Origin of the sequence: Streptomyces sp. NBC_00483, assembly GCF_036013745.1 — a bacterium.
Taxonomy (GTDB): domain Bacteria; phylum Actinomycetota; class Actinomycetes; order Streptomycetales; family Streptomycetaceae; genus Streptomyces.
On sequence record NZ_CP107880.1, the window covers coordinates 5240307 to 5297977 of the forward strand.

A 57671-nucleotide genomic window follows, 5' to 3' on the forward strand; every position below is an offset into this window, starting at 1 on the left:
CGGCATGATCGAGGCGACCACCATCGCCAAGCCGAACCTCTGCCGTGCCTGCTTCGACGGCGAGTACCCGATGGACCTCCCCGACCCGGAGCTCCTCGGCAAGCAGCTCCTGGAGACGGAACTGGCCGCAGGTCCTGCGTCCACGGCTGCGTCCGACGCGATCCGTCGCCCGTAGACCCCGATTCGCCAACCCGAAAGATCCCAGGCAATGTCTGAGACCCAGCCCTCCGGTGCCTCCTACGCGTCCGCAGGCGTCGACATCGAAGCCGGCGACCGCGCCGTGGAGCTCATGAAGGAGTGGGTGAAGAAGACGCAGCGCCCCGAGGTCCTCGGCGGCCTCGGCGGCTTCGCCGGCCTCTTCGACGCCTCCGCCCTGAAGAAGTACGAGCGTCCGCTGCTCGCCTCGGCCACCGACGGCGTCGGCACGAAGGTCGACATCGCCCGCCAGCTGGGCGTCTACGACACGATCGGCCATGACCTCGTCGCGATGGTCATGGACGACATCGTGGTGTGCGGCGCCGAGCCGCTCTTCATGACCGACTACATCTGCGTGGGCAAGGTCCACCCGGAGCGGGTCGCCGGCATCGTGAAGGGCATCGCCGAGGGCTGCGTCCTCGCGGGCTGCTCCCTCGTCGGCGGCGAGACGGCCGAGCACCCGGGCCTGCTGGGCCCGGACGACTTCGATGTCGCGGGTGCCGGTACGGGCGTCGTGGAGCACGACAACCTGCTGGGCCCGGATCGCATCCGTAAGGGTGACGCGGTGATCGCCATGGCGTCCTCCGGTCTTCACTCGAACGGGTACTCGCTGGTCCGCCACGTCCTCCTGGAGCGCGCGGGGATGGACCTGGGCGAGCACGTCGAGGAACTCGGCCGCACGCTCGGCGAGGAGCTCCTGGAGCCGACGAAGATCTACTCCCTGGACTGCCTCTCGCTCATCAGCACCACCGAGGTCCACGCCTTCAGCCACATCACGGGCGGCGGCCTCGCGGCGAACCTGGCCCGCGTGATCCCGGACGGCCTGCACGCCACGGTCGACCGCTCCACGTGGACCCCGGACCCGATCTTCGACCTGGTCGGGGAGAAGGGTCAGGTCGAGCGCCTGGAGCTGGAGAAGACGCTGAACATGGGCGTCGGCATGATGGCGATCGTGCCGCAGGAGTCGGTGGAGGTCGCCCTGGCGACCCTGGCCGACCGCGGAGTGGACTCCTGGGTGGCCGGCGAGATCGTCGACCGCGGTGAGCACACCACGGGCGCCGAGCTCACCGGGGACTACGCCAAGTAGTCCCCGTGGGGGCGCCCCCGGCGCCCCGTGCTTGGACAGCACAAAACCCGGTCCGGCGTGGTGACCACCCCGGACCGGGTGAAGTGCAGCGACTGTTAGGCCGCTGACGTGTTACGAGGTCAAGCGCCGCGGCGCTGTGACGAAGGACCGGACTCGCCGTCCTCGCCCTCGTCCTCGTCGTACGTATCCGCGTAGCGGGCGTACGGGTCGTCTTCCTCGTCGTCATCGTCGAAAGGCTCGCCGTTCGGCGGCTGATTCGACACTGGATCCGACGTGGATGCGCCTAGCTCGTTGGCCAGACGCGACAGGTCGGTCCCGCCGCTGTTGTACTTCAGCTGGCGGGCGACCTTCGTCTGCTTGGCCTTGGCCCGGCCGCGCCCCATGGCTCGACCCCCTCGGTGATGGGGCTTCATGGCCCCAGAGTCTTGACACGCGTACATGATCTGGAACGGACTCCCCGCAGGGAGACCGGTCCGTAGGGCTTCCACGGTACCTGAGCCCACGCCCATACGGTACGTCGCCCGCAGGACGCGCCTGCGCGCAGGACCAGCCAGGAGCCCTTTCCTCGCTGGTCAGCTGCGATTTTAACCTCTTCATGACGAGCGACCCGCCGAGGGGCGTGATGCTCGTTACGCGCCGGGCCCCATCAGCCCCTTCCGCGGGCCTCGGCCATCCGCTGCTCGGCGATCCGGTCGGCCGCGGCGGCCGGCGGAATCCCGTCCACCTTCGCACGAGCAAAGATAGCGAGCGTCGTGTCGAAGATCTTCGCGGCCTTCGCCCTGCACCGGTCGAAGTCGAAGCCGTGCAGCTCGTCGGCGACCTGGATGACGCCGCCCGCGTTCACCACGTAGTCCGGCGCGTAGAGGATCCCGCGGTCCGCGAGGTCCTTCTCGACGCCCGGGTGCGCGAGCTGGTTGTTGGCCGCGCCGCACACCACCTTCGCGGTCAGCACCGGCACGGAGTCGTCGTTCAGCGCGCCGCCCAGGGCGCAGGGCGCGTAGATGTCGAGCCCCGCCTCCCGGATCAGCGCCTCGGTGTCGGCGGCGACCGCGACCTCGGGGTGCCGGTCGGTGATCTGCCGCACGGACTCCTCGCGGACATCGGTCACCACGACCTCGGCGCCGTCCTCCAGGAGGTGCTCCACGAGGTGGTGCCCCACCTTGCCCACACCGGCGATGCCGACCTTGCGGCCGCGCAGCGTGGGATCGCCCCACAGGTGCTGGGCGCTGGCCCGCATGCCCTGGAAGACACCGAAGGCGGTGAGCACGGAGGAGTCGCCCGCGCCGCCGTTCTCGGGGGAGCGTCCGGTGGTCCAGCGGCACTCGCGCGCCACGACGTCCATGTCGGCGACGTACGTACCGACGTCGCACGCGGTCACGTACCGGCCGCCGAGCGAGGCCACGAACCGGCCATAGGCGAGCAGCAGCTGCTCGCTCTTCACCGTGTGCGGATCACCGATGATCACGGCCTTGCCGCCGCCGTGGTCGAGCCCGGCCATGGCGTTCTTGTAGGACATGCCGCGCGCGAGGTTCAGCGCGTCGGCGACCGCTGCCTCCTCGGAGGCGTACGGATAGAAGCGCGTGCCGCCGAGGGCCGGGCCCAGGGCGGTGTTGTGGAGGGCGATGACGGCCTTGAGGCCGCTGGCGCGGTCCTGGCAGAGGACGACCTGCTCGTGGCCGCCCTGTTCCGAGTGGAAGAGCGTGTGCAGAACGCCAGAGGCGCCGGAGGTGTCAGAGGTGGTGACAGCGTCGCCGGTCACATCGGTCACTGTGGTGACTCCCAAGTACATAGCGGCGGTTGGGCGGAATCCCGTGCGGGTGGCGGGCCTTCCGTCGGTGCTTGTGGGCAAGAGATTAGAGCGTGCGCGGGCCCGCCACGGCCGCGCCGCCAAGGATCACCCCCGCGCGCGCGTGGAGGCCGGAAGCACGGTCGAATCCCGCCGCGTCGCCACGTGGGACGATTTGGAGTGTTTTCCAGCTGGCGGGTGGGGGAGGGAGCAGCCGTGCCCAAGGTGTCCTCGGTGACCGTCCCGTACGCGGCGTATCTGCGCGTGTACGAACCCCTCGCAGCTTTCCCGCAGCCGGAGCGGGGCCATTGGGAGCGCTACGCGAAACGCGACAGCCTCCCCTCCTATCAGGATGAATTGCGCCGTTCTTTGGCTGATCTGTTGCCCACGCCACCGGTGCCCGTGCCGGTGCACGAGAGCGACGACGCGTTCGTGATCGTGATCGACGGGGTGGTGTGCGTCTGCCCGTGGCGCACCCGGCTGCGCGGCTGGCAGGCCCTGGACGAGTTGCCGGGCGAGCTGCCGGCCCCGGTCCTGGACGCGGCGATCCCCCCGGTGGTGCGCCGGCAGTCGTCCGCCGACTACGAGCGCTGGCTGGAGCGGAATCCGGACGCCCGCCCCTGGATCCGTACGTCCACGTGGCAGGTGCCGATCAACTGGTTCGTGCTGGTGTCGGACGACGAGCGCGAGTACGAGCCGAAGAGCGACGAGGACGGGGCGGAGGGCGTCGGCGTCCCGCGGCTCCGCTATCGGACGCCGATGGTGCAGGCGAGGCGCCGGGTCGCGCGGGGTCTGAAGGCGCTGAAGGACGCGATCGAGGAGGGTCCCCTGATCGACGGCCTGGTAGATGTGGGGCGTTGGCTGGAGGAGTTCCACCCCCGTTCGTACGTCGAGCTCGACTACGGCGGGCTCGTGCACGCCCTGCCGCAGGACTTTCTCGAGGACGACCACTCGGCGGCGGATGTCGCCGGGGGCATCGCGGCGCTGCGCGTCGGTGACGAGGACGGTGCGGGAGAGGCGTACGCGAGGCTTGTGGAACGCTGGCGGTCGGCGCGGGACCGGCAGTTCGCGAACTGAATCCCCAAGTGAGGGCGCTCACACCGACCTTCGGGACCTACGTCCTGATCCGGGCGTTTGCCTCAAGCGTGATGGACAGCACTTACCGGGACCTTGCGCCCATCACCCCTCCTCGTGCCAAAATAGGACAAGGAGTCCGGGGAGGGCTCCTTCCGTCCATCTAAGTCCAACCATGGACGGATTACTCAGCATTGCACTGCCGCTGGGGGGTCTGATGGCTCCTGATCGCTCTGTGACTGATCGTCACTGTGGCGTGACTGTCCGCTATGGCACGGTCCATCGGCTTCCGTCGCTGATGAACACCTGGGAGGGCAATTCCATCGGTTTGGCCGACGTGGCTGGACGGATGGTGTAGTTGTAGTGCCGAGGACAAGCCGTTCGTCCTATAACCGACTCGACTCGCGTCCGCCATTTCGGGCAACGCGGGTCAAGGTGCAGAATTTAGAGGAATGAACCGAGAAGGTTCGGTTCTCCGAGGAGGCCGCTCATGACCGCTCGCACCCCTGATGCCGAGCCGCTGCTGACCCCGGCTGAGGTCGCCACGATGTTCCGCGTCGACCCCAAGACGGTCACGCGCTGGGCGAAGGCTGGCAAGCTCACGTCGATTCGTACGCTCGGCGGACACCGCCGCTACCGCGAGGCCGAGGTCCGCGCACTGCTTGCGGGTATCCCGCAGCAGCGCAGCGAGGCCTGAGGCACCGCGCAACGCAGCAAAACGGGCGTTTTCGGGTCCCCCAACCCGGCGGACGCCCACCCATAGCTCCACTCGACGCGGGTCCTGCCCCAACAGGACTCCTTCTTATGAAGGCCGCCGAGGCGTCATCTCAACTGCCTCGCGCAAGCGTCATCCGATCGCGCTGGACTCCGCCGGGTCCAGCGCGATCTTTTTTGTGCGCGGGGGCCGGTTCCGGGCGGGGGTCCCTGCGCGTCCTTGTCGGACCTTGATCGATCTCTGTGGGCTCCTGCCCAGGGCAGTGCAATTGCACATATTAAATTGAGCCGTTGTAGGGAGGGGGTAAGAAACGGTGTTTCCAAAACAACTTCGGTGACACCCATCACATGCCCCGTCGCTTGTTGCAGGTGACGCCCTTGCGCTAATGGGCGCCGGCGTCGGTGTGCGTTCCTGCTCGCGTCGTCGACTCTCCCTAGGCTGCCACCAGTTGAGGGCGCGCAGGGTCGCCTTTGGTTACCCCTTCGAGGGTCTTTCGTCCCAACGTGGCTCACGGGCGCTCTCGCGGCGCTCCAGGGGCCTTCCTGGCGGGCCCCTGGAGCGCCGCGGGGGATGACGGGTACTCAGATGCCGGGCAGTCAGGCGCAAGCGGCCTCGCGGGGCTGTGTGTCCGCGACTGTGTGTCCGTGACTGTCTGCCGGTGGAAACGAAAGAACCCCCGCACCGTACGGTGCGGGGGTTCTTCTTTGCTGCGGTCCTGACGGGATTTGAACCCGCGGCCTCCACCTTGACAGGGTGGCGAGCACTCCAAACTGCTCCACAGGACCAGGTTTCGCGGCGCTTCTTGCTCGTTGCGCTGCGAGACAGGACTCTACAGCAGCGCAGGCCGTGCGGTCGAACTCACCGTGTGTGGTCGGCCGGTTACGGAACCTGGGCGTCGATCGCCTTCACGATCCGCTTGTCCGAGACGGGGTACGCGGTGCCCAGCGCATGGGCGAAATAGCTGACCCGCAGCTCCTCGATCATCCAGCGGATGTCGAGCACCTCCTGCGGCACGGGCCGCCCCTGCGGCATCTGCTCGAGCAGCCACAGGTACTCGTCCCGCATCTCGTGGACCTTCTCCATGCGGGTGGTGTCCCGCTGGACGCTGGTCGGCATCTGCTGGAGCCGGCGGTCGGCCGCGACGAGATAGCGCATCAGGTCGGGCAGCCGCCGCAGACCGGTGGCCGTGACGAAGCCCGGCTTCACCAGCTCGTTCAACTGGGCGCGCACGTCCTGGAGGTTGGGCAGCAGCACAGCGCTCTTCGTGGACTTCAGGCGGCGCTCGCAGGCCTGCCAGGCCGCCAGGACCTGCTGCACCTGGCCGACCGCCTTCACCGTGGTGTCGACGATCTCCGCGCGCACCTTGTCGTAGAGCTTCCGGTACGACTCCTCGTCCCAGGCGGGCCCGCCGAAGTCGCCGATGAGCTTGTCCGCCGCCGCCATCGCGCAGTCGTCGAAGAGCGCCTGGACGGAGCCGTGCGGGTTCGCGGACAGGGCGAGCTTCTGCGCGTTGCTCAGCTTGTCCGAGGCGAACTTGCCCGGGTTCACCGGGATGTTGCGGAGGATGAGCCGGCGCGTGCCCTTCCACATCGCCTGCGCCTGCTCGGCCTCGCTGTCGAAGAGGCGTACGGAGACGGTGTCGCCGTCGTCGACCAGGGCCGGGAAGGCCTTCACCGGCTGGCCGGCGCGGCGCGTCTCGAAGACCTTCGACAGCGCCCCGACGCTCCAGTCGGTGAGGCCCTTGCGCTCCACGGACGGGCCGCCGGAACGCTCGGCGGTCGCCTTGGCCGCCTGGGAGATCGCCTGCCGGGCCTTCGGCTTCAGCCGGAGCTTGAGCGCCTCCAGGTCCTTGTCCTCGGCGAGCTTGCGGCGCCGCTCGTCGACGATCCGGAAGGTGATCTTCAGGTGGTCCGGTACGCGGCCCAGGTCGAAGTCGTCCGGGCTCACCGGGACGCCGACCATCTGCTGCAGCTCGCGCGCGAGCGTGACCGGCAGCGGCTCCTGGAGCGGCACCGCACGGTCCAGGAACGCCTTCGCGTAGTTCGGCGCGGGCACGTAGTTGCGGCGGATCGGCTTGGGGAGGGACCGGATCAGTTCGACGACCACGTCCTCGCGCAGGCCGGGGATCTGCCAGTCGAAGCCCTCGTCGGTGACCTGGTTGAGCACCTGCAACGGGAGATGGACCGTCACGCCGTCCGCGTCCGCGCCCGGCTCGAACTGGTACGTCACCCGGAACTTGAGCCCGCCCTGACGCCAGGAGTCCGGGTAGTCGTCCTTCGTGACCGCTTCCGCGGACTCGCGGATCAGCATCGAGCGCTCGAAGTCGAGGAGTTCGGGCTCCTCGCGCTTCTTCTGCTTCCACCAGGAGTCGAAGTGGGCGCCGGACACGACGTGTTCGGGCACCCGCTGGTCGTAGAAGTCGAAGAGGGTCTCGTCGTCGACGACGATGTCGCGGCGGCGCGCCCGGTGCTCCAACTCCTCGACCTCGGTGAGGAGTCGGCGGTTGTCGGCGAAGAACTTGTGGTGCGTGCGCCAGTCGCCCTCGACCAGCGCGTTCCGGATGAACAGCTCGCGGCTGACCTCGGCGTCGATCCGCCCGTAGTTCACCTTGCGCTGCGCGACGAGCGGGACGCCGTACAGCGTGACCTTCTCGTACGCCATCACGGCCGCCTGGTCCTTCTCCCAGTGCGGCTCGCTGTACGTGCGCTTGAGCAGGTGCTCGGCGAGCGGCTCGACCCACTCGGGCTCGATCTTCGCGTTGACGCGGGCCCAGAGCCGGCTGGTCTCCACGAGCTCCGCCGACATCACGAACCGCGGGGGCTTCTTGAAGAGGGCCGAGCCGGGGAAGATCGCGAACTTGGCGTTGCGGGCGCCGATGTACTCGTTGCGCCCGCGGTCGCGGCCCGCCTGCTTGGGGTCCTTCTGCGTGGACTCCTTGGACTCCTTCACGTCCTTCATTCCGATGTGCGAAAGCAAACCGGAGAGGAGGGAGAGATGGACGGAGTCGTCGGCCGCGGGAGTGTCGGCGTCGTTGAGATGGATCCCCATCTGCTTCGCGACCGTCCGCAGCTGCGTGTAGATGTCCTGCCACTCGCGGATGCGCAGGAAGTTCAGGTACTCGCGCTTGCACATGCGGCGGAAGGCGGAGGAGCCCAGCTCCTTCTGCTGTTCGCGGACGTACCGCCACATGTTCAGGAACGCCAGGAAGTCGCTGGTCTCGTCCTTGAAGCGGGCGTGCTGCTGGTCGGCCTGCGCCTGCTTGTCGGAGGGGCGCTCGCGCGGGTCCTGGATGGAGAGCGCCGCGGCGATCACCATGACCTCGCGCACACAGCCGTTCTTGTCGGCCTCCAGGACCATGCGGGCGAGCCGCGGGTCGACGGGGAGCTGGGCGAGCTTGCGGCCCTGCTCCGTGAGCCGTTTCCGTACGTCTTTCTGTGCGGGGTCCAACGCGCCCAGTTCCTGGAGGAGTTGGACACCGTCGCGGATGTTGCGGTGGTCCGGCGGGTCGATGAAGGGGAACTTCTCGATGTCGCCGAGCCCCGCCGAGGTCATCTGGAGGATGACGGAGGCCAGGTTCGTACGGAGGATCTCCGCGTCCGTGAACTCCGGGCGGGACAGGAAGTCGTCCTCGGAGTAGAGGCGGATGCAGATGCCGTCGGACGTACGGCCGCAGCGGCCCTTGCGCTGGTTGGCGCTGGCCTGACTGACCGGCTCGATGGGCAGCCGCTGCACCTTCGTGCGGTGCGAATAGCGAGAGATGCGGGCCGTGCCCGGGTCGATCACGTACTTGATGCCGGGGACCGTCAGGGAGGTCTCCGCGACGTTCGTGGCGAGCACGATGCGGCGGCCCGTGTGGCGCTGGAAGACGCGGTGCTGCTCGGCGTGCGAGAGCCGCGCGTACAGCGGCAGCACCTCGGTGCTGTGTGCGACAGAGCCTCCGGCGCGGGCGTACTTCTTCTCCAGCGCGTCCGCGGTGTCACGGATCTCGCGCTCCCCGGAGAGGAAGACCAGGACGTCGCCCGGCCCTTCCTTCTGAAGCTCCTCGACGGCGTCCGTGATCGCGGTGATCTGGTCGCGGTCGGAGTCGTCGCCGGCCTCTTCGAGGAGCGGGCGGTACCGCACCTCCACCGGATACGTACGCCCGCTGACCTCGACGATCGGGGCGTCCCCGAAGTGCCGCGAGAAGCGCTCGGGGTCGATCGTCGCGGAGGTGATGACGACCTTGAGGTCCGGGCGCCTCGGCAGCAGCTGCGCCAGGTAGCCGAGGAGGAAGTCGATGTTCAGGGACCGCTCGTGGGCCTCGTCGATGATGATCGTGTCGTACGCGCGCAGCTCGCGGTCCGTCTGGATCTCGGCGAGCAGGATGCCGTCCGTCATCAGCTTCACGAACGTGCCGTCCTGGTCCACCTGGTCGGTGAACCGGACCTTCCAGCCGACCGCCTCGCCCAGCGGCGTGTGCAGCTCGTCGGCGACGCGCTCCGCGACCGTGCGGGCCGCGATACGGCGGGGCTGGGTGTGCCCGATCATGCCGCGCACACCACGGCCGAGTTCGAGACAGATCTTCGGGATCTGCGTCGTCTTTCCGGAACCGGTCTCACCGGCGACGATCACGACCTGGTGGTCGCGGATCGCCTCGGCGATCTCGTCCTTCTTCTGGCTGACCGGGAGCTGCTCGGGATACGTGACGTCGAGCGCCGCACGGCGCTCGCGACGGGTGTCCGTGCGGACGGCGGCCTTCTCGGCCTCCGCGTCGATCTCCGCGACGACGGCGGCACGCGCCTCCGGCTTACGGATCTTGCGGGCGCCTTCGAGCCTGCGCCCGAGGCGGTGCGCATCGCGCAGGGACAGCTCGGAGATCCGCCGCGCTACGGCGGCGAACTGATCGGCGGCGGGGGCAGGCTGCGTAGACATACGTCCTCAAGGATCTCACCTCGGGGAAATGTGTGGCGACCGATTTTGTGGCCGGTGCGCCGGGGCGGCCGGGGCCCGCGTCCGGATGTAGAGCGCCGACGCGTGGCTTAACGTGCGGATATGTCGCACTTGCCCGATGAGCCCGCACCGGACGACGCGCCTCCGCCGTCCCCGGAGAAGGAGCACCCGCCGCACGGCCAGCACGGGCGCCCGCTGAGCGGGGCCGAGCGCTGGTCCGGCTTCAAGGACTCACCGTTCTTCCCGGCGTGCGTGCTCGTCCTCATCCTGGCCGCGGCGGCCGCCCTGTTCGCCGGCTCGTACACGTACTCCATGGCGAACCCGACGCCGCACCACATCCCGACCGGCGTCACCGGGGAGCACGACGCCGCGCGGCGCAGCGCGTTCGTCGGGGCGATGGAGAAGGCGCTCGACGCGCAGCTCGACCTCAAGGTGTACGACTCCCCCGAGGCGGCCCGGGACGCTCTCGACGCCCAGAAGATCTACGCGGTCTTCGACGTGCGGGACAACGGCGCCCGCGTCCGCCTCGACGTCTCCGGTGCCTCCGGGGTCACCGTCGCCCAGGTCTTCGCCGAGGCGGCGCCCCCGGTCAGCAAGGCGACCGGCATCCCGGTGACGGTGAAGGATGTGAACCCGTTGCAGGGCGGGGACCCGCGCGGCCTCACGATCTTCTACATCACGCTCGCCGCGGTGATCATCGGCTTCGTCGGCGCGATCCAGCTCAGCGTGCACGCGCGCGGCCTCAACCCGGCCGAGCGGATCGCCTTCACGATCGCCTACTCGCTGCTCGGCGGGTTCGCGGTGGCGGCGGTCGCGGACTGGGGGCTCGGCGCGGTGGACCTGCCGTTCGTCGAGTCCTGGCTGATCCTCGCGCTGACGATGTTCACCTGCGGCATGGTCTTCACGATGTTCAACACGTTCTTCCACCGCTGGGCGATGATCCCGACCTGGGGCCTGCTGGTCCTGCTCGGCAACCCGGCATCAGGCGGCGCGGTGGCGCCCCCGCTGCTGCCCACGGTGATCGGCCGTCTCGGCCAGTGGCTGCCACCGGGTGCCTCGTACAACGCCCAGCACACGGCGGTCTACTTCCAGGGCAACCAGCACGCCTTCCCGATCCTGGTGCTTGCCGGCTGGTCCCTGGTCTCCTGCGCCCTCTTCTGGTTCTGGCGCCATCGCCACCCGGGCGGCCGGGGCACGGGACCGCTGCACGCGGCACCCGTGTAGGGCGTGCGGGAAACGCAATAGGCCCCGTCCGGAGACGGGGCCTAGTTCCTGTGGCTGGGGCCGGGATCGAACCGGCGACCTATCGCTTTTCAGGCGATCGCTCGTACCAACTGAGCTACCCAGCCACGAAGTTCACGAGGAACTTCAGCGGTCCTGACGGGATTTGAACCCGCGGCCTCCACCTTGACAGGGTGGCGAGCACTCCAAACTGCTCCACAGGACCTAGCTGTTGTGCGAGACAAGCAAGAGCAAGTCTCTCACACGGTTGTGCGTGCCCCCAACGGGATTCGAACCCGTGCTACCGCCTTGAAAGGGCGGCGTCCTAGGCCGCTAGACGATGAGGGCTATCGGCCCGCCTGCGCGCTTTGCAGCGCGTCGGGGACGTGAGAAGCATATGGGATGCAGGGAGCTATCGCCAAAACGGTTTACGGGGAGCTCTGCCCAAGGGTCAGGGGGAGCTCTCCCCAGGGCTCGGCGAGGGGGTCGCGCCGGGCTGGTTCTCCTGCGGCAGATGGCGGCTGACCTCCGCCTTCGTCAGGCCCAGACCACCCAGGCGGATCTCGTCCCAGGCCTGCAGGCGCTTGGTCGTGCGGTCCAGATAGAGGACCGAGGCCTCCACCGGGTCCGGCTTGCCGTCGTCCACCGCGCGCAGGCCGCTGCCGCCGGTCGAGCCCTCGACGCGCAGCCGGGTGCCGAGCGGGAGCACGTCCATCTCCTGGTGGTGGATGTGCCCCGCAAGGACCAGCGGCACCTCGCCGTCCACCTCACGGGCCGCGGCCGGCTCATGGGCGAGCGCGATGTCGACCGGGGTGCCCGCCGCCCGCTGATCGCGCAGCGCGGAGGCGAGTCGGATGCCCGACAGGCGCTCGGCCGGATCGCCCTGCGCCTTCACCGCACGGTCCGGGGTGTACTGCGGGTCGCCCATACCGGCGAAGCGCAGGCCCGCGACCGTGGCGGCCTTGCCGTCGTCGAGGACGCGGACGTTCTTGAAGCGCTTCCGGTCGGCGAGGTACTTCTGCGTCGCGTTCTTCGAGTCGTGGTTGCCGCGGATCCAGACGTAGGGCACGCCGAGGTTCTTGATGGGGTCCAGGAAGGCGTTCTCGGCCTTCGAGCCGTGGTCCATCGTGTCGCCGGTGTCGACGATCGCGGAGATCTTGTACTGCTCCACGAGCGAGGCGATGATCTTCCACGACGCCGGATTGAGGTGGATGTCCGACACGTGCAGGACGCGGATCGTCGAGGGGTCCGGCTGGTACGTGGGGAGTGTGGACGTCGCGTCGTACAGCTTGGTCACGTTCGTGACGAGGAGCGCCAACTCCTTTTGGTACGCGTCGAATTCGGTCACGATCGAGCGCGCGCTGCCGACCACGGAGGGCGCCGAGGAGAGCAGCCCGGAGAACTTCGGCTCCAGGACGGACTCCGGGTTCCACGTCGCGTACGCCGTACCGCCCGAGGCCGCGAGCAGGGTGAGCGCCAGGCCGCCGGCGGCCAGGGCGCGGCGCGGGCGGCGGTAGACCACGAGGCCGAGCGACGTGGCGCCCGCGAGCACCGCCACGCAGGAGCGCAGGGCCAGGTCGACCGTGCCGTGCTGGACGTCGCGCGCGACCTCGTCCTGGAGTCCGGAGAAGCGCTCGGGGTGGTCGACGAGGGCCTGGGCGCGGGCCGGGTCGAGGCGGTCCACGTCGACGTCGAGGCGGATCGGCGCGGTGTGCGAGTGCAGTTCGAGGGCGCCGAGCGGCGACACATTGATCTTCGTACCGCCCGAGAAGGAGGGGCGCAGCGTCATCTTCGTGTCCATGGGCCCCACCGGCGTCCGCACGCTGCCGACGATCAGCAGGCCGAGCCAGGCGCCGAGCAGCACGACGGCGACCAGACCGAGCGCGCGTACGTAGGGGTGCGGCGGGTGGACCAGCTGGAGGACCGGGTGGGGATGCCGGTCGCGGTAGTGGCGCAGGAGCGCCGAGGGCGTCCCTCGAACGCTCCGTATACGGCGGCGGACTCCACGTATGGCGGCGACTGGCGAGCGGGCCATTGCTCCCGTATGCCCAAGTGCACGGGTGGATATGCGGGTTGTACCGGACAATGGCCGTGTGCTGGAGATGACGCGCGAGACGTTCGAGGAACTGGTCGCCGAAGCGCTGGACCGGATCCCGCCCGAGCTGACCCGACTCATGGACAACGTGGCCGTGTTCGTGGAGGACGAGCCGCCCGCAGAGGACCCCGAGCTGCTCGGGCTCTACGAAGGGACCCCGCTGACCGAGCGGGGCGAGTGGTACGCGGGGGTGCTGCCGGACCGGATCACCATCTACCGGGGGCCGACGCTGCGGATGTGCGAGTCGACGGAGGACGTGGTCACGGAGACCGAGGTGACCGTGGTGCACGAGATCGCGCACCACTTCGGGATCGACGACGCGCGGCTGCACGCGCTCGGATACGGGTGAGGCGCGGGGGGAGACACGGGTGGGACGCGAGTGGGACACGGGTGAGGCCCCCGCACTGATTGTGGGGGCTTTGTGCGGTGCCGACGCGGCGCGTGTCCTCGTACGGGAGACAGGAGTTGGGCACGGTACCCCCCCGTGGTGACCCCGGGTGACCCCGTTGGTGACCCCGTCTCGTGCACCGGAGGTGCCCGCCCGTGCGCCAGCTGTCCGTATCGCAACGCGCCCTGTCGCTCAGTGTGCTCCGTCTGGGCCGGTTGGCCGCGACCACCGTGGCCGTCGCCGCGGCCGCCGGTTGCATGAGCGTGGGCGCCGACGGCGGCGGCGCGTCCACCCACTCCCCGCCGCAGCGGGGCTCGGGCGCCGCGCCCGACGGCGGCGCCGCGGTCCCGGACGGCGGGGCGGACGTGGGCGCGCGGGTCGGGGATGCCTCGCCGATGCCCTCGCGGCGGCCCGCCTCGCCCGAGGACCCGGCCACGCCCTCGTCGGCCTCCCCCGACAGGCCCACGAAGGCGTCCGCCCCGCCCTCGGCGCCCACCTCGCCGTCCCGCAGCGCCTCGGAGCGGCCCTCGCAGCGGCCGAGCAGGCCCAGCGCGACCAGCACTCCTTCGCCCACGAAGTCGTCCCCCGCACCCTCGTCGTCCCCGCCGACCGCCGAGCCCTCGTCGTCGGCGCACGAGGAGACCGCGTCGGAGCGGGCGAGCGAACCGCGGCCGCAGGCCGGGGATCCGGCCTGACCGGGGGCGGTGTGTGAGCCGGGTCTCAGCGATCCGGTTTGCCTCGGGGGGTGGGGGGTGCGTATGGTGGTAGATCGTTTGATCCCATTTGCCCGGCGCCGTTAAGAGAGCGCCGCGTGGCGCGTACTCTCCCTTGCCGTGGCTGGACCGCATTGAGGCGGTCGATTTGCTGAATTGCGAATACACGGAGTTGCGGGCGCGTGCCGAGACTCCGGAAGGTTTCGCATTTCGCATGTCCATTTCCACTGAGAACACCATCGACCAGGCCGTCGAGAACGACATCGACATCGACGCGGTCGGCACCGAAACGGTCGACACCGACACGGTCGACATCATCGAGAACGACGAGCCCACCCAGACGTTCGCCGACCTCGGTCTCCCCGAGGCCGTCGTCCGCAAGCTCGCGCAGAACGGTGTGACCACCCCGTTCCCGATCCAGGCCGCGACCATCCCGGACGCCCTGGCCGGCAAGGACATCCTCGGCCGTGGCCGCACCGGCTCCGGCAAGACCCTCTCGTTCGGTCTGCCGACGATGGCCCGCCTGGCCGGCGCCCGCAGCGACAAGCACAAGCCGCGCGCCGTCATCCTCACCCCGACCCGTGAGCTCGCCATGCAGGTCGCGGACGCCCTGCAGCCCTACGGCGACCAGGTCGGCCTCAAGATGAAGGTCGTCTGCGGCGGTACGTCGATGGGCAACCAGATCTACGCCCTGGAGCGCGGCGTCGACATCCTCGTCGCCACCCCGGGCCGCCTGCGCGACCTCATCAACCGCGGCGCCTGCGACCTGAGCAACATCGAGGTCGCCGTCCTCGACGAGGCCGACCAGATGTCCGACCTGGGCTTCCTGCCCGAGGTCACCGAGCTGCTCGACCAGGTTCCGGCCGGCGGCCAGCGCATGCTCTTCTCCGCCACCATGGAGAACGAGATCAAGACGCTCGTCAGCCGCTACCTGAAGGACCCGGTCTCCCACGAGGTCGACAGCGCCCAGGGCAACGTCACGACGATGTCGCACCACATCCTCGTCGTGAAGCCCAAGGACAAGGCGCCGGTCACCGCGGCCATCGCCTCCCGCAAGGGCCGCACCATCATCTTCGTCCGCACCCAGCTGGGCGCCGACCGCATCGCCGAGCAGCTCTGCGACGCCGGTGTGAAGGCCGACGCGCTGCACGGCGGCATGACGCAGGGCGCGCGTACCCGTGTCCTCGAGGACTTCAAGAAGGGCTACGTCAACGCGCTCGTCGCCACCGACGTCGCCGCCCGAGGCATCCACGTCGACGACATCGACCTGGTCCTGAACGTGGACCCGGCCGGCGACCACAAGGACTACCTGCACCGCGCGGGCCGCACGGCGCGTGCCGGCCGCACCGGCACGGTCGTCTCCCTGTCGCTGCCGCACCAGCGCCGCCAGATCTTCCGCCTCATGGAGGACGCGGGCGTCGACGCCGGTCGTCACATCATCCAGGGCGGCGCCGCCTTCGACCCGGAGGTCGCCGAGATCACCGGTGCCCGCTCCATGACCGAGGTCGAGGCCGAGTCCGCGGGCAACGCCGCGCAGCAGGCCGAGCGTGAGGTCACCGACCTGACCAAGCAGCTGGAGCGCGCCACCCGTCGCGCCTCCGAGCTGCGCGAGCAGGCCGACCGCCTCACCGCCCGCGCCGCCCGTGACCGCGGCGAGGACGAGGAGGGCGTGGCCGCGGCGGTCACCGCCGCCCAGGAGGCCGCCGCCGAGCAGGTCGCCCAGGCTGCCGCTGCCGCCGAGGCGCCGCAGCGCGAGGAGCGTTCGTTCTCGGACCAGCCGCGTCAGCGCCGCGACGAGCGGGGCAACTTCGAGCGCCGTGACAACCGTGGCGGCGACCGTGGTGGCTTCCGTCGCGACGACCGTGGCGGCGACAAGGGCGGCTTCCGTCGCGACGACCGCGGCGGCGACAAGGGCGGCTTCCGCCGGGACAACGACCGTGGTGGGCGCTCCTTCGAGCGTCGCGACAACGACCGTGGCGGCCGTTCTTTCGAGCGTCGTGACGACCGCGGCGGCGACCGTGGCGGCTTCCGTCGCGACGACCGCGGCGGCGACAAGGGCGGCTTCCGCCGCGACGACCGCCGGGACGGCGACCGTGGTGGCCGTTCTTTCGAGCGTCGTGACGACCGGGGCGGCGACCGCGGTGGCGACCGTGGCGGCGACCGAGGTGGCTTCCGCCGGGACAACGACCGCGGCGGCTTCAACCGCGACGACCGTGGCGGCCGTTCCTTCGAGCGCCGTGACAACGACCGTGGCGGCTTCCGCCGCGACGACCGTCCCTCGGGCCACCGGGGCAGCGACCGTCCGTTCAACCGCGACCGCCAGGGCGACCGCCCCTCCGGCGGCCACCGCCCCTACGGCCGTCGTGACGACCACCGTGGCGCCGGCTCGGGCTCCGGCTCCGGCTCGGGTTCGTCCTTCGGCCGCCGCGACGACAAGCCGCGCTGGAAGCGCAACGGCTGACCGTTCCTGAAGTGACAAGGCCGCGGCCCCACTCCCTCACGGGGGTGGGGCCGCGGCCTTTCCTCATCACCGGGTGACCGGGTAACCGGCACGCGTACGGGAGTTGGGCCCTGATCGTCCGCATGCCGTGCCCCCGGCGAGGGAATCGCTGGGGGCATGACAAGTGATGCCAGCGGAGCCACTGACGGGCAGCAGTCGGCCGTGGCCGCGGGCTCCGACGAGGAGCGCCTCGCCCAGCTCGGCTACACGCAGGTCCTCGCCCGCCGCATGTCGGGCTTCTCGAACTACGCCGTCTCCTTCACGATCATCTCGGTCCTCTCGGGCTGTCTGACGCTGTATCTGTTCGGCATGAACACGGGCGGTCCCGTGCTCATCACCTGGGGCTGGGTCGCCGTCGGCCTGATGACCCTCTTCGTGGGCCTGGCGATGGCCGAGATCTGCTCGGCGTATCCGACGTCGGCGGGGTTGTATTTCTGGGCGTACAAGCTCGCGCCGGAGCGCAGCGCGGCGGCGTGGGCCTGGTTCACGGGTTGGTTCAACGTGCTCGGTCAGGTGGCGGTGACCGCCGGCATCGACTTCGGCGCGGCGTCCTTCCTGGGCGCGTATCTGAACCTGCAGTTCGGCTTCGAGGTGACGCCAGGCCGCACGATCCTCCTCTTCGCCGGGATCCTGCTGCTGCACGGCCTCCTCAACACCTTCGGCGTACGCATCGTCGCGTTCCTCAACAGCGTCAGCGTGTGGTGGCACGTGCTGGGTGTCGCGCTGATCGTCGGCGCGCTCGCCTTCGTGCCGGACAGCCACCAGTCGGCGTCCTTCGTCTTCGGCGAGTTCGTGAACAACACCGGCTGGGGCAGCGGTGTGTACGTCGTCCTCATCGGGCTGCTGATGGCGCAGTACACCTTCACCGGATACGACGCGTCGGCCCATATGACGGAGGAGACGCACGACGCGTCCACGGCGGGGCCGAAGGGCATCGTCCGCTCGATCTGGACGTCGTGGATCGCCGGCTTCGTCCTCCTGCTCGGCTTCACCTTCGCCATCCAGTCGTATCAGGGGGCGCTGGAGTCCCCCACGGGCGCGCCGCCCGCCCAGATCCTCCTGGACGCCCTCGGCGCGACGGCCGGAAAGCTGCTGCTCCTGGTCGTGATCGGCGCCCAGCTGTTCTGCGGGATGGCGTCCGTGACCGCCAACAGCCGCATGATCTACGCCTTCTCGCGCGACGGCGCCCTGCCGTTCTCCCGCGTCTGGCACACGGTCAGCCCGCGCACCCGCACCCCCGTCGCGGCGGTCTGGCTCGCGGCGGCGGGCGCCCTGGTCCTCGGCCTGCCCTACCTGATCAACGTCACCGCGTACGCGGCCGTGACCTCGATCGCCGTCATCGGCCTCTACATCGCGTACGTCATCCCGACGCTGTTGCGGTTGCGCAAGGGCGACGCGTTCGAGCGGGGTCCGTGGCACCTGGGCCGCTGGTCGACGGTGATCGGTGTGGTGGCGGTGTCCTGGGTCGTCGTCATCACGATCCTCTTCATGCTGCCGCAGGTCTCCCCGGTCACCTGGGAGACCTTCAACTACGCCCCGATCGCGGTCCTCGTGGTCCTCGGTTTCGCGGGCACCTGGTGGGCGGTCTCGGCCCGGCACTGGTTCCTGCGCTGACGCTCCGTCCGGCGCGCGAGGACCGGGAAGCCGATACCCGATCGGCCTCCCGGTCTCGGCGGGCTATGCTCGGGGGTGCGTCGGCTCAGGTCGGCGTGTGGACCCTTAGCTCAATTGGCAGAGCAGTGGACTTTTAATCCATTGGTTGTGGGTTCGAGTCCCACAGGGTCTACGAGTGTGGGCGGCGCCCGGGTCGGCTTCGGTCGGCTCGGGCGCTTCTTCGTTTGCGAGCCATTGCGTGAGCGATGCGTGAGCGGACGGGTCGGCTGAGGGCCGGACGGGCGGCTTGGGAGCGGCAGGCTTCGGCATGCGGGCGCGGGGGATCGGGCCCGTCTCCTTCTCCGCGATCTCGCGGTCGAGTTCCGGCAGCGGGCCATGCGCCTGGATGTGCCGTGACGAGCACGCCCAGGGGGCGATAACACGCCAATCTGTTCGAATGGAGACGGGTCGTTCCTCCGACTGTCAGCTGCGTCGGCGAGCAAGAAGGTTGAGCTCATGGCATATGCCGAACGCTCGGTCAGGTCGGGTCGCGGTGCCCCGCTCTTTGAGTCAGGTTGATTCAACTTCATTGTTTTGGTGGGGAGTTGAGAGCAAGCTGACTCCCGTTGAGACCGGCGTGCCCCCAGGGGCGTGAACGGCCGACGTGACGGGGGTCGCGTCCGAACTGACCAGTGGACGCCTGCATAGAACACGCTTCGCGGCTTGGCATGCCCAGGTCGACCTCCTGCGGCTGCCCTCTGCGCGTCGGTGACACCGACGTCACGGAGGATCATGTTGTTCCGCAGAAGAACGACGGTCGTCACAGCCCTGTCGGCCGTGCTGCTCGCTCTGTCCGTGCTGCCTGCCCAGGCCGCCGACACTCCAGAGGACCCGGGACAGGCCACCTCTCTCAAGCCCGGTGACGCGTATGTCATCACCGACCCGAAGCTGGTCGCAGACCCGCAGAAGGTCGTCGACGCCCTGTCCGCCGACGGGGATCTGGGCCGGCTCGACCTCAAGCCCACCAGCGGCCCGTCCGCCCAGCCCGAGAACCGGACCAAGGACGCTGCCGGCCGCTCCTACACCGTGCCCAGCGAGCGCTTCAACCGCGGCCGCAAGCCCGCCGACCCGTACCAGTACATCGACAACGTCGACGAGTGCGCCGCCAACGACAGCTCCAGCAACGACGGTGGCTGGATCAAGAACCGCTTCTCGTACTGTCAGCGGCACGTCATCGCCATCCCGGCGATCCAGTGCGGCTTGTGGCCTCCGGGCTGCTACATCAAGGGTTGGTTCGTCTCCCGCAACACCATCATCGGCAAGGCCAAGATCGGCGGATGGTTCGACAGCAGCTACTACCGCTACGCCGACTTCGACCTCGATGTCGACGTGTGGAGTTCCACCGGGCACTTCAACAAGCCGGGCGCCACGATGAAGGCGGAACTCGACTGCGACGGCACGTGGAAGAGCGGTAACGGCAGCGCCGAGGACGCCTGCGACAGCGGCATGTACGAGGGCCGTACCGCTTCCCCCGGCGCCTGGAAGAGGGACGGCAAGACCAAGTTCGACCTCGTGTCGTTCGCCTCAAGCCCGCCCAGTGCCGCCGCGGGCGAGCAGATCGCGAATGCCGACTTCCGCCCGAAGTACGAGTTCACGATCCCCGGCTACGACCAGTTCCAGCCCACCGACGGCGAAGAGGGCAAGCTCCGCTTCGACAGCGCGGCCTACCTCCGTCGCGGCAACATGGGCGCGGTCTTCAGCGACACCACACCGGCGCTGCGATACGACCGCAGCGACACCAGCGACCCGAGCGCGCCCGGCGAGCCGTACCTCGGTGTCGCCGCCGTCGCCAACCACATCGGAGACGCCCGGAACGACCCGGACTCCACCTTGCCGCCCAAGAGCGACAAGAACCTGCCCGGAGCGGAGGCCACCGACCCGCTACACCGTCTGGTCCCCGCCGCCGGTACGACTCAGCGCACCCGCGTCCGGGACAACCGCAATGTCGTACGGGGCTACTGCAACGGCGGAGACGTGCCCGGCGGCCCGGCCGACGGGGTTCAGTGCGACGAGTACCCCTTCGCGTCCAGCTACGAAGGCGCGGCCCGCTACATGTACGACGGCACCCAGTACGAGTACGACTACTCGGTGAAGTACATCGACAGCCAGGAGAACGAAGAGGCCGGACGCCGGCTCAACGCCTGGTACGAGAACGACCGCATCATCGACAACGACGCCTTCGTGATCGCCATCGGCGACTGACGAGTGTCGGCGCGGGCTGCCGTCGTGTCGACGGTACGGCGGCAGCCCGGTACGTCAGTCAAGATTCCAGACCTGCGCCAGACAGTACTGATCCACGCCTTCCAGGTCTGCCTCGTGACCTTCCGCGGCGTACTCCAGAGCGCCGGCCTGCCCCTTGAACGGGGAGTAGAACGGGCCGGTCTCCGGGTTCAACGCCCACGACATCCGCACCCGGTATCGCCCGGTGGCGGCGAGTCCGATCTCCGTGGGGAGCGTCTCGCCCAGCGTGTAGACGCACAGGTCCCCCGCGGGAAAGAACACTTCGGTTTCCTCGTCGTGCGACCACGCCCCCTCGCCGGGCGGGTCTCCCTTCCACAGTTCCACGCGCACCCGGGCATCGATCACGTTCGAGGGACAGTGCGCGTGAACCATCCCTTCGGCAGGGCGCAACCAGCTCCCTGCCGGCGCATCCGGGTAGTGGATGTCGCTCTCTCGCGATTGTTCGACCAGACCAAGCGTGCCGTTCTCGACGAGAACCTCGACAGTCCCAGCGGCGAGCAACTGCCCCATACGAGTCCTCCCTGCCAGGTGCACACTTGCGGCACCGGCGTCGGATGCTTCCACGCGCGTAAGCCTTTCAGGGGTGTCGTGCCGTGGCCAGAGCGTCGAGGGCGCATGGCCGATTGCCGACGTCCACCGGCGAGGGCCCCACCTGCTTACGCCGCCGCTGCCGTTGACGGTCGTTGCAGCCCGGGGTTCAGGTATCTGAACATCGTGCGTGCGGGCCGGACCGACCCCCGCACGCACTAGTAGGCTCGAAAGACGGCCGCCCCGGACCCGGCCCTCTCCGTGCAGTTTGTTCCGCGCAACAGAGGCTCTGCGCATGTGATGAATCCTTGCCAGAGGAGATGGGGCGGATGAGCTCTCATTCCGATCTGCACGAATCGACCGTCCGGTCGGCGTTCCCCGTCCAGTTCGACGACTGCCGTGTGGTGCGCGCGCACGGTGAGCTGGACGTGACCACCGTGCCCCGCTTGGAGCGGGCCCTGCGCCAGGTCCGTACCGGGCCAGGCCGGCTCCGTCTCATCGTGGACCTGAGCGCGGTGACCTTCGCGGACGGCAGCATCCTTGAACCGCTGTGCGAAGCATGGGCCGAGAGCCGGGCGCGGCACGGCTGGACCCGCGTCGTCTACACCAGGTCGGCGACCTCCCTGGTCTTCCGGGCCGGTGGCCTCGCCGACCGGTTCCCGGGATACGCGAGCGTTCAGGAAGCCCGGCACGGGGCGGGAGGGCACAGGGCTCGGTACAACGGAGAGCGGTGACCCGCGAGGGCATGGCCGAGGTTCTGCGGTGTCTGCGCCCGGGGAGCGACAGGGATCCCGCGGCGGCGGGCGCGCGGGCCCTGGGAGTCGAGGGCGTTGCCGTGTCCGTGTTCGGTCAATCCCCGGCTGAGGCGGACAGCACGCGGGCGCCCGAGCCGCTCTGGTGTTCCCCCGAACTGAGCCTGCGGTTCGAGGAGTTGCAGTTCACCCTCGGCGAGGGGCCCGGGCCCGATGCCACGCGCGCCGGGATCCCGGTCCTTGAACCGGATCTTCAGCGGGTGCGGCCCGATCGCTGGCCCGTGCTGCTGCCCGCCGCGCGGCAACTCGGGGTGCACGGCGTGTGCTGCTTCCCCTTGGCTCTGGGTGGCGCACGGCTCGGGCTGCTGACCCTGCTGTGCGGCGGGGACGGCCCTCTCAGCGACAGACAGCTCAGGGACACGAACACGCTGACCGCCGCCCTGATCGCGGCGCTGCTCGGGGACCGGGGACCGGCCGGGCAGCGGATCGGGAGCAACGGGAACGCCGTGGACGACGACCGGCTGTGGCCGCCCGAAGGGCTGCAGCGGGCCGTGGTGCACCAGGCCACGGGCATGCTCAGCGTCCAGCTGGGCACCTCGATGGCCGACGCACTGGTGCGGCTGCGCGCCTCGGCGTACGGCAGCGAGCGTTCCCTCGGCGACGTCGCGGAGGACATCGTGGCCCGACGGCTGCGCTTCGACGACGGAACCCAAGACGATGGCAACGGGCCTCATTTGCCCGAGAGTGGAGAGGGATGATCAGCATGGCCCGGGAACAGCGACTCGCCGAAGTGTTCGTCGAGATCGCGGACTCGCTCATCGACGACTTCGACGTACTCGACCTCTTGCAGCGGCTCTCCGCGCGCTGCGTGGAACTCCTCGACGTCTCGGCCGCCGGCATTCTGCTCGCCGACCCACAGGGAGAACTCCAGGTCATCGCCGCGTCGGACGAGCACACGCGGCTCCTTGAGCTGTTCGCCCGGCAGCACGACCAGGGGCCGTGCGTGGAGTGCTTCCGCAGTGGCGCGGCCCGGACGAACATCGACCTGAGGCGTCCGGAATCGGCCGCGGACTGGCCGTACTTCACGCCGCGGGCCCACGAGATCGGGTTCCGGGCGACGCATGCGATCCCGCTGCGGCTGCGCGACCGGGTGGTCGGTGCCCTGAACCTCTTTCAGCGGACCGAACGCCGCTTGGGAGTGGACGAGATCGCCCTCGCCCAGGCGCTGGCGGACGTCGCCACGATCACGATCCTGCAGCAGCGCACGCTGGAGCAGTCCCACGTCGAGAACACGCAGCTGAACACCGCGCTGACCAGCCGCATCCTGGTGGAGCAGGTCAAGGGTGTGCTCGCCGAGCGCTGGGACACCTCGGTCGACGAGGCGTTCGCCGCGTTCCGGTCCTATGCCCGCTCCAACCATCTGCGGCTTACGGAGCTCGCCAGGCGTGTCGTCGACGGCACGTTCGACACCGCGGTGATCCCGGCCCCGGACACCACCGACGTCACCCCGTGAGGGCAGGGCCGTCGCTCACGGATCGAGGAGCAGGACCGTGCGGTGGGGCCACACCGGGACCCCGTACGAGCTTTCCGGGGCGTCCCGCCACCCCCAGGACCGCAGCGCCGCATGGGTCCATACGTCGGCCCGTGCGACCAGGGTGATGCCCGTGGAGTGACCGTGGTCGGCGAGGAGCCGGCGCTGCAGACGCCGGGCCAGGTTCCAGTCCTGGTGCGGTGACTGCACGCGCGTCCGACGTGGGACCACGATCTCGCGGATCTCGAAGAGGCCGCTGTGCAACGGGAATCCGTAGGCGTATGCCGTCATCGTGGAGTTCTCCGCGATCAGCAGGCCGAAGCCGGGACGTCGGATGTCGCTCACCAGGCGGCGCAGGAAGGCGCCCGTCCGCCGGTCCCATTGCCCGGCTTCCGCACCGCAGTTGGCCGCGTACAACGCGCCCAGTTCCTGGAGTCGGTCGGCGACCTGGCCCCGGGCCAGCGGGAGAATCCGCTCCGCTTCCCAGGGGGACGGCCCCTGTTCCTTGTGCCGCGGGGGCGCCCGGTCCTCGGCGGGCCGCACCGCACGCTCGCTCATGAGGCGGACCCGCACCCTCCGTACCGCGCGGGCCGCGGAACGGCCCCCGGCGGGAATCCGAAGAACATCGCCAGGGGCCGATCCGGCGAGAAGACGCCCTCCCCCTTCTTCGGCGTCTCTTCGCCTGCCTCGTCCCCTGCGACTCCTGAACGCGGGAGTGCCCCGGTGATGGCTGTCCGGAGGGACGCGGCGCCGGAGCCGCGGGTGTCGACATCGCGGGTCCGGCCGTTTCCATGACCGCACCCGGGGTCGCGGGGTACGTAGAAGGGGAACCTACCCGTCATCAGGCTCGGCATGCGGCTGCTTTCCTTCTGGATCGAGGAGTTGCGGGCGACCTGTGCGGTGCGAAGGTCATGGGTGGGCCGGGGTCTGCCGGTGCATGTCGTTTCCCCGCCGGACACGCGGCGTCGGGGGCTGCCCCTGAGTGGACGGCGAGGAAGGGAGCGGGTGTTCCGGGGTGATCGGGCACCGGCGTACGGATGTCCTCGTCTCCTTCACCGTACTCCTGGCCTACGGGAAACGGGCCGGACGTACGCTGGGGCCACCGGGTGCTCCTCGTATGCCGACTCCGTTCGGCGTCGCTTCCGGTGCACCACGACACCGGGCTCTGCCCTCATGCCGGCCCGCAGAAGGGTGTGCGTCATGAACGCACCCACCGCTCACCGCAGTTCGGCCACCGACGGTGGGACCGACGCCTACCCGCCCGTCCGGCTTGCCCTGCGCCCGCCGACCTTTCCGCCGGGGCCGGTGTGCGGAGCCTGGTGGCCCCGCAGCGACGATCTGTCCGCCGAACTGGCCGCGCTCACCGATGTGTTCGACGCGTCGCGCGGGCTCGTGACCAGGATCGCGTCCAGTCGGGGAAGCTGGCCGAAGGAGCCGCGGATCCTGCCGGTGACGGGGCACACGGTCACGGCCACGTGGTGCGTGTCAGGCCTCGACCCGCACACGATCCGGCTCTTCTCGCACGGTGTCGGCCGCTGGGACCTGCTCGTCGTCCCACCGCGCAGTACGCCCGACGAGGCCGCCCGCCTGATGATCGCGGCGGCCGACCCCGCCCTCCGCCTCACCGGGACCGCGTTGATGGCGATCGAGGGCTGCCCCTCCGCTTGACGAACCGTCGATGATGCCAATGACGGGCGGCCGGAATCGTCTCCGCCCCCGGTCGGAGGAGTACCGTTGAGGTACCCAGGGCATTTCGCACTCCGGCATCCACGCAGGTCTCGTCCTCGGTGAGCCATTGGCATCGGGGACGGCCGCCGTGCCTCTCCGAAGACGGGTTCGCATCATGACCGCGACCACCACGTCCACGCACACCGCCGTTCCGCCTCCGTCCTCTGCCGCACGTGTGGCGCTCAAGTCCTCTACAGGCCGTGGCTTGCTCGACGGCGCCTGGTGGCCCCGTTCACGCGACCTTGCCGCCGAACTCCCCGGCCTGGCGGACGTACTCGATCCGCTGTGGGGTCGGATCACGCGCGTCGCCGTCAATCCGATGCTCTGGCCCGTCGTCCCGCGCAAGGTGACCGTCCACAACCGCGTCATGAAGATCGGCTGGTTCACCCCCGAACTCGACCCGCACAAGCTGCTGTTGCTGACCTACGGGACCGGCCGCTTCGACCTCCTGGTGATCCCGCCCGAGACGGACGACGCGAGCGCCGAGCGGCTCATGGCCGCCGCCTGCGCCCCGGACGGGCCGCCGCTGACCGCCACCGATCTCATGGCCGCCGAGACCGCGCGCCTGCAAGGCGCCGAGGTGCTCGACCGGGCGCAGAGCGCGCAGGAGTCATGGGAGTACGAGGGCGGCGCGACGTCCACCCACGCCGTCCCCACGGCCGCGGGGCGGTGACGGTCATGGACTCCGCACTCACGGCAGCCGCGATTCTGGTGCTGATCACCATCGGCGCCTACCTGATCCACCGGCTCAACGCACAGCAGGCGGGAAGGATCGCCGTACGGGCGCGCCGCCGCCACGAACGCACCACGCAGAAGCAGGCCCACTGAGCGGGCCCGCGTCGAAGAAACCGGGAGGGGAGTCCGGATGGACGAGGTGTATCTGCGCAGGCTCAGCCGATGGCAGGCCGAACAGCAGCGGGAGGAGGTTGCCGATGTGTACGTCGCGGCGTACCGCGCAGCGGCCGGGTCCGAGTACCGGGACCGGACGAGCTTCCAGCGCCGCTTCGAGCAGCATGTGCGGCACGACGGGTTCGACATGGTCGTCGCCGACTCGCCCGGCGTCGTCGGCTGCGCCTACGGGTACCGCCTGGAGCGCGACGGGGCGTGGTGGTCCGACTACCCCGTCGAGGTGACACGGCAGACGGAGGAACTCACCGCGTCAGGGCGGGTGTTCGTGCTCACCCAACTGATGGTGCTGCCCGCGCACCGCCACCGCGGCGTCGCGACCCGCCTCGGGGATCTGCTGTTCGCCCGCCACACCCAGGACCTCGTGGTGGCCGGTGTGGACGGGTACAGGCGCGCGGCCGGGGTCGGGCAGCTGCTCCGGGCGTGGGGCTGGAAGGCGCTGCCGGCCTCGGGACCGGGCGCGGAGGAATCGGGCCGAGAGGTGTGGACGCGCGGGCCTCTACGGTGAGCCGCCGGACGCCCAACTCCTCGGGCACCGTCAGGAGTTGGCGCCCTCTCCCAACACGCGTGCGGTCTCGCCCACCAGGCTGGCGATCTGGGCCCGGGAGGAGAAGCCGAGCTTGGTCAGGATGTGTTCGACGTGCGCGTCGGCGGTGCGCTTGGAGATGACGAGGCGCTGCGCGATCTGACGGTTCGACAGGCCCTCGGCGACCAGTGTGGCGACCTCCCGCTCCCGGCGGGTCAGCACGCCCAGCGGTGTGACCTGCTCGTCGGGCTCGGGGGCGGCGACGGGCGGCTCGTCGCCGGTGGCGCGGGCGATGACCTGGTCCAGCGGCGCGGTGGCGCCGCCGCGGAACGCCGCCTCGTACGCGGTCTCGCCGAGCACCTGCTTGGCCTTGTGTTCGGCCGCGTACTGGAATTCCTGGAGCATGCTCACGCCGAACATCGGGACGGCACCGCACCTGCGGTAGAGGCCCGCGACGGCGCCCAGCAGCCAGGCCGCCCGCACGCAGTGCTCGGGCTCCTCGGCGGCGATCCAGGCCAGGGGTTCCAGGCAGTGCGCGATGCAGAGGTAGTCCTCCAGGTCGTACTTGCAGCGGGCGCCGACGCGGGCGAGCCGCGCGCTCTCCTCGTGGTCGCCCATCAGCCACAGGGCGACCGCCTTGTGGCAGGCGGCCCAGCCCCGGTTCCAGCGCTCCTCCGGGCCGGCCATGGACAGCGTGACGTCGCAGTTGTCGCAGGCGGCTGCCAGATCGCCCAGCAGCATGTGCAGGAAGCCCAGGTGGTACCCGTACATGAGGATGCCGACCTGGTCGTCGAGTTCGCGCAGCGTGACGTGCGCGGCCTCGTACAGCTCCACCGCCGCCTCGGGTCGGCCCATCGCCATGTGGACGCAGCCCAGGATGGCCCGCGCGTGCGCGTGCAGCCGCTCGTCCCCGAGCTGTACGGCGATGTCGCAGGCCTCGCCCAGCATCAGCGGCAGTTCGGGGGAGTGGTCGCCCTGGATGGCGGCGTACCAGCCCGCGTAGCGCAGGGCCATGGAGCGCTCGGCGACCGGTTCGGGTACGAGTTCGAGCCCCTTGTGCAGCCAGTACCGGCCCTCCGACAGGCGTGAGGCGCAGAACCAGAACGCCCACAGCGTCGTGGCGAGCGTCAGGCCGGTGTGGGCCTCCTGCGCCGAGGAGTAGGAGAACTCCAGCGCCACCCGCAGGTTCGCGCGCTCGCGCAGCAGCCGGTGGAAGCGCGGCATCTGTTCGTCGCCGGCCCACTCGGCCTCGAACCACCGGGCCAGTTCCAGGTAGTGGTCGCGGTGGCGCACCTGCACGGCGTACCCGTCGGCGCGCTCGGCCAACTGCTCCGCCCCGTACTCGCGCAGGGTGTCGAGCAGCCGGTAGCGGACCTCGTCCGCGTCGTCGGCCCGCAGGACCACCGACTTGTCGACGAGCCCGATCAGCTGCTCGACGACCTCCTCGGCGGGCAGCGCGTCGTCGGCGCAGACGTCCTCCACGGACGGCAGGTCGAAGTCGCCTGCGAACACCGAGAGCCGGGCCCACAGCAGCCGTTCCTGCGGCGAGCACAGATCGTGGCTCCAGTCGATGGCCGTCCGCAGCGTCTTGTGCCGCGGCAGGGCCACCTTGCTGCCGCCGGTGAGCACGCGGAACCGGCCGCTGAGGCGGTCCACGATCTGTTCGAGGGACAGGGCGCGCAGCCGCACCGCCGCCAGCTCGATGGCCAGCGGGATCCCGTCGAGCCGTCGGCACAGGGCGGCGACGGCCCCGCGGTTGCCGTCGCTCAGTACGAACCCGGGCACCACGGCCGCGGCGCGGTCGGCGAAGAGCTGCATGGCGTCGGTGGTGATCGGCTGCCCGTCCTGTGCGGAGGGCACGGCCAGCGGCATGAGGGGGAAGGTGTGCTCACCGGGTACGTCCAGGGGTTCGCGGCTGGTCGCGAGGATCCGCACCGAGGGCGCGGTGCGCAGCAGGACGTCGGCGAGCATCCCGCAGGCGTCCACGATGTGCTCGCAGGTGTCGAGCACCAGCAGCAGTTCCCGGTCCTCCAGGTGGTCCACGAGGACGTCGAGCTGCGAGCGGTTCGGCTGTTCCGGCAGGCCGAGGGCGGCCGACACCGAGTGCGCCAGCAGATCGGGGTCCTTCAGGGAGGACAGCTGCACCATGCAGACGCCGCCGTCGAGCCCCCCGGCCAGCTGGCCGGCGACGCGCAGCGCGGTCCTGGTCTTGCCGACGCCGCCGGGCCCGAGAAAGGTCACCAGGCGGACCCTGCCGAGGAGTTGGGTGGCCGCCCCGATCTCCTCGCTCCGGCCGACGAAGCTCGTCACCTCGATCGGAAGATCACCTGGGCGCCGCTCAGCTTTCACTGCGATCGCCTCTTCCCGGTGAACAGGTCGGCAGGGAGGAGAAGCACCGTAGTCGGCGCGGCTCGGAGTCGGCCCCCGTAGTCCGAAAGAGTCCGGAAGAGTCCGAAAGAGTCAGAAGAAGTTCGAAGGCCCCAAGAAGAGCGCAAGAAGCGCGCAAGAGGAGCGAGGAAGGCGACACGTGGCCCGTGAGGAAGGCCGCACGTGGCCCGTTCCCGACCGGCGCATCAGATCCTGCGGTCCCCGCCCGCAGGCGTCAGGCTGCCAATGATCCGACCGGAGGTGTTGCATGGCAGCGGGCGCACGGACGCGACGCGTTCTTCTGGGGAGCCTCGTCCCCTTGCTGGTGGTGGCCGCGACGGCGTGCGGCGGGTCCACGCGGACCGACTCCGACGTGGGCGCGCACCCCGAGCACCGGCCCTCCGGCGACTCCTTCGCGCACCCGGGCGTCCTGGTCGGCAAGAGTCAACTGGCCGCGGTACGCGACCACGTGGCCCGTAAGCAGGAGCCGTGGATCTCCGCGTACAAGGAGATGAGCGACAGCAAGTACGCCGACCTCGACTACAAGGCCAAGCCGTACGCGACCGTGGAGTGCCCCTTCGACGCCGAGGCCGGGCAGGGCTGCGTCGAGGAGCGCGAGGACGCCATCGCCGCCTATACGCAGGCCCTGCTGTGGAACGTCACCCGCGACAAGGCCCACGCCGCGAAGGCCGTCGAGATCATGAACGCCTGGGCGGACAAGATCACCGGCCACACCGCGGACAACGCGGGGCTTCAGGCCGCCTGGGCCGGCACGTCCTGGGCGAAGGCCGCCGAGCTGATGCAGTACACGTACAAGGACTGGCCGGACGGGCAGGAGCTGAAGTTCCAGCGGATGCTGCGCGAGGCCTATCTGCCCGAAGTGCGGGGCGGTTCCGCCGACTTCAACGGCAACTGGGACCTGGTGATGGCCGACGCGACGATGAGCATGGCCGTCCACCTCAACGACCAGAAGGCCTTCGACCAGGCCGTCGGACACTTCCGCAACCGCGTCCCCGCGTACTTCTATCTGTCCTCCGACGGGCCGCTGCCGGTGAAACCGAAGGGCAGCGGCATCGACACCCCGAAGGAACTGCAGACGTACTGGTTCGGGCAGAGGACCTTCAAGGACGGGCTCGCCCAGGAGACCTGCCGCAACTTCAAGCACGCCAGCTACTCCCTCGCCGCCACCTCCCACATGGCGGAGACCGCCTGGCACCAGGGCGTCGACCTGTACGGGGAGGTGAAGGACCGGCTCGCCGCCGCGCTCGAACTGCACTCGAAGTACCAGCTGGGCACCAAGGCCCCGTCCTGGCTGTGCGGCGGGAAGGTGCAGCGGGACATGGGGCCCGACACGGAGGTGGGCCTTCAGCACTTGAAGGGACGGCTGAAGATGGACCTCCCGCAGACCGAGAAGCTCACCCACAAGCAGCGTCCCGAGGGGACGGACGACCTGTTCGTGGCGTGGGAGACGCTCACACACGCCGCCGCGTGAGCCGTGGCGTGGGTCGCCGCGTGGGCCTCGTGGGAAGCGATTCGCGTTCTCTCCCCCTGATGGCGTAGAGTTGTGAACACAACGGCGCGGGGTGGAGCAGCTCGGTAGCTCGCTGGGCTCATAACCCAGAGGTCGCAGGTTCAAATCCTGTCCCCGCTACTGAAGGCCGAGGCCGGAATCTCATCGAGATTCCGGCCTCGGTTTTTTTCTGCCGCGATGCCGCTGTGCCACCCCGTGGCACCCCTGTACCGCCGGTGTTGCGCACGTCACTTTCCCCACCCGTACGGCCCAGTCCTGCTCGCCCCGGCGTCCCCGTGCAGGAACTCTTGGTGAGACGCCGGAAGCTGGCAGGGAACGGCAGGAGACGAGTGGTGGGGAAGCGAACAGGAGGTACCGGCGGGAGACGGAGGCGGCACGGCTCCGAGAACGTGAGCGTCCGGCTCTTCCTGCGGCTGCTGCCCCTGCTGCTCGTCATCGGCGGCGCGGTCTACGAGTACGTCACTCCCAGCGGCTTCCCCGGCGCCCCCTTGTTCAGCGCGGCGCCGCTGGTGGCCGCACCGTTCTTCTCGCTCGGCGCGACGATCCTGGTCGGCGTGGTGTCGATCGGCGCGATCACCGCCGTGCACCTGCGCTTCACGGAGAACCTCGACTCGGTGTTCGTCACCGAGATCGTCACCGTGGCCACCGTCTGCCTGCTGGCCTGTCTGCTCAACCGGATCGTCTACCGAAGTTACGAGCAGCTGGCCTCCGCCCGTGAGATCGCGCAGGCCGCGCAGTTGGCGGTGCTGCCCGAACCGGCCCGGCGACTCGGCGGCTTCGTGATCGCGGCGCGCTACGAGGCGGCGCAGGAAGGCGCGTTCATCGGCGGTGATCTGTACGCGGTCCAGGACACCCCGCACGGCATCCGGATCATCGTCGGCGACGTGCGCGGCAAGGGCATGGGCGCGGTCGCCGCGGTCGCCGTCGTCATCGGCGCGTTCCGGGAGGCCGCCGAGCAGGAGGGCTCCCTGGAGGCGGTCGCCCAGCGCCTTGAGCGTGCCCTGGCCCGCGAGGGCACCCGGCGCAGCGGCATCGACGACTTCGAGGGCTTCACCACCGCGGTGCTCGCCGAGATCCCGCACGGCGTCGAGCTCGTCCGCGTCCTCAACCGCGGCCACCCCAGCCCGCTGTTGCTGCTCGGCGACGGCACCGTACGCGCACTCGATCCGTGCCAGGCGGCGCTGCCGCTCGGCATGAGCGAACTCGGCAGCTGGCCCGACCGGGCCGTCGAGGCGGCGTTCCCGTCCGCGGCGACGCTGCTGCTCTACACCGACGGGCTCTCCGAGGCGCGCGACCCGAGCGGCCGCTTCTACGATCCGGCGGTCCGGCTCTCCGGGCGCGTCTTCCCGGGGCCCGAGGAACTCCTCGCGGCCCTCGCCGTCGAGGTGCGCGCGCACACGGGCGACGGGACGAAGGACGACATGGCGCTGCTCGCCGTGCGGCGCGGCTGAGTTCCTTGATCGTTGTTACCAGAGGTAGTCGAACGGCGTCGCTCCGCATAACAATTGACGCACCATCAGTTGCGTGGACGTTTGCGACATGCGATCAACTCGCCCGATTCCGCCCCCTCATGTCCCGATAAGTCCTGGCCAGAGTCGTGAACGATCAGTGGGAAGCGCTTGGAATTACTGTCTGCTGTCTATTAACGTTCGATAACGCAGCGCGGTCGTCCCAGCCGTCACAAGAGATGGCTCCGTGCGCACACGCTTAATCCCGCAAGGGAACCGGGGAACCATCAACTTGGGGTGAATCGGACACCTTTGGTGTTCGTAGGAGACCTTCCTGCTCCGAACCCGTCAGCTAACCCGGTAGGCGAGAAGGAAGGAAAGGAGAGCGCCCCCGTGGCGTCGAACCGGCCTGCCCCCAACTTCTTCTACGGCCCCGAAGACGACTCCGGCGTCGAGCAGGAGACCTGGGAGGAGTGGAACCCCACCGAGGAGTCCATCGCTCCCGTCCGCGGCAGGCATCGCGTAGCCCGCCGCCGTGGTGGATTCGCTCGCAGCTCCACTGTTCTCGGCGTCGGCGTGGTCGCCGCCGTCGGTGCGGGCGGCATCGCCACCGCACAGGGCGGCAAGCCGCCGGTCCACATCTCCATGCCCGACCTGTCCGCGGTCAAGGACTCGCTGCCCGAGGCCAAGTCGCTGCCGGGCGTGGGCTCGCTGATATCCGACGGCTCGGACTCCGATTCCGACTCAGGCGCCACGGCCTCCCCGCTGAGCGGCGCCGGTATCACTCAGGCCGAGGCCGCCGACGGGCAGACCGGCGCCGGCGAGGCGCTGCGGGCCCGCATCATGCAGCAGGCCGAGACGCAGCAGGACGCGGCCGACGCCACCGCGAAGCAGGCCGCTGAGGAGGCCGCCGCGAAGCAGGCGGCCGCCGAGGCCGAGGCCAAGCAGGACGTGGCCAAGGCCAAGGAGCTCGCGGCGAAGAAGAAGGCCGAGGCGGAGGCCCGCCGCAAGGCGGAGGCCGAGCGTCTCGCCAAGCTCGCCAAGAGCTTCAAGCTCCCGGTCGCCTCGTACACGCTCACCGGCACCTTCGGTCAGCCCGGCTCCATGTGGTCCTCCGGCTACCACACGGGCCTCGACTTCGCGGCCTCCACCGGTACGCCGATCCGCGCCATCCACTCCGGCACGATCACGGAGGCCGGCTGGGCGGGCGCGTACGGCTACCGCACGATCCTCACCCTCGACGACGGCACCGAGCTGTGGTTCTGCCACCAGTCCTCGCTCAATGTCAGCGCGGGCCAGAAGGTCTCGACGGGCGATGTCATCGGCCGCGTGGGCGCCACGGGCAACGTCACCGGGCCGCACCTCCACCTGGAGGTCCACCCCGACGGGCAGTCCACCGGGGTCGACCCGGCGCCGTGGCTGCGCGACAAGGGCCTCACCCCCTGAGCACATGAGCTCCGGCGGTCCTGGCGCTCACCCCCCGACGTCAGGGCTGCCGGTTTGCCCACTCCTGGGGTTCTTAGGGCAATCTCCGGTGTGATCGCGGAATACCTTATTCCGTGCGGGTGTTGAGGCGGGGCATGACTTCCTCTCGCTCTCTGCGCAAGCTCGGCACCTCCGACCTCGAGGTCTTCCCGCTGTCCCTCGGGGGCAACGTGTTCGGCTGGACCGCCGACGAGGCCACGTCCTTCGAGGTGCTCGACGCGTACGTCGCCGCGGGCGGCAACTTCATCGACACCGCCGATGTGTACTCGGCGTGGGTGGACGGCAACCGGGGCGGTGAGTCGGAGACCGTCATCGGCAAGTGGCTGGCCTCGCGCGGCCGCCGCGACGACGTCGTCATCGCCACCAAGGGCAGCCAGCACCCCGAGTTCCAGGGCCTGTCCGCCGCGAACATCAAGGCCGCGGCCGACGCCTCCCTGAAGCGCCTCGGCACCGACCACATCGACCTGTACTACACGCACTACGACAAGCCCGAGGTGCCGGTCGAGGAGATCATCGGCGCCCTCGACGAGCTGGTGAAGGCGGGCAAGGTACGGCACATCGCCGCCTCCAACATCTCCGCCGAGCGCCTCCAGGCCTCCCTCGACTTCTCCGACCGCGAGGGCCTCGCCCGTTACGTCGCGCTCCAGCCGCACTACAACCTCGTCTCGCGCGACACGTACGAGGGTGAACTGCAGGACGTCGCCGCCCGCGCGGGCCTCGGGGCCGTGCCGTACTACGCGCTCGCGTCCGGCTTCCTTACCGGCAAGTACCGGCCGGGGCAGCAGGTGGACAGCGCCCGCGCCGCGAAGGCCGGCGCGTACCTGGAGACGGAGCGCGGCCAGAAGGTCCTGACCGCCCTCGACGAGATCGCGCAGGCGCACGACGCCGAGATCGCGACGGTCGCCCTCGCCTGGCTCGCCGCGCAGCCCACGGTGGCGGCGCCGATCGCGTCCGCGCGGATCGTCGACCAGCTCCCGGCGCTGCTCGCGGTGGCGGACGTGGAGCTGACGCAGGCGGAGCTCGACCGGCTGACGGCGGCGTCTCAGTAACCGGCTGACGGCCGCGTCTCAGTAGCGGTACGGGTTGTCGTAGATGTACGCGGGGTCCTGCGTGTACGTGGGGCCCTGTGTGTACGCGGGGCCCTGCGCGAGTGGGCCCGCGTACACCGGGGGCAGCCACATCGGCGCCGCGATCTGGGAGCCGTACGCGAGCGCCGGGCGCGCGTAGTCGCGCCGCGCCCACAGCGCTTCGAGCAGCGCCCGCTCCCGTTCGACGAAGTCCGCGCCGGCTTTGCCCCTGCGGCCGCGGTGGCGAAGGAGCGCGAGGGACGTCGCGAAGTCCTCGTACTCGGCGACCGCCGTCGCGGCGGCCCGGCCGCCGTAGTGCGTGGCGAAGTCGCGGGCCAGGCGCCGCGCCTTGAGCGAGCCGAGCGCGAACGGCTCCGGCGGGGCGAGCCAGCCCGCGGCGACGTAGGCGGGCAGCTCCTGGCGGATGGTGCGCAGTTCGCGCTGGCGTACGTACACCGCGAGCCAGGTGAGCACGCCGAACACCGGCACCATGAACGCGGCGTACACCGCGAAGAAGCCGTACTCGCCGAACGAGGACGAGCCGTTCCAGAACGCGTGCATGCCCATCGCGGCGAGCAGCCCGGCGAACGGGAGCAGCATCCGGCGCAGTCGGCCGCGGCCCGGTGCCATGGCGGCGGCGATACCGAAGCCGATGCCGGTGAGCACGGTGAACAGGGGGTGTGCGAACGGGGACATCACGATGCGCACGAAGAAGGTGGCCGCGGTGACCGAGGCCAGGCCGGCTCCGGTGCCGGAGAGCTGGTCGGTGCCGAAGGCGTTGCCGAGATAGAGGATGTTCTCGGTGAACGCGAAGCCGGTGGCGGTGACCCCGGCGATGACGACGCCGTCGACGATTCCGGTGAAGTCCCGTCTGCGGAACAGGAAGACGAGCAGCACGGCCGCCGCCTTCGCGGACTCCTCGACGATCGGGGCTATGACGGTGGCGCCGAGGGTGTCGGCGCTGGACGGGTCGGCGGTCGCGGTCTCTATCCAGCGGGTCGCGAAGCTGTTGGCGACGATCGCGATCAGCGCCGCCGCGCACGCGCCCCAGGCGAAGGAGAAGATCAAGTTCCGCCAGGGGCCCGGCTGTACGCGGTCCAGCCAGCGGAACGCGGATATGAGGAGGGGCACGGGCAGCACGGCGAGCCCGAGCCCGACCAGGAACCCCTCCGTGCCGGTCTGCTCGCGGACCATGGCGAGGATCACGACCCCGGAGATCGCGAGCAGCGCCGCAAGCGCGGTGGCCCGCACGCCCTTCCGCTCCCACCAGCGCGGATGCGGAACCGCACCGTGCGGGACCGCGCCGCTCGGGTGTGCGCCGAGGACGTCGTCCTGCTGGTGCGGATAGACGGGATACGAGGCCACCAATTGACCCTAACGAGGGATGCGGCCCGCCGCGACGGGGCCGAGAGGATCCGGCCTGAGGCCGACTCTGGGTCCGGCCCTGAACCTATCGGCGCCGGAACAGGAGGTCGTGGACCACGTGGCTCTTGTTCAGGCCCTTGCCCTCGAAGCGGGTGAGCGGGCGGAAGTCGGGGCGGGGCGCGTAGCCGCCGTCCTCGATGGTGTTCTCGTAGTCGGGGTGAGCGGTGAGGACCTCGAGCATCTGCTCGGCGTAGTCCTCCCAGTCGGTCGCGCAGTGCACGATCGCGCCCGGCTTGAGCGGTCCCGCCACCAGCGACAGGAATTCGGCCTGGATCAGCCGTCGCTTGTTGTGGCGCTTCTTGGGCCAGGGGTCGGGGAAGTAGACGCGCAACCCGTCGAGGCAGTCGTCCGGGAGCATGTCGCGCAGCAGCACGACCGCGTCGCCGTTCGCCACCCGTACGTTGTCGACTCCCGCGCGGGACGCCAGGTTCAGCAGATTGCCCTGGCCGGGCGTGTGCACGTCGACCGCGAGAATGCCGGTCGTCGGGTCGTCCTCCGCCATCTGCGCCGTGGCCTCGCCCATGCCGAAGCCGATCTCCAGGACGACGCGCTCGACGCCGGGGAACAGCTCCGCGAGGTCGAGCCTGCGCTGCCCGTCGATGTCCAGACCCCACTTGGGCCACAGCCGGTGCAGGGCGTCGCCCTGCGCATCGGTGACCCGGCCGCGGCGGGGCTGAAAGCTGCGGATGCGGTGCTCGTAGTGCGACTGCGCGGGGTCGGGCCGGGGCCCGTCGGGGAACCGCGGCTCGTTGGGGCGGGCGGTGGACGCGGGGGTTTCAGACGACTCAGACACAGTGGCACCAATTTTACGGGCACTGCGAGCGCGGCTCGGCAGATCAAGCCCCTGCGGCGGGCGCCGGCAAATCAAGCCCCTGCGGCGTTTGAGCAGCGGGGTCCGGGGCGGAGCCCCGATCCTTTAAGCCCCGTCGGTGATTGAGCAGCGGGATCCGGGGCGGAGCCCCGATCTTTTCAGCCCCGCCGGCGCTTGAGGCGCGGGGCCCGGGGCGGAGCCCCGAGACGTCAACCCCGGCACCGGCCGAGGTCACACCAGTGCAAGCACTCGCCGCGCAATCTCCCGCCCAATCGGCAGAGAAGCCGTCGCCGCAGGCGAGGGCGCGTTCAACACGTGAACCGCCCGCTCACCCTCTCGTATGAGGAAGTCGTCGACCAACGTCCCGTCCCGCAACACCGCCTGCGCCCGCACCCCCGCCGCCACCGGCACCATGTCCTCCGCGCCCACCCCGGGCACAAGCCTCCGCACAGCCTTCGTGAACGCCGCCTTCGACAACGACCGGTGGATCTCCCCCGCCCCGTAACGCCAGTGCTTCCGCGCCATCCGCCACGCCCCCGGCCAGGCCAACGTCCCGCCCACCTCGCGAGGCCGCACGACCCCCCACCCGTAGCCCTCACGCGCGAGCGCCGGCACCGCGTTGGGCCCCACGTGCACGCCGCCGTCGATCCCCCGCGTCAGATGGACCCCGAGGAACGGGAACGCCGGATCCGGCACGGGGTAGACGAGCCCGCGCACCAGGTCGGGCCGCCCGAGCTCGAAGTACTCGCCGCGGAACGGCACGATCCGCATCTCCGGGTCGTCCCCGGTCAACCGCGCCACCTCGTCGCAGCGCAGCCCCGCGCAGTTGACGAGCACCCGCCCGCGCACCACGTCGCCCGCTCTCGTCCGCACGGCGACACCCCGGTCCGCGCGCCGGTCGACCTGCACGACGTCCGCCCCGTACCGGATCTCGGCCCCGGACGCCTCGGCGAACCGCTCGGCGACCGCGCGGTAGTCGACGATCCCCGTCGTCCCCACGTGGATCGCGGCGAGGCCGCGCACCTCCGGCTCGTACTCCTGGATCTGCGCGGGGCCGAGCTCGCGGACCGGAATCCCGTTCTCCCGGCCGCGCTGGACGAGGGCGTGCAGGCGGGGCAGCTCCTCCCGCTCCGTGGCGACGATCAGCTTCCCGGTGACCTCGTGCGCGATCCCGTACTCCGCGCAGAACTTGACCATCTCGGCGGCGCCGCGCACCGCGAACCGCGCCTTGAGCGAGCCCGGCCGGTAGTAGATCCCGCTGTGGATGACCCCGCTGTTCCGCCCCGTCTGGTGCAGGGCCGGGCCTTCTTCCTTCTCGAGGACGACGACCCGGGTCCCCGGCGCCGCCCGCGACACGGCATACGCGGTGGAGAGCCCGACGATTCCCCCGCCGACCACCAGCACGTCCCCGTCATACGCAGCCGCCCCCACGGGCCTCACCTCCACTCCCGACACACCCAGCATCTTGCCCGACCCCACTGACAATTCATGCGGATGGAGGGCAGCGAGAAGCCGCCCTCTGCGCGACGCAACGGTTCCACAGCCCCCCGGCCCCGGCCTACGCCGGAGCCATCAGCAACGGCCGGGCCCGCTCCCGCAGCTCCACCACCCGCGGCTCGTCCCCGTACGGCTCGAGCCGGTGCAGCAGATCCTTCACGTACTCCGTGGTCCGCGCGGACGAGATCCGCCCGGCCACCTCGAGCGCCCGGGTCCCCTGCTCGCACGCGGCGTCCAGGTTCCCCGACTCCAGCTCGGCCACCGCCGACACCACGAGACGCAGCCCGTGCGAGCGCACGAACTCCTCCGTGGGCTTCGACAGCGCCTGCTCCGTGAAGCGCCGCACCTGACGGGGCGCCTTCAGGTCGCGGTAGCACTCGGCCGCGTCCGCCGCGAACCGGTCGTACGAGTAGAAGCCCAGCCACGAAGGGTCGGTGTCGCCGTCACGGGCCCGCTCCAGCCAGCCTTCGGCGGCCCGCAATGCGGCCCCGGCCGCGTGCCCGTCACTGGCGCGCGCGTGCGCGCGTGCCTCGATGAGCCGGAAGAAGCTCATGGTCCGGGCCGTCGCAAGGCCCCGGTTGCGCTCGATGGCGGCCTGCGCGAGGTCGACGCCCTCGTCACCGAACCCGCGGTAGGTGGCCTGCAACGACATGGAGGCGAGGACATAACCGCCGAGCGGCACGTCCGCCGCCGCGCGCGCGAGCCTGAGCGCCTGGATGTAGTACCGCTGCGCCGCCTCCTGCTGCCCGGTGTCGAAAGCCATCCACCCGGCCAGGCGCGTCAGTTCGGCCGCAGCGCCGAACAGCGAGCGCCCCACCTCGTCCGAGTACGAGCCGAGCAGCAGCGGTGCCGCCTCCACCCGCAGGCACTCGGGCACCATCGACGAACGCCAGTCGCCGCCCCCGTACTTGGAGTCCCAGCGCCGCGCGTCCTCGGCGGCCTCACGCAACTTCTGTACGTCGCTGTGGCCGACCTTCTGGGGCGCCTCCTCCTCCACGTGGTGGGCCTCCCGCGCCACCGAGGAGTCGGCCGGGGTTATCAGCCACCGGGACGCGGGCGTCGCGTACGCGCTCACCGCGAACGACCCGGCCAGCGACTGCCAGATCCCGCCGCTGCCCGCCCGCCGCCCGGCGAGGTCGAGCCGGTACAGCTCCGTCGCCGACTTCACCGCCGCCCGTACGTCGCGCGGGAAGGCCAGGCCCACCTCGGGCGCGGGATCCGCGTCGGCCAGGCCGATCTCGTGCAGGGGCACGGGCCGGCCGAGCTTCTGGCCTATCGCGGCGGCGATGAGGTGCGGGGCGGCGCCCTGCGGCACCATGCCCTTCGACACCCAGCGCGCCACCGACGTCTTGTCGTAGCGGAGCGTCAACCCACGTTGTGAACCAAGGTCGTTGACGCGGCGGGCGAGCCCTGCGTTGCTGATTCCCGCGAGGGCGAGAACGGCGCCGAGCTTTTCGTTCGGCCCGCGTTGCTCCCTGGACATGAGCCACCCCTCGACACAGACGGCTGCCGCGCCGGGCACCACACCGTCTGTTTCGGCCTGGCATAACCGCGCGGCATTCGTACACCCAGCGTAGTTCGCCGCATCCCAAGCGTTAAGGGTCGTCATTCCGGATGGCGGGATTGTTGTCCGTACTGAAGTACGGCGCAGGCCACGCCGTGTGACCGTGTGCTCCGGGCGTGGTGCCGTGCGCCCGTGCGTGCGCTCTTACCGGGTCGACAGGGCGGCGGTTGCATGGGACCTGCGTGGGTCGGCCCGCTGTACTGGATCCAGTGGGCTGGGGGACACCGCCGCCTACATCCCCGCGGGCGGCGGACCGGTCCGGGAGGCGATGTGCGCCTCCCGGACTGTGCGTTGCGCGCTGTGGCCGAAGCGGGATGTTCAGCTCCGGCCATCAACGGCCGATTTGGCCGAATCTCGCCCCTGACATCCGAACTGAACCGGGTCGTACCACGGTTCAACTACGGCTCAAAAGGGGCGCATTAGGGGGAGCGTACGTCATTTTTCGCTCGCTCCTTCCCTTCGCCGTGTCCCCTCCTTGGGGCCGCCTTCGTGGCAGCATGGGGATCCCTTGGTTGTCCACAGCCTGTGGAGGCGGCGATGCGCTGGTTGGTGGGGTGGAGCAGTGCCCCCTCCGGGCCCGTTGCCCTCGGTTCCGCGGGTGCCATGGGAACAGAGGGCGAAACGGTACACCCGGTGGGTTCCCAACTCCTGTGGGGCGACCCGGATCCGCTGTGGGCGGTCGGCGACTGGCGCCCCGACGAAGTCCGCATCGTGAAGGCCGACGACCAGACGCGGATCGCGGTCCTCGGCGTGTGCGGCGCCTCCGACGAGCAGCTGAGGGTGGGCCTGTTCGCGGCGCGCGGCGGCGCCCTGCGCCACCTCACGGCCTGGCCCGGCAGCTACACGGCCGTCGTCCAAGTGGGCCGCCGCGTCACGGTGGTGGGCGACCTCGCGGGCGCGCGCCCCGTCTTCCACACCCCATGGGCGGGCGGCACCGCGTACGCGACGGCGGCGCTCCCGCTCGCCGACCTCATCGAAGCCAACCTGGACGTGGGGCACTTGGCCGCGCTCCTCGCGGCACCCGACGTCCCGGAGGCGCTGCACGACTCGACGCCCTACCAGGGTGTGCACCGCATCCCGCCGGGCCACGCGCTGATCCTGCGCACCGGGTCCCGCGAGATCGCCGGCTACGAGCCCGTGGCGTCGCTCGCCGTGGGCGCGGGCGCCGTCGACCCCGAGCGCGCCGTGGACGACGTCAGGGACGCCCTCGTGGAGGCGGTACGGACCCGCCTCGCGGCGCCCCGGCACGTACCGGGCACCGACCTGGACCCCGGACCCGTGCCCGGCATGGGCCCCGCAGAGCGCCGGGCCGCCCGCGGCATGCCCGTGCCCGGCATCGGCGCCGACGTCTCCGGCGGACCGGCATCCGGCACCCTCGCCCTCCTCGCGGCGGGCCTGCCCGGAATGCCCGGCACGGTCCTCGGGCACGGCACGGGCGCGGGCGAGCGCCTCCTGGCGGTCACCTTCAACGACCGCTCGTCGCGGGCGGACCAGCACGAGGCGGAGCTCGAGAGAGCCGGGGCGCTCGCCGCGAACCCACGCCTCCACCACGTAGTGGTGGCGGCAGGCGAAGAGGCGCTTCCGTACGCCGAGTTGGACGGACCGCTCACCGACGAGCCGAGCCCGTCCATCGTCACGGCCGCACGCCACCGTGCACGCCTCGTCTCCGGCAGCGCCGACCACTTCACCGGCTACGGGGCCCGCCAGGTCCTGGACGCCCACCCGGCGCGCCTTGCCGACCTGCTGATGGACCGGCGCCGACGCCACATGGTGCGCCCCGTCGCGGCGCTCACGAAGGCGGACGGCTCCCTCGCGGTGCCGGCGCGCGTCTACGGAGCGGCCAGAAAACTCGCCCGTACGCCCTACAAGGCGGGCCTCGAAGTTCTCTCCAGCCGACTCCTTCAGCGCAGCTTCGAGGAGCCGGGCGGCGCCGTCGGTGCCTCGCTCGCCGCCCTGGCGTGGGCCAGACCGGGTCCCGCCGCGCGCTGGCTGACCGGAGAGGCGCTCGCAGAAGTATCGGTTCGCCTCCACGACGGCAAGACCCGCCCGGGTCCGGGACCCGGCCAGCGCCCCGGAGAGTTCCGCGCCCGCGCGAGCCTCGCCCGGCACGCGGCGGACCTGCGCATCCTCGAACAGGCCGCCGAGGTCCGCTTCCAGCGCCTGCACGCCCCCTTCCTCGACAACCAGGTCGTCCGCGCCTGCCGCGCCCTGCCCGAGGCGCTGCGCGTCCAGCCGGGGGCCCGTGCCGACATCCTGCGCAGGGTCCTCGAAGGCGCGGGCGTCAGCGAACTGCCGCCCGGCTGGGGCGCCCCCTCCCACGCCTCGTCGTCCGCGGCGACCCGCGCCGGGCTCCGCCTCTCCGCGGACCACCTGATCGGGCTCTTCGACACGCCCCTGCTCGCACAGACGGGTCTGATCGAGGCCCGCGTGGTCCGCAAGGCCCTGCGCGCCGCGGCCGACGGCGAACCGCTGCCGCTCGACGGCCTGGCGGACCTGGTCGCCCTCGAACTGTGGCTGCGCCGCCTCCTCTCCCGCCGCGGCACCTGCTGGACCGGCACCCCGGCGCGCGCGCGTGCGGTGCCGACGGGAAGCGTCGTCCCGGAGCGCGCCCTGGGAGCGGGACCGCGGTAACCGGTCGACGGCCGCGAGCAGCGCCGGCAGCCGCGCCGGGGAAAAGACTGGGACCTGGTGCCACGGAGCGGCGACAATGCCTCAGTGCAGTACAAGATCCTGGGCACCACACAGGCATACGACGACGAGGGCACACCCGTGCCCGTGGGCGGCCCGCGGCTGCGCGCCCTGCTCACGTCCCTGGCCCTGCACACCCCGCACACCGCCCCCACCGACGCGCTCATCGACGACGTCTGGGCCGACGACCCGCCCGCCGACGCCCCGGCCGCCCTGCAGGCGCTGGTCGGCCGGCTCCGCCGCGCACTCGGCAAGGAGGCGGTCACCTCCGAGGCAGGCGGCTACCGCCTCGCCGCGAGCCGCGGGGACATCGACCTGTACGTCTTCGAGCGCCTGGCCCGTGAGGGCGCCGACGCCCTCGCCGCGGACACCCCGGAGACCGCCGCCCGCACACTGCGGGACGCGCTCGCCCTGTGGCGCGGCCCGGCCCTCGCAGACCTCCCCGACCACACGGCTGCCACCCGCCACGAGGCCCGCCGCCAGGACGCCACCCGCGCGCGCGTGGAGGCGGACCTGCGCCTCGGCCGCGCCCTCGACCTCGTACCGGAGCTGCGGGAGCTCACCACCGCGCACCCGTACGACGAGCCGCTGCACGCCCTGCTGATCCGCGCGTTGCGTGATGCGGGGCGCGGGGCGGATGCGCTGGCCGCTTACGAGGAGGCCCGGCGTACGTTGGCCGAGGGTCTTGGGGCGGACCCGGGGGCCGAACTTGCCGCCCTGCACGCGGAGTTGCTGAACGCTCCCGCCCCGAGCGCCCACCCGGAGTCGGCGCCACGGGGCTCTGCCCCGGACCCCGCTGCTCAATCGCCGCAGGGGCTATATTCGACCGCCCCGCGTCCCCGCACCGGCAACCTCCGGCCCCGGCTCAATTCGTTCGTCGGGCGGGAACCCGAACTCGCCGCCATCCGTTCCCACTTGAGAGGAGCACGTCTGGTCACCCTCACGGGCCCGGGCGGCTCCGGCAAGACCCGCCTCGCGGAGGAAGCCGCAGCGCCGCTTCCGCACGCCTGGCTGGTGGAGCTGGCGCCGCTCGACGATCCGCTGGCGGTGCCGGGCGCGGTGGTCAGCGCACTGGACCTGCGCGAGACGGTCCTGATCACGAACGAGTTGTCGGGACCGCAGACCGATCCGACCAGCCTCCTCGTAGAGCACTGCGCACACCGCAGCCTGCTCCTGATCCTTGACAACTGCGAACATGTCATCGGCGCAGCGGCCCAGCTCGCCGAGACCCTCCTCACGCGCTGCCCCGGCCTCACGATCCTCGCCACCAGCCGCGAACCCCTCGGCGTCCCGGGGGAGTCCGTGCGCCCCGTCGAGCCGCTGCCTCCGGACCCCGCCCACCGCCTGTTCGCCGAACGGGCCGCCGCGGTCCGCCCCGGCTTCGACCCCAGCCAGGACCATGCGGCCATCGCCGAGATCTGCCGCCGCCTCGACGGGCTGCCGCTGGCCATCGAGCTGGCCGCGGCCCGCCTCAGACTGCTCACGCCCCGCCAGATCGCGGACCGGCTCGACGACCGCTTCCGCCTGCTGACCGGCGGCAGCCGCACCGTGCTGCCCCGCCAGCAGACCCTCCGCGCGGTCGTCGACTGGTCCTGGGACCTGCTCGACGAGCAGGAGCGCAGCACCCTGTCCGAGCTCTCGGTCTTCGCCGGCGGCTGGGACCTGGAGGCGGCGGAGGCCGTGTGCTCCACCGGCGAGGTCGCCGACGTCATCGGCTCCCTCTTGGACAAGTCGCTGCTCGTCGCCGCGCCCCACCAGGAGCAGGGCGCCGCGGGCATGCGCTACCGGATGCTGGAGACCATCCACGAGTACGCCACCGAGCGTGCCGCGCAGGCCCCCGAGCTCCTGGCAGAGGCCGAGCGGCGGCACATCGCCCACCTGCGCGCGCTGGTCGAGGCGGCCGACCCCAAGCTGCGCTCCGCCGAGCAACTCCCGTGGATCCAGCGCCTGGAGGCGGATCTGGACAACATCCGCGCAGCGCTGACCCGCGTCACCGCCGGGCCGGGACCCGTCGACCTGGAGTCGGCGATCGCCCTGGCGCTGCACATGGGCTGGTTCTGGTGGCTGCGCAACTACCGCCACGAGGGCTCGAACTGGGTCGAGCGCATCATGAGGCTGCTGCCGGACGGCGTGCTCCCCGAGGACACCGAGGACCCGATGTACTGGCCGCAGATGAACCTGCGGCTGCTCTCCCTGTTCCTCCTCTCGGAGATCTACCCGCAAAGGGCCGTCGCCGACGAACAGCAGCGCGCGTACGCGCTGGGTGTGCAGTCCGTCTTCGCGCCGCCCAACCCGCGGGGAGCCCGCTTCCCCGGCATCATCTGGCCGTTCACGCTGTTCCTGCTCGACGGCCGCGACGTGCGCGCCGACCTGGACGCCGCCGTCGCCAACTGCCGCCGCTACGGCGGCGATTGGGAGCTCGGCGTCACCCTGATGTTCCGCGCGCACATGGCGGTCGACATGCCGGGCAACATGAGCGGTGTCGACGACGACCTCGCCGAACTGCGGGGCCTGAGCCGCCGGGTGGGCGACCGCTGGATGCGGGCCCAGGTGTGCAGCGCGGCCGGCGAGGCCGCCATGGGGCGCGGCCTGTACGAGGAGGCCAAGGGCGAGTACGAGGAGGCGCTGCTGCTCGCCTACGAAGTGGGTGCGTACGCCGAGTCGCCGTTCCTCATGGCGCGCCTCGCGGAGATCTCCTTCCGCGCGGGCGACCGGGACGCCGCGCAGAAGACGCTCGACATGGCGACCGCCGAGGCGGAGCGCTACGGGGTGGTGGACACCGCGGCCTTCGCCCGGCTGCTGCGGGCCTACCTCGCCCTGTCGGACGATGACGTGGCCACCGCGCGCGAGCACTTGGACGTCTCGCGTTCGGTGGCGGAGGGCGGCACCCCGCCACCGCAGTTCGTCGCGGCCCTCGGCATGGTCGACGCCCGCGTCACGGCGGCGGAGTCGGGTCCCCGGGCCGGCCTCGGGAAGGTGGTCGACCTGCTGCGCGACGAGGTCCTGGGCCAGACGGCAGAGTCGGTGACCGCGGGCCTCGTCGACGTCGGAGCCGCACTGCACGCCAGCGCGGGCGACACGGCACGCGCCGTGCGCATCTTCGCGGCGGCCGACGTGATGCGCGCCGGTCTGCCGAGGACGATGCCGGAGCGCGAGGAGTACGAGGCCGCGGAGTCCCGCGTGCGGGCCGAGCTCGGCGACGCACGGTACGAAGCCGAGCGCGCGGCGGGCGCCGCGCTCACGCACGAGCGGCTCCTGGCGGAGCTGGAGGCCGGCGGCGACACCGATACGGGTGGCTGACGCCGGCTGATCAGCTACAGGTGAAGCGGGACTCCGCCCAGTCGGCGACCGCCACCGAGTCGGCCGGGCTGTTCGGTTCGGTCACGAGCCGGATCGACTTCGCCCCGGCCACGTTCACATGCACCGGCACGGCGGGATCGCGGCCCTTGACCACGGACGAGCTCCAGGCCCGCGCCCCGTCGACGTAGACGGAGAACCGGACGGCGCCGAGACCGAGCGTCATGTCGTCGACACCGGCAAAGGCGTCGTACGTCGTGCAGCTCCGGTTGAGGTCGATGGTGACGGAGGACCGGGAGTGCACCGACACCCCGTTCGCGTACTGCTTGCCGGCGATCGACATGCCGTAGCGCTGCCACACCCAGCTGCTCTCGCCGAGCCGGATCTCCGGCTGCGAGTCGTCCCCGAGGGTGTCGTACGGCAGCTTGTTCACCTGGTAGACGGCCGGGGCGGGGGGCGGCGTCGGCTTCGGGGTCGGCTTGGGCGGCGTCGGCTTGGGCGTGGGAGCCGGAGGCTTGGGCTTCGGCTTCGGTGGTGTCGGCTTGGGCGTGGGCTTCGGGGTCGGCTTGGGGGAGGCCTTGGGCGGCGTCGGCGTCGGCTTGGGAGCCGGTGGCTTCGGCTTGGGCGCCGGCGGCTTGGGCTCGGGCTTCGGCTTCTTCGGCTCGATCGGCTGCGAGGCGGGCGGCGGCGCCTGCTCGCGGGCCTCCGGCTTCGGCTTCGGGTCGCCGCCGGTGAGCGCCATCGCCAGCGCGACCGCGGTACCGGCGGCCACCACACCGGCCGCGATCCCGGCCTTCGCGGGGGCACCGAGTCCTTCGGAGGCCGCGCCACCCGCGGCGCCGCCGCTCGTGGAGCCGCCGCCCGTCGCCGCGGCCGCACCGGCCCCGGCCGCGCCCGCCGCACTCGCGGCGCCACCGCCGATGAACGCCGCGGCCTTCGCGTACCCGGCGGCGCCGAACCAGCCGATGACCGCGATCGGTACGACACCGGGGATGCCGCTGGCGACTTCCTTGATCTGGCCGGCCGCGAGCCGGCACTTGGCGCACTCCTCCATGTGCTTGCGCAGGCCCCGCTCCGCCCGCGTGCGCAGGCTGCCGCGCGCGTAGGCGCCGAGCCGGTCCGCGTAGCGGGCGCACTCCTCGGACTGCGTGAGCGTGGTCGAGACATGGGCCTGGAGGTAGGCCTCCTTCAGGCCCTCGCGGGCCCGCTTGGCGAGCACGCGCGTGCCGTTGGCGTCGAGCCCGAAGAGCGTGGCGACCTCGCTGGGCGACTCCTCCTCGACCTCCGTGTGCCACAGCACGGCCTGCCAGCGCTCGGGCAGCGAGCGGAAGGCCTGCATGGCCATCGACTGCTCGGCCTCGTGCATCGCGAGGACGTCGGCGCCCAGGTCGAGCGTGTCGTCGTCGCTGGCCTCCCGCGAGCGGGCGTCCTGCGTGGCAAACACGGCGAAGTCGTCGACGAGATGCTCGCGCTTCGCCGACTTCGTCCAACTCGCGGCCACGCGGCGCACCGTGGTCAGCAGATAGGCACGCACCGCGTGCTCGGGACCGCTGCCGCTGCGCACCGCCTGCAGGGTGCGGGCGAACACCTCGGCCGTGAGGTCGTCCGCGGTGTGCCCGTCGCGACAGCAGGTGCGGGCGTAGCGGCGCACGGCGGCGGAGTGGCGGCGGTACAGCCCTTCGTAGGCGCTGTCGTCGCCCGCCCGCATGCGGCCGATCAGGTCGGCATCGGAGGACGGCACCTCGCCGTCGTCGCCGCCGGAAGAGCCGCTCTCGCGCTGAGGCGGCACTGATGTCTGCAGGTCCGGTGTCTGCAGGTCCGGCTGCTCGGCGTGCGTGCGCCCCGGACCGCCCTGGCTCGGCACCTGCTGCGGGGGCGGGCTCTCGGCGCTCGTCCCACCGCCCTCGGGCCGCTGCTCGTCCCGCCCGTCAACGCTCATTGCGGAATGCCCCCGACCGCCCACTCTGACCCGATCACCGGGAAAGAGTGCCACACGCAAGGGCCCCCGAAGTGGTTGCTGCACGGCAACCACTCATCCGTGGAGATTTGGCGTGCGCAAACCCTAAGGATCACTCGTTCGGGGAAGCCTCAACCACCTTCCCGTAAACGAGAGTTGACCGCGAGTGACCATCTGGTCGACCCGCGGTCACCCCCTTGTTTCGGTGAGGATCCGACCGGTCACGCCGGCCGTGACCGCAGCCCTTCGAGCAGGATGTCGAGCAGCCGGGCGGAGGCCGCTTCCTGCTGCACCGCGTCCGGAAGCGAAGGGGCCGCCGTCGCGATGACCAGCAGCACGTCCGACACGGTCACGTCGGTGCGCAACTCGCCGGCCTCACGGGCGCGGTCCACGAGCCGGCCCACGACCTCGAGGAGCGCCGCGGCCCCCGTGTCGTCCGCGGACAGGCCGTCGCCACCGACCATCGGCTGCTGCTCCACGAGCCGCAACTCCGGCGTCGCGGCACGCTGTTCGGGCACGCGCAGCTCGTCGCGCACGCCCTCCTCGGAGTCGGCGACCCCGACCCGCAGTACCTGCGGAGGCAGCAACCGGCCCGCCCCCGAGGCGACCGAGGTCCGCAGGAAGCGCGAGAGCGCCGACCACGGTTCGTTCTCCTGACCGAGCGCCGTGCGCGCCTGGTCGGTCAGCCGCGAGGTCTCCTCCTCGGCTATCCGCCGCACCAGTACGTCCTTGCTGGGAAAGCGCCGGTACACCGTGCCCACCCCGACGCGAGCGCGGCGCGCCACGTCTTCCATGGGCGCCCCGTACCCCAGCTCGCCGAAGACCTCCCTGGCCGCACGCAGCACATGCTCAAGATTGCGCTGTGCGTCCACCCGCAGCGGCGTGGAGCGCGAACTGTCGCCCGCCCCCCGTCCGTTGGCCCCCATGGTCGCGCCCGAGGGCGCCACGGCAGAGGCTGAGGTCCAATGAGAGTCCTGAATGTGCATATGTGTTCCCCCGGTAATGACGTCTCCCCCCGGAGACACTCCCCGCCATTGTCTGTCGGAGCCAGAGGAACAGACAGCGGTTTCCGGGACCTCTTCCCGATCCCGTCCGCGTATCCCCCCAGACACCCCGACAAGAGACGAACATAGTTGAGCCGGGAGCAATTCAGAAGGGGCAGGTTCCGCACCGGGCGCCCCTCGAAAGGAGCATGTACGGGATTTGGCCATGACGGCCCCGCCGCCCTCCACCCCGGCCCGGGACCCCTCTTTGGACGCTGACCTGGGAACCTCCCCCGTACGCGGGTTGATCGCCGGGCCGCGAGGGGTACTTCTGGTCGTCATACAAATGGTCGGGACTGTGGACAAACGCAGGGGCCCGATGCGTCATGGGAGGGTGAGGACTGCAATCTTCCGGGGGTCGACCCCCGTGCCCCCGACGTGTACGCGCATTGTTGTAGTCGGCGGCGGTTACGTCGGGATGTACACGGCTCTGCGGCTCCAGAAGAAGCTCAAACCGGAGCTCAAGAGCGGTGCCGTGGAGATCGTTCTGATCACCCCCGACCCGTACATGACCTATCAGCCTTTCCTGCCGGAGGCCGCCGCCGGATCGATCTCGCCGCGCCATGTCGTCGTCGCGCTGCGCCGCGCGCTCGACCTCTGCCAAGTGATCGTCGGCGAGGCGCAGTCCATCGACCACGGCAAGCGCACGGCCACGTACACCACGCTGGCCAGCGAGGAAGAGGGCACGGGCGCCGCCACCCTCACCTACGACGAACTGGTCCTGGCGCCGGGCTCCGTCTCCCGCACGCTCCCGGTCCCCGGGCTCGCCGACTTCGGCATCGGGTTCAAGACCGTCGAGGAGGCCATCGGCCTGCGCAACCACGTCATCGAGCAACTCGACATCGCCTCCTCCACGCGCGACCCGGCGATCCGCGACGCGGCGCTCACCTTCGTCTTCGTAGGAGGCGGGTACGCGGGAGTGGAGGCACTCGGCGAGCTGGAGGACATGGCCCGATACGCGGCGAAGTACTACCACAACGTCAAGGCCGAGGACCTGAAGTGGATCCTCGTCGAGGCCTCGGACCGGATCCTGCCCGAAGTGGGCCCGGAAATGGGCCAGTACACGATCCGCGAACTGCGCGGCCGCAACATCGACGTACGCCTGGAGACCCGGCTGGAATCCTGCGAGCACCGCGTAGCGGTGCTCAGCGACGGCTCACGCTTCCCCACGCGCACGGTCGTGTGGACGGCAGGCGTCAAGCCGAGTCCGCTGCTCGCCGCCACGGACCTGCCGCTGAACGAACGCGGGCGCCTCAAGTGCACCGCCACGCTCGCCGTCGACGGCGCCCCGCACGCGTGGGGAGCCGGCGACGCCGCTGCCGTCCCGGACATCACGGCGCCCGGCAAGGAGTGCGCGCCCAACGCCCAGCACGCGGTACGCCAGGCCAGGACCCTCGGCGACAACATCGCGGCCTCCGTACGTGGCGAACCGCTCACCGACTACGAGCACGCGTACGCGGGTTCGGTGGCCTCGCTCGGCCTCCACAAAGGCGTCGCACACGTCTACGGCCGCAAACTGAAGGGCTACCCTGCCTGGTTCATGCACCGCGTCTACCACCTCAGCAGGGTGCCCACCGTGAACCGCAAGGCCCGCGTCCTGACCGAATGGACGCTCTCCGGTCTGTTCAAGCGAGAGATCGTCTCGCTGGGCTCGCTGGAACAGCCCCGCGCCGAGTTCGAACTCGCGGCCGGAGCGGTCCCTCCTACGGACCCATCTGGGGGACCCTCCCGCGACACCCCGCAAGGGCCTCCGGAAAATCCGAAGGGGTCGCCCTGAGCGCGTTGTTGACGCCCCCGACGGACCACTGATGACCGGAGCGCGGAACTCCCGCCCGCGGACCGGCGTCTGACGATTGTCAGTACGGTCGGCCAGACTGGTCCACGACCCTGGGCGGGCCCCTCGCCCGCCCTCGACCCCACGAGGCTTTTCCCCTGTGAACTTCACGCGCTGGAGCGCCCGGCTCCCCGGAACGCAGCGCCGCGCCGCGGCGCGGGCCGACCACGGCGGACCCCAGCGGCCCGACCACGGCGGACCACCCCAGCGGCCCGACGGCGCGGTCCCCGCTGCCCGCGCCGAGCACCTGTCCGAAGAGGCGCCCGGCGAGGAGGGCGGCGTCGACGAGCTGCCCGTACGCGAGGTCCTCGACCGCATCCCCGCCCTCGTCGCCCTGGTGCACGGCCCCGAGCACCGCATCGCGTACGTCAACGACGCCTACGTAGCGGCCTTTGGCGAGCGCACCGCAGGCGAGCCCGCCCACGAGGCACTGCCCGAGCTCGACGAGCTCAGCCTGCTCCCGTTCCTCGACCAGGTACTGCGCAGCGGCAAGCCCCGCACGGTCAAGTCCCGCAAGACGTCCGGCGGCCGCTCGTACACCGTCACCTGCACCCCGCTGGAGACCGCGGAGGGCCCCGGGGTGCTGATCTTCGCGGCCGACGTCACGGACCACGCGGAGGCGGCGGAGCGCCTGCGCACCAGCGAGCGCGAACAGCGCGAGACGGCGGTCACGCTCCAACGCTCGCTCCTGCCACAGGAGTTGGAGGAGCCGGACGACCTGCGGATCGCGGCCACCTACCAGCCCGGCGGCACCGAGGCCGCGGTCGGCGGCGACTGGTACGACGTCATCACCCTCGGCGGCGGCCGCACGGCCCTGGTGATCGGCGACGTCATGGGCCGCGGCGTCCGGGCGGCGGCCGTCATGGGCCAGCTCCGCACGGCGGTCCGCGCCTACGCGCGCCTGGACCTGCCCCCGCACGAGGTACTCCAACTGCTGGACGGCCTCGCTACGGAGATCGACCCGCAGCAGATCGCCACCTGCGTCTACGCCGTCCACGACCCGAACGAGGGCCGCCTCGTCTACGCCTCCGCGGGCCATCTGCCGATCCTCGTACGCGACGAGAACGGCACGATCCACCGCGGCGACGAGCCCACGGGCCCGCCGCTCGGCACCGGCGGCTGGCTGCACGCCTCGGGCTCGGTGCCGCTCGGCGCCGGATCCACGGCGGTCATGTACACCGACGGCCTGGTGGAGCGGCGCGACGAGGACATCGACGAGGGGGTGGCCGCGCTCGAGAACGCCCTGGCGGGCGCGACCGGCACGCCCCAGGTGGTCTGCGACCGCCTGATCCGCGCGGCCGGAGTCACGGCCGATCACGACGACGACGTCGCGGTCCTGGTCCTCCAGCACCCGGCCCGCAAGGGCACCGACGGCGAGCGCTTCCGCAACGCGGCGCTCGAACTGCTCGGCGGCGTGGAGGCGGCCCCACGCGCGCGTGCCTTCGCGTCCGGCGTCCTCACCAGCTGGCGCTTCGCCGACGAACTCCACGACCTGGGCGTCCTCGCGGCCAGCGAACTCGTCGCCAACTCCCTCCAGCACGGCACCCCGCCCATGCGACTGCGCCTGCGCCGCACGGACCGCCGCCTGATCATCGAGGTGACCGACGGCGACGACCACCTGCCGCGCCGCCGCCGCGCGGAACCGGCGGACGAGGCGGGGCGTGGCATCGCGATCGTCGCCACGATCGCCTCGAACTGGGGCTCGCGGCGCACGCCGGGCGGCGGCAAGGCGGTGTGGTGCGAGTTCGTGCTCCCACCAGGCAAGGCCCAGGGAGCGCCCCCGGCGTGACGCCTCAGCCGGACGGGGCGGTGGCGGGCTCCGGCGAGCTCTGCATCACCACACGGCTGCCGGCGAGCGACGGCTGGTCCTGCACCGGCGTGAGCTGCTTGCCGAGCCGCAGCGCAAGAACGGTGACGGCCAGCGAGAACAGTACGAACGTCACGATGTAGGGACCGTGCAGCGCGGCCCCCATCGGCCCGCCCACGGCAGGCCCGACGGCCAGCGCGAGCTGCTTCACCAGCGCGAAGGCCGAGTTGTACGACCCGACCATCCCGGCCGGAGCGAGATCGGCGACAAGCGGCGCCACGGTCGGCGACAGCATCGCCTCACCGAGGCCGAACAGTGCGTACGTGGAGATGAACGCGGCGGTCGCCATCGCCTGGCTCCCGTGCCCGATCCCCGCGTACCCGGCCGCCAGCCACGCGACGGTCCAGATGAGCCCCACCGCGGCGATCACCCGCGACCGCTTCCTGCGCTCGACGAGCTTGAGCACGGCGAACTGGGCGATCACGATCATCGCCGTGTTGGCGGCGAGCGCGATGCCGAGCGTGGACGCCGAGATCCCGGCCGCCTCGACGCCGTAGGCACTCAGCCCCGACTCGAACTGCCCGTAGCAGGCGAAGAACAGCACGAACCCGAGTACGCACAGCTGCACCATCGCCCGGTGCCCGAGCAGCGCCCGCATGCCGCCCTTGCCCTCGTCCTTCGGCACGGCCTCACCGAGCGCGGGCGCCTGCGGCATCCGCACGGTCAGCACGATCCCGGCGAGCACCAGGAACATCACGGCCTCGATGGAGAAGAGCAGCAGGAAGCTGTCAGGCCTGGTCTCGTCGACGATCTGGCCGCCGATGAGCCCGCCGATGCCGAGCCCCAGGTTCTGCAGGAAGAACTGCGTCGCGAACGAACGGGTGCGCGTCTCCGGCGCGGAGCACCACACGATCATGGTCGCGAGCGCCGGCTGCAGCACCGCCGTCCCGGCACCCAGCACCGCGGCGGCCACGATGGCGGCCGGTTCATACGTGGCGAACCCGAGGCCGACCGCTCCGACGGACGCCACGACCGAGGCCGCGACGAGCACGGGGAGCGGACCGCGCCGGTCGATGGCACGACCGGTGAAGGGCAGGACGACCAGGGCGGCCATGGCGAAGGCGGCCAGCACGATCCCCGCCGCACTGGCCCCGAGTCCCCGGACCTCCGCCACGTACACGTAGAGGAACGGAACCGTGAAGCCGATGCCGAACGCGCTCAGCGCGCTGCCCACCTGAATTCGGCGCATCGCGGCGCCCATCGCCCTGGTCACTTTCACCTGCCCTTTCGCTGATCGGGGCCTTAACCCTGAAGACTTCGAAGCTAAAGTTCGAAGCTAAAGAGTACATACTCAAGGACTTCAACGCCAACCACTCCCGTGCCATACTGCGCGGCATGGCGGACACCCCAGGCGCACCGGCGGCCGAGCCGACGCTCGAAGAGCAGATCGCCGCGTACCAGCGCGAGTTCCAGGCCCTCGACCCCCAGGTCGAGCAGATCGTCTCGGCGCTCGGCAGACTCAACCGCCGCATGAACGTGGCGTACGGACGCCAGACCGCCGAGATAGGGATCAGCAACACGGACTGGGAGGTCCTCAAGGCCCTCGTCCTCTCCGGCGCCCCCTACCGGATGGGCCCCGGCGACCTCGCCAAGCGCCTCGGCCTGACCCCCGCCGCGATGACCCACCGCATCGACCGCATGGTCCAGGAGGGCCTGGTCACCCGCGACCGCGACGAGAACAACCGCGTCCGCGTCATCGTGGAGCTGACCGCGGAGGGCCGCGAGAAGTGGCTGGAGGCGATGCGCCTCGCGTCCGTCTTCGAGGAGGACCTGCTCCAGGACCTCAACCCGAAGGAGCGCAGCGCGCTGGGCGAGGTCCTCACCCGTCTTCTACGCCGTGTGGAAGACGCCCAGCCGGACGCCGGCGGGCGCCTCAACGACCTCGGCTGAAGCCGGGCAGGGGGAGGGTTGACACGGCCTTCCCCGGTCCGTAAGGTACCTCGGGTTGCCACGGGGCCGTAACGGTTCTTCGGCAGCACATCCGCCGCTCAAGCGGCACCCAATCTCAGCACGATCTCCCAACCGGGATTCTATTCGGCGTGCCCGAATTCAATTCCGAACCCCCGATTCGCTCGGGGGCCGGGAATCCGCTAAAGTTTGGAACGTCGGAACGGCCCAACAGCCGGGAAGACAAGCCCCGCTGACTGGGAATCAGGCCCGAAAGGATCTGATAGAGTCGGACTCGCCGGAAAGCCGAAAGGCCGGAAAGCGAAGAGCAAGACCAGCAGGACCCCGAGGAAATCGGCCGGTGAAACGGTCTGATAGAGTCGGAAACACGAAATACCGAAGGGAAGCGCCCGGAGGAAAGCCCGAGAGGGTGAGTACAAAGGAAGCGTCCGTTCCTTGAGAACTCAACAGCGTGCCAAAAATCAACGCCAGATATGTTGATACCCCGTCTCCAGCATCTGCTGGGGCGAGGTTCCTTTGAAAAGTCCTGCAGACCTTAATTGGTCGGCAGGCGCACAGCGAGGACGCTGTGAACGGTCGGATTATTCCTCCGACTGTTCCGCTCTCGTGGTGTCACCCCGATTACGGGGAAACATTCACGGAGAGTTTGATCCTGGCTCAGGACGAACGCTGGCGGCGTGCTTAACACATGCAAGTCGAACGATGAAGCCCTTCGGGGTGGATTAGTGGCGAACGGGTGAGTAACACGTGGGCAATCTGCCCTTCACTCTGGGACAAGCCTTGGAAACGAGGTCTAATACCGGATAACACTCCCATTCTCCTGGATGGGGGTTAAAAGCTCCGGCGGTGAAGGATGAGCCCGCGGCCTATCAGCTTGTTGGTGAGGTAATGGCTCACCAAGGCGACGACGGGTAGCCGGCCTGAGAGGGCGACCGGCCACACTGGGACTGAGACACGGCCCAGACTCCTACGGGAGGCAGCAGTGGGGAATATTGCACAATGGGCGAAAGCCTGATGCAGCGACGCCGCGTGAGGGATGACGGCCTTCGGGTTGTAAACCTCTTTCAGCAGGGAAGAAGCGAAAGTGACGGTACCTGCAGAAGAAGCGCCGGCTAACTACGTGCCAGCAGCCGCGGTAATACGTAGGGCGCAAGCGTTGTCCGGAATTATTGGGCGTAAAGAGCTCGTAGGCGGCTTGTCACGTCGATTGTGAAAGCTCGGGGCTTAACCCCGAGTCTGCAGTCGATACGGGCTAGCTAGAGTGTGGTAGGGGAGATCGGAATTCCTGGTGTAGCGGTGAAATGCGCAGATATCAGGAGGAACACCGGTGGCGAAGGCGGATCTCTGGGCCATTACTGACGCTGAGGAGCGAAAGCGTGGGGAGCGAACAGGATTAGATACCCTGGTAGTCCACGCCGTAAACGGTGGGCACTAGGTGTGGGCAACATTCCACGTTGTCCGCGCCGCAGCTAACGCATTAAGTGCCCCGCCTGGGGAGTACGGCCGCAAGGCTAAAACTCAAAGGAATTGACGGGGGCCCGCACAAGCAGCGGAGCATGTGGCTTAATTCGACGCAACGCGAAGAACCTTACCAAGGCTTGACATACACCGGAAACGTCTGGAGACAGGCGCCCCCTTGTGGTCGGTGTACAGGTGGTGCATGGCTGTCGTCAGCTCGTGTCGTGAGATGTTGGGTTAAGTCCCGCAACGAGCGCAACCCTTGTTCTGTGTTGCCAGCATGCCCTTCGGGGTGATGGGGACTCACAGGAGACCGCCGGGGTCAACTCGGAGGAAGGTGGGGACGACGTCAAGTCATCATGCCCCTTATGTCTTGGGCTGCACACGTGCTACAATGGCCGATACAATGAGCTGCGATACCGCAAGGTGGAGCGAATCTCAAAAAGTCGGTCTCAGTTCGGATTGGGGTCTGCAACTCGACCCCATGAAGTTGGAGTTGCTAGTAATCGCAGATCAGCATTGCTGCGGTGAATACGTTCCCGGGCCTTGTACACACCGCCCGTCACGTCACGAAAGTCGGTAACACCCGAAGCCGGTGGCCCAACCCCTTGTGGGAGGGAGCTGTCGAAGGTGGGACTGGCGATTGGGACGAAGTCGTAACAAGGTAGCCGTACCGGAAGGTGCGGCTGGATCACCTCCTTTCTAAGGAGCACTTCTTACCGAGTCCTTCGGGACGAGGTCAGAGGCCACTACGTCGGCAAACGTTCGACGGTGGTTGCTCATGGGTGGAACGTTGATTATTCGGCACCGTCAGTCATCTCGGGCTGCAAGTACTGCTCTTCGGAGCGTGGAAAGCTGATCACGAGTGGCGAGGGTGTCGGGCACGCTGTTGGGTATCTGAAGGTACGGCCGTAACGGTCGCCTTCAGTGCCGGCCCCGGTAAAAATCCGCTTCGGTGGGTTGTGACGGGTGGTTGGTCGTTGTTTGAGAACTGCACAGTGGACGCGAGCATCTGTGGCCAAGTTTTTAAGGGCGCACGGTGGATGCCTTGGCACCAGGAACCGATGAAGGACGTGGGAGGCCACGATAGTCCCCGGGGAGTCGTCAACCAGGCTTTGATCCGGGGGTTTCCGAATGGGGAAACCCGGCAGTCGTCATGGGCTGTCACCCGCTGCTGAATATATAGGCAGTGTGGAGGGAACGCGGGGAAGTGAAACATCTCAGTACCCGCAGGAAGAGAAAACAACCGTGATTCCGGGAGTAGTGGCGAGCGAAACTGGATGAGGCCAAACCGTATACGTGTGAGACCCGGCAGGGGTTGCGTGTGCGGGGTTGTGGGATCTCTCTTTTACGGTCTGCCGGCCGTGAGACGAGTAAGAAACCGTTGATGTAGGCGAAGGACATGCGAAAGGTCCGGCGTAGAGGGTAAGACCCCCGTAGTCGAAACATTAACGGCTCGTTTGAGAGACACCCAAGTAGCACGGGGCCCGAGAAATCCTGTGTGAATCTGGCGGGACCACCCGTTAAGCCTAAATATTCCCTGGTGACCGATAGCGGATAGTACCGTGAGGGAATGGTGAAAAGTACCGCGGGAGCGGAGTGAAATAGTACCTGAAACCGTGTGCCTACAAGCCGTGGGAGCGTCGCGCATTGAGTTTACTCAATGCGTCGTGACTGCGTGCCTTTTGAAGAATGAGCCTGCGAGTTTGCGGTGTGTTGCGAGGTTAACCCGTGTGGGGAAGCCGTAGCGAAAGCGAGTCCGAATAGGGCGATTTAGTAGCGCGCTCAAGACCCGAAGCGGAGTGATCTAGCCATGGGCAGGTTGAAGCGGAGGTAAGACTTCGTGGAGGACCGAA

The 57671-nt window shown here is 70.1% G+C and carries 40 protein-coding genes, 6 tRNA genes, 2 rRNA genes and 1 riboswitch (2 of these 49 cut by a window edge); of the genes, 30 read left to right on the forward strand and 18 right to left on the reverse strand.

Going from position 1 to position 57671, the window contains the following annotated elements:
* Window positions 1-175, forward strand: partial view of an amidophosphoribosyltransferase gene (gene purF, locus OHA73_RS23440; RefSeq protein WP_266712300.1) — the 3' end only. The gene continues 1352 nt to the left of window position 1, outside the view; 175 of the gene's 1527 nt are visible here — the last part of the coding sequence; its start codon lies beyond the left edge, outside the window; the stop codon is at window positions 173-175.
* A 33-nt stretch (window positions 176-208) separates the two neighbouring features.
* Complete coding sequence (purM, locus tag OHA73_RS23445; RefSeq protein WP_266712302.1) at window positions 209-1282, forward strand: phosphoribosylformylglycinamidine cyclo-ligase; 1074 nt, start codon at window positions 209-211, stop codon at window positions 1280-1282.
* A gap of 119 nt (window positions 1283-1401) precedes the next feature.
* Here purM and OHA73_RS23450 read toward each other — a convergent pair whose 3' ends face one another.
* Complete coding sequence (locus tag OHA73_RS23450) at window positions 1402-1665, reverse strand: DUF3073 domain-containing protein (protein ID WP_266712304.1); 264 nt, start codon at window positions 1663-1665, stop codon at window positions 1402-1404.
* A gap of 263 nt (window positions 1666-1928) precedes the next feature.
* Window positions 1929-3050, reverse strand: a complete 1122-nt coding sequence (locus OHA73_RS23455; protein ID WP_327656043.1) for a Leu/Phe/Val dehydrogenase — start codon at window positions 3048-3050, stop codon at window positions 1929-1931.
* Between the two features lie 234 nt (window positions 3051-3284).
* On the opposite strand from OHA73_RS23455, the gene OHA73_RS23460 reads away from it, so the two are divergent.
* Both OHA73_RS23460 and bldC read left to right on the forward strand, forming a co-directional pair.
* On the forward strand, window positions 3285-4145 hold the full coding sequence (locus OHA73_RS23460) for a hypothetical protein (protein WP_267069783.1): 861 nt from the start codon (window positions 3285-3287) through the stop codon (window positions 4143-4145).
* Window positions 4146-4632: 487 nt separating this feature from the next.
* Window positions 4633-4839, forward strand: coding sequence for a developmental transcriptional regulator BldC (bldC, locus tag OHA73_RS23465; protein WP_003949541.1), 207 nt, complete (start codon window positions 4633-4635; stop codon window positions 4837-4839).
* 728 nt (window positions 4840-5567) lie between these two features.
* Here bldC and OHA73_RS23470 read toward each other — a convergent pair.
* Together OHA73_RS23470 and hrpA are read right to left on the reverse strand one after the other, a co-directional pair.
* Window positions 5568-5642, reverse strand: a tRNA-Asp gene (locus tag OHA73_RS23470).
* Window positions 5643-5736: 94 nt separating this feature from the next.
* A complete protein-coding gene (hrpA, locus tag OHA73_RS23475) occupies window positions 5737-9768 on the reverse strand; it encodes an ATP-dependent RNA helicase HrpA (protein WP_327656044.1) in 4032 nt (1343 codons plus the stop codon).
* Between the two features lie 120 nt (window positions 9769-9888).
* Between hrpA and OHA73_RS23480 the strand changes: the two genes are divergently transcribed.
* Window positions 9889-11010 carry an ABC transporter permease gene (locus OHA73_RS23480; RefSeq protein ID WP_327656045.1) on the forward strand — a complete coding sequence of 374 codons (1122 nt, stop codon included), beginning with the start codon at window positions 9889-9891 and terminating at the stop codon, window positions 11008-11010.
* Window positions 11011-11061: 51 nt separating this feature from the next.
* Here OHA73_RS23480 and OHA73_RS23485 read toward each other — a convergent pair.
* The 4 genes from OHA73_RS23485 to OHA73_RS23500 all read right to left on the reverse strand — a co-directional run bounded on the left by OHA73_RS23485 (window position 11062) and on the right by OHA73_RS23500 (window position 13042).
* Window positions 11062-11135: transfer RNA gene (locus tag OHA73_RS23485), tRNA-Phe, on the reverse strand.
* A gap of 23 nt (window positions 11136-11158) precedes the next feature.
* Window positions 11159-11233: transfer RNA gene (locus tag OHA73_RS23490), tRNA-Asp, on the reverse strand.
* Between the two features lie 49 nt (window positions 11234-11282).
* Window positions 11283-11355: transfer RNA gene (locus tag OHA73_RS23495), tRNA-Glu, on the reverse strand.
* A gap of 103 nt (window positions 11356-11458) precedes the next feature.
* Window positions 11459-13042: a metallophosphoesterase family protein gene (locus tag OHA73_RS23500; RefSeq protein WP_327656046.1), complete on the reverse strand. Its 1584-nt coding sequence runs from the start codon at window positions 13040-13042 to the stop codon at window positions 11459-11461.
* A 58-nt stretch (window positions 13043-13100) separates the two neighbouring features.
* Here OHA73_RS23500 and OHA73_RS23505 point away from each other — a divergent pair, with 58 nt between their 5' ends.
* The 6 genes from OHA73_RS23505 to OHA73_RS23530 all read left to right on the forward strand — a co-directional run bounded on the left by OHA73_RS23505 (window position 13101) and on the right by OHA73_RS23530 (window position 20558).
* Window positions 13101-13451 (forward strand): metallopeptidase family protein, encoded by a 351-nt coding sequence (locus OHA73_RS23505; protein ID WP_266712316.1) that lies wholly within the window; start codon window positions 13101-13103, stop codon window positions 13449-13451.
* A 194-nt stretch (window positions 13452-13645) separates the two neighbouring features.
* A complete protein-coding gene (locus OHA73_RS23510; RefSeq protein ID WP_267069781.1) occupies window positions 13646-14185 on the forward strand; it encodes a hypothetical protein in 540 nt (179 codons plus the stop codon).
* A gap of 232 nt (window positions 14186-14417) precedes the next feature.
* Window positions 14418-16664, forward strand: a complete 2247-nt coding sequence (locus OHA73_RS23515; RefSeq protein WP_327656047.1) for a DEAD/DEAH box helicase — start codon at window positions 14418-14420, stop codon at window positions 16662-16664.
* A gap of 156 nt (window positions 16665-16820) precedes the next feature.
* Window positions 16821-18317, forward strand: a complete 1497-nt coding sequence (locus OHA73_RS23520) for an amino acid permease (RefSeq protein ID WP_267069779.1) — start codon at window positions 16821-16823, stop codon at window positions 18315-18317.
* A gap of 99 nt (window positions 18318-18416) precedes the next feature.
* A tRNA-Lys gene (locus OHA73_RS23525) sits at window positions 18417-18489 on the forward strand.
* 599 nt (window positions 18490-19088) lie between these two features.
* Complete coding sequence (locus tag OHA73_RS23530; protein ID WP_267069769.1) at window positions 19089-20558, forward strand: NucA/NucB deoxyribonuclease domain-containing protein; 1470 nt, start codon at window positions 19089-19091, stop codon at window positions 20556-20558.
* 54 nt (window positions 20559-20612) lie between these two features.
* On the opposite strand, the gene OHA73_RS23535 is transcribed toward OHA73_RS23530, so the two are convergent.
* Entirely contained in the window at window positions 20613-21107 is a 495-nt protein-coding gene (locus tag OHA73_RS23535; RefSeq protein ID WP_327656048.1) for a hypothetical protein, read from the reverse strand.
* Between the two features lie 347 nt (window positions 21108-21454).
* Here OHA73_RS23535 and OHA73_RS23540 point away from each other — a divergent pair, with 347 nt between their 5' ends.
* From OHA73_RS23540 to OHA73_RS23550, 3 genes are read left to right on the forward strand one after another with little or no spacing between them, the layout of a single operon-like run.
* Complete coding sequence (locus OHA73_RS23540) at window positions 21455-21859, forward strand: STAS domain-containing protein (protein WP_266712372.1); 405 nt, start codon at window positions 21455-21457, stop codon at window positions 21857-21859.
* A complete protein-coding gene (locus OHA73_RS23545; RefSeq protein WP_327656049.1) occupies window positions 21856-22635 on the forward strand; it encodes an ANTAR domain-containing protein in 780 nt (259 codons plus the stop codon). The genes OHA73_RS23540 and OHA73_RS23545 overlap by 4 nt, the downstream gene beginning before the upstream one ends.
* Window positions 22632-23390 (forward strand): GAF and ANTAR domain-containing protein, encoded by a 759-nt coding sequence (locus OHA73_RS23550; RefSeq protein ID WP_266712376.1) that lies wholly within the window; start codon window positions 22632-22634, stop codon window positions 23388-23390. The genes OHA73_RS23545 and OHA73_RS23550 overlap by 4 nt, the downstream gene beginning before the upstream one ends.
* Before the next feature lie 15 nt (window positions 23391-23405).
* On the opposite strand, the gene OHA73_RS23555 is transcribed toward OHA73_RS23550, so the two are convergent.
* Window positions 23406-23966, reverse strand: a complete 561-nt coding sequence (locus tag OHA73_RS23555) for a hypothetical protein (RefSeq protein WP_327656050.1) — start codon at window positions 23964-23966, stop codon at window positions 23406-23408.
* Between the two features lie 642 nt (window positions 23967-24608).
* On the opposite strand from OHA73_RS23555, the gene OHA73_RS23560 reads away from it, so the two are divergent.
* The 4 genes from OHA73_RS23560 (at window position 24609) to OHA73_RS23575 (ending at window position 26550) form a co-directional block, all read left to right on the forward strand.
* A complete protein-coding gene (locus OHA73_RS23560) occupies window positions 24609-25076 on the forward strand; it encodes a DUF5994 family protein (protein WP_327656051.1) in 468 nt (155 codons plus the stop codon).
* Between the two features lie 175 nt (window positions 25077-25251).
* The gene (locus OHA73_RS23565) at window positions 25252-25809 is read left to right on the forward strand and encodes a DUF5994 family protein (protein ID WP_327656052.1); all 558 of its coding nucleotides are present in this window, start codon (window positions 25252-25254) and stop codon (window positions 25807-25809) included.
* 5 nt (window positions 25810-25814) lie between these two features.
* Window positions 25815-25964, forward strand: a complete 150-nt coding sequence (locus tag OHA73_RS23570) for a hypothetical protein (protein WP_266712384.1) — start codon at window positions 25815-25817, stop codon at window positions 25962-25964.
* A gap of 37 nt (window positions 25965-26001) precedes the next feature.
* Window positions 26002-26550: a GNAT family N-acetyltransferase gene (locus OHA73_RS23575; RefSeq protein WP_266712386.1), complete on the forward strand. Its 549-nt coding sequence runs from the start codon at window positions 26002-26004 to the stop codon at window positions 26548-26550.
* 30 nt (window positions 26551-26580) lie between these two features.
* Here the strand turns inward: OHA73_RS23575 and OHA73_RS23580 are convergent, their stop codons facing one another.
* A complete protein-coding gene (locus OHA73_RS23580) occupies window positions 26581-28878 on the reverse strand; it encodes an ATP-binding protein (RefSeq protein WP_327656053.1) in 2298 nt (765 codons plus the stop codon).
* Between the two features lie 325 nt (window positions 28879-29203).
* On the opposite strand from OHA73_RS23580, the gene OHA73_RS23585 reads away from it, so the two are divergent.
* The 5 genes from OHA73_RS23585 (at window position 29204) to OHA73_RS23605 (ending at window position 34448) form a co-directional block, all read left to right on the forward strand.
* Window positions 29204-30427, forward strand: coding sequence for an alginate lyase family protein (locus OHA73_RS23585; protein WP_327656054.1), 1224 nt, complete (start codon window positions 29204-29206; stop codon window positions 30425-30427).
* Between the two features lie 85 nt (window positions 30428-30512).
* A tRNA-Met gene (locus OHA73_RS23590) sits at window positions 30513-30586 on the forward strand.
* Between the two features lie 269 nt (window positions 30587-30855).
* A complete protein-coding gene (locus OHA73_RS23595; protein ID WP_267069760.1) occupies window positions 30856-31917 on the forward strand; it encodes a PP2C family protein-serine/threonine phosphatase in 1062 nt (353 codons plus the stop codon).
* 243 nt (window positions 31918-32160) lie between these two features.
* Window positions 32161-32296: riboswitch (cyclic di-AMP (ydaO/yuaA leader) on the forward strand.
* Between the two features lie 11 nt (window positions 32297-32307).
* The gene (locus tag OHA73_RS23600; protein ID WP_327656055.1) at window positions 32308-33360 is read left to right on the forward strand and encodes a M23 family metallopeptidase; all 1053 of its coding nucleotides are present in this window, start codon (window positions 32308-32310) and stop codon (window positions 33358-33360) included.
* 134 nt (window positions 33361-33494) lie between these two features.
* Entirely contained in the window at window positions 33495-34448 is a 954-nt protein-coding gene (locus tag OHA73_RS23605) for an aldo/keto reductase (protein WP_327656056.1), read from the forward strand.
* Between the two features lie 18 nt (window positions 34449-34466).
* On the opposite strand, the gene OHA73_RS23610 is transcribed toward OHA73_RS23605, so the two are convergent.
* The 4 genes from OHA73_RS23610 to OHA73_RS23625 form a co-directional block, all read right to left on the reverse strand.
* Window positions 34467-35831 (reverse strand): PrsW family intramembrane metalloprotease, encoded by a 1365-nt coding sequence (locus tag OHA73_RS23610; protein WP_443063115.1) that lies wholly within the window; start codon window positions 35829-35831, stop codon window positions 34467-34469.
* 85 nt (window positions 35832-35916) lie between these two features.
* The gene (trmB, locus tag OHA73_RS23615) at window positions 35917-36684 is read right to left on the reverse strand and encodes a tRNA (guanosine(46)-N7)-methyltransferase TrmB (protein WP_266712398.1); all 768 of its coding nucleotides are present in this window, start codon (window positions 36682-36684) and stop codon (window positions 35917-35919) included.
* Window positions 36685-36933: 249 nt separating this feature from the next.
* The gene (gene lhgO / locus OHA73_RS23620) at window positions 36934-38166 is read right to left on the reverse strand and encodes an L-2-hydroxyglutarate oxidase (RefSeq protein WP_266718744.1); all 1233 of its coding nucleotides are present in this window, start codon (window positions 38164-38166) and stop codon (window positions 36934-36936) included.
* A gap of 94 nt (window positions 38167-38260) precedes the next feature.
* Window positions 38261-39682 (reverse strand): MFS transporter, encoded by a 1422-nt coding sequence (locus OHA73_RS23625; RefSeq protein WP_266712400.1) that lies wholly within the window; start codon window positions 39680-39682, stop codon window positions 38261-38263.
* Window positions 39683-40300: 618 nt separating this feature from the next.
* Between OHA73_RS23625 and OHA73_RS23630 the strand changes: the two genes are divergently transcribed.
* Complete coding sequence (locus tag OHA73_RS23630) at window positions 40301-42394, forward strand: asparagine synthase-related protein (RefSeq protein WP_266712402.1); 2094 nt, start codon at window positions 40301-40303, stop codon at window positions 42392-42394.
* An 84-nt stretch (window positions 42395-42478) separates the two neighbouring features.
* A complete protein-coding gene (locus OHA73_RS23635; RefSeq protein ID WP_327656057.1) occupies window positions 42479-45751 on the forward strand; it encodes an ATP-binding protein in 3273 nt (1090 codons plus the stop codon).
* Window positions 45752-45761: 10 nt separating this feature from the next.
* Here OHA73_RS23635 and OHA73_RS23640 read toward each other — a convergent pair whose 3' ends face one another.
* Together OHA73_RS23640 and OHA73_RS23645 are read right to left on the reverse strand one after the other, a co-directional pair.
* Window positions 45762-47687 carry a sigma-70 family RNA polymerase sigma factor gene (locus tag OHA73_RS23640; protein ID WP_327656058.1) on the reverse strand — a complete coding sequence of 642 codons (1926 nt, stop codon included), beginning with the start codon at window positions 47685-47687 and terminating at the stop codon, window positions 45762-45764.
* Window positions 47688-47926: 239 nt separating this feature from the next.
* The gene (locus OHA73_RS23645) at window positions 47927-48691 is read right to left on the reverse strand and encodes a TetR/AcrR family transcriptional regulator (protein WP_266712408.1); all 765 of its coding nucleotides are present in this window, start codon (window positions 48689-48691) and stop codon (window positions 47927-47929) included.
* Window positions 48692-49067: 376 nt separating this feature from the next.
* Here OHA73_RS23645 and OHA73_RS23650 point away from each other — a divergent pair, with 376 nt between their 5' ends.
* On the forward strand, window positions 49068-50525 hold the full coding sequence (locus OHA73_RS23650) for an NAD(P)/FAD-dependent oxidoreductase (protein WP_443063116.1): 1458 nt from the start codon (window positions 49068-49070) through the stop codon (window positions 50523-50525).
* A gap of 157 nt (window positions 50526-50682) precedes the next feature.
* Entirely contained in the window at window positions 50683-52371 is a 1689-nt protein-coding gene (locus OHA73_RS23655) for an ATP-binding SpoIIE family protein phosphatase (RefSeq protein WP_266712412.1), read from the forward strand.
* Between the two features lie 4 nt (window positions 52372-52375).
* On the opposite strand, the gene OHA73_RS23660 is transcribed toward OHA73_RS23655, so the two are convergent.
* On the reverse strand, window positions 52376-53650 hold the full coding sequence (locus tag OHA73_RS23660) for an MFS transporter (RefSeq protein ID WP_327658511.1): 1275 nt from the start codon (window positions 53648-53650) through the stop codon (window positions 52376-52378).
* A gap of 134 nt (window positions 53651-53784) precedes the next feature.
* Here OHA73_RS23660 and OHA73_RS23665 point away from each other — a divergent pair, with 134 nt between their 5' ends.
* The 3 genes from OHA73_RS23665 to OHA73_RS23675 form a co-directional block, all read left to right on the forward strand.
* Window positions 53785-54339 (forward strand): MarR family winged helix-turn-helix transcriptional regulator, encoded by a 555-nt coding sequence (locus OHA73_RS23665; protein WP_266712414.1) that lies wholly within the window; start codon window positions 53785-53787, stop codon window positions 54337-54339.
* Between the two features lie 652 nt (window positions 54340-54991).
* Window positions 54992-56517 (forward strand): 16S ribosomal RNA (locus tag OHA73_RS23670).
* Between the two features lie 314 nt (window positions 56518-56831).
* Window positions 56832-57671: ribosomal RNA gene (locus tag OHA73_RS23675) — 23S ribosomal RNA — on the forward strand (it continues 2283 nt past the right edge of the window).
* The 16S and 23S rRNA genes sit together here, the layout of an rRNA operon.

Coding starts and splice junctions, on each gene's coding strand:
- purM (WP_266712302.1), top strand. CDS start 209: ATGTCTGAGACCCAGCCCTCCGGTGCCTCCTACGCGTCCGCAGGCGTC.
- OHA73_RS23450 (WP_266712304.1), bottom strand. CDS start 1,665: ATGGGGCGCGGCCGGGCCAAGGCCAAGCAGACGAAGGTCGCCCGCCAG.
- bldC (WP_003949541.1), top strand. CDS start 4,633: ATGACCGCTCGCACCCCTGATGCCGAGCCGCTGCTGACCCCGGCTGAG.
- hrpA (WP_327656044.1), bottom strand. CDS start 9,768: ATGTCTACGCAGCCTGCCCCCGCCGCCGATCAGTTCGCCGCCGTAGCG.
- OHA73_RS23480 (WP_327656045.1), top strand. CDS start 9,889: ATGTCGCACTTGCCCGATGAGCCCGCACCGGACGACGCGCCTCCGCCG.
- OHA73_RS23500 (WP_327656046.1), bottom strand. CDS start 13,042: ATGGCCCGCTCGCCAGTCGCCGCCATACGTGGAGTCCGCCGCCGTATA.
- OHA73_RS23515 (WP_327656047.1), top strand. CDS start 14,418: ATGTCCATTTCCACTGAGAACACCATCGACCAGGCCGTCGAGAACGAC.
- OHA73_RS23520 (WP_267069779.1), top strand. CDS start 16,821: ATGACAAGTGATGCCAGCGGAGCCACTGACGGGCAGCAGTCGGCCGTG.
- OHA73_RS23530 (WP_267069769.1), top strand. CDS start 19,089: ATGTTGTTCCGCAGAAGAACGACGGTCGTCACAGCCCTGTCGGCCGTG.
- OHA73_RS23535 (WP_327656048.1), bottom strand. CDS start 21,107: ATGGGGCAGTTGCTCGCCGCTGGGACTGTCGAGGTTCTCGTCGAGAAC.
- OHA73_RS23540 (WP_266712372.1), top strand. CDS start 21,455: ATGAGCTCTCATTCCGATCTGCACGAATCGACCGTCCGGTCGGCGTTC.
- OHA73_RS23550 (WP_266712376.1), top strand. CDS start 22,632: ATGATCAGCATGGCCCGGGAACAGCGACTCGCCGAAGTGTTCGTCGAG.
- OHA73_RS23555 (WP_327656050.1), bottom strand. CDS start 23,966: ATGAGCGAGCGTGCGGTGCGGCCCGCCGAGGACCGGGCGCCCCCGCGG.
- OHA73_RS23560 (WP_327656051.1), top strand. CDS start 24,609: ATGAACGCACCCACCGCTCACCGCAGTTCGGCCACCGACGGTGGGACC.
- OHA73_RS23565 (WP_327656052.1), top strand. CDS start 25,252: ATGACCGCGACCACCACGTCCACGCACACCGCCGTTCCGCCTCCGTCC.
- OHA73_RS23570 (WP_266712384.1), top strand. CDS start 25,815: ATGGACTCCGCACTCACGGCAGCCGCGATTCTGGTGCTGATCACCATC.
- OHA73_RS23575 (WP_266712386.1), top strand. CDS start 26,002: ATGGACGAGGTGTATCTGCGCAGGCTCAGCCGATGGCAGGCCGAACAG.
- OHA73_RS23585 (WP_327656054.1), top strand. CDS start 29,204: ATGGCAGCGGGCGCACGGACGCGACGCGTTCTTCTGGGGAGCCTCGTC.
- OHA73_RS23605 (WP_327656056.1), top strand. CDS start 33,495: ATGACTTCCTCTCGCTCTCTGCGCAAGCTCGGCACCTCCGACCTCGAG.
- lhgO (WP_266718744.1), bottom strand. CDS start 38,166: ATGCTGGGTGTGTCGGGAGTGGAGGTGAGGCCCGTGGGGGCGGCTGCG.
- OHA73_RS23625 (WP_266712400.1), bottom strand. CDS start 39,682: ATGTCCAGGGAGCAACGCGGGCCGAACGAAAAGCTCGGCGCCGTTCTC.
- OHA73_RS23630 (WP_266712402.1), top strand. CDS start 40,301: ATGCGCTGGTTGGTGGGGTGGAGCAGTGCCCCCTCCGGGCCCGTTGCC.
- OHA73_RS23640 (WP_327656058.1), bottom strand. CDS start 47,687: ATGAGCGTTGACGGGCGGGACGAGCAGCGGCCCGAGGGCGGTGGGACG.
- OHA73_RS23645 (WP_266712408.1), bottom strand. CDS start 48,691: ATGCACATTCAGGACTCTCATTGGACCTCAGCCTCTGCCGTGGCGCCC.
- OHA73_RS23650 (WP_443063116.1), top strand. CDS start 49,068: ATGCGTCATGGGAGGGTGAGGACTGCAATCTTCCGGGGGTCGACCCCC.
- OHA73_RS23660 (WP_327658511.1), bottom strand. CDS start 53,650: ATGGGCGCCGCGATGCGCCGAATTCAGGTGGGCAGCGCGCTGAGCGCG.
- OHA73_RS23665 (WP_266712414.1), top strand. CDS start 53,785: ATGGCGGACACCCCAGGCGCACCGGCGGCCGAGCCGACGCTCGAAGAG.